Source organism: Candidatus Vicinibacter proximus, assembly GCA_016713905.1.
Taxonomy (GTDB): Bacteria; Bacteroidota; Bacteroidia; order Chitinophagales; family Saprospiraceae; genus Vicinibacter; species Vicinibacter proximus.
The window spans coordinates 2249187-2306857 of sequence record JADJOE010000003.1; the positions used below are offsets into that span (position 1 = coordinate 2249187).

General features: G+C 39.5%; 37 protein-coding genes and 1 pseudogene (2 of these 38 cut by a window edge). 24 read left to right on the plus strand and 14 right to left on the minus strand.

Annotated elements, in window-relative coordinates:
- A protein-coding gene (locus IPJ83_17585; protein MBK7882345.1) for a hydrogen peroxide-inducible genes activator crosses the window boundary here: on the plus strand, window positions 1-624 show its 3' portion. 321 nt of this gene lie to the left of the window's left edge; the window shows 624 of its 945 coding nt (coding positions 322-945); the start codon falls outside the window, past its left edge; the stop codon is at window positions 622-624.
- A gap of 35 nt (window positions 625-659) precedes the next feature.
- Here IPJ83_17585 and IPJ83_17590 read toward each other — a convergent pair whose 3' ends face one another.
- Together IPJ83_17590 and IPJ83_17595 are read right to left on the minus strand one after the other, a co-directional pair.
- Complete coding sequence (locus IPJ83_17590) at window positions 660-1151, minus strand: macro domain-containing protein (protein MBK7882346.1); 492 nt, start codon at window positions 1149-1151, stop codon at window positions 660-662.
- A 411-nt stretch (window positions 1152-1562) separates the two neighbouring features.
- The gene (locus IPJ83_17595; GenBank protein MBK7882347.1) at window positions 1563-4355 is read right to left on the minus strand and encodes a T9SS type A sorting domain-containing protein; all 2793 of its coding nucleotides are present in this window, start codon (window positions 4353-4355) and stop codon (window positions 1563-1565) included.
- Between the two features lie 510 nt (window positions 4356-4865).
- Between IPJ83_17595 and IPJ83_17600 the strand changes: the two genes are divergently transcribed.
- The 5 genes from IPJ83_17600 to IPJ83_17620 all read left to right on the plus strand — a co-directional run bounded on the left by IPJ83_17600 (window position 4866) and on the right by IPJ83_17620 (window position 10511).
- Window positions 4866-6041, plus strand: a complete 1176-nt coding sequence (locus tag IPJ83_17600; protein ID MBK7882348.1) for a homogentisate 1,2-dioxygenase — start codon at window positions 4866-4868, stop codon at window positions 6039-6041.
- A gap of 38 nt (window positions 6042-6079) precedes the next feature.
- Complete coding sequence (gene hppD / locus IPJ83_17605; GenBank protein ID MBK7882349.1) at window positions 6080-7231, plus strand: 4-hydroxyphenylpyruvate dioxygenase; 1152 nt, start codon at window positions 6080-6082, stop codon at window positions 7229-7231.
- 352 nt (window positions 7232-7583) lie between these two features.
- Window positions 7584-8714 (plus strand): DEAD/DEAH box helicase, encoded by a 1131-nt coding sequence (locus IPJ83_17610; GenBank protein ID MBK7882350.1) that lies wholly within the window; start codon window positions 7584-7586, stop codon window positions 8712-8714.
- 61 nt (window positions 8715-8775) lie between these two features.
- Window positions 8776-8964, plus strand: coding sequence for a cold shock domain-containing protein (locus IPJ83_17615; GenBank protein MBK7882351.1), 189 nt, complete (start codon window positions 8776-8778; stop codon window positions 8962-8964).
- Between the two features lie 464 nt (window positions 8965-9428).
- Window positions 9429-10511, plus strand: a complete 1083-nt coding sequence (locus IPJ83_17620; protein ID MBK7882352.1) for a ketoacyl-ACP synthase III — start codon at window positions 9429-9431, stop codon at window positions 10509-10511.
- A gap of 3 nt (window positions 10512-10514) precedes the next feature.
- On the opposite strand, the gene IPJ83_17625 is transcribed toward IPJ83_17620, so the two are convergent.
- The 4 genes and pseudogenes from IPJ83_17625 to IPJ83_17640 form a co-directional block, all read right to left on the minus strand.
- Window positions 10515-11339 carry a formate/nitrite transporter family protein gene (locus IPJ83_17625; protein ID MBK7882353.1) on the minus strand — a complete coding sequence of 275 codons (825 nt, stop codon included), beginning with the start codon at window positions 11337-11339 and terminating at the stop codon, window positions 10515-10517.
- Window positions 11340-13011: 1672 nt separating this feature from the next.
- Entirely contained in the window at window positions 13012-14031 is a 1020-nt protein-coding gene (locus IPJ83_17630; protein MBK7882354.1) for a hypothetical protein, read from the minus strand.
- Between the two features lie 68 nt (window positions 14032-14099).
- Window positions 14100-15446 carry a serine hydrolase gene (locus IPJ83_17635; GenBank protein MBK7882355.1) on the minus strand — a complete coding sequence of 449 codons (1347 nt, stop codon included), beginning with the start codon at window positions 15444-15446 and terminating at the stop codon, window positions 14100-14102.
- Window positions 15447-15671: 225 nt separating this feature from the next.
- A pseudogene (locus IPJ83_17640) lies at window positions 15672-18104 on the minus strand (TonB-dependent receptor).
- Window positions 18105-18624: 520 nt separating this feature from the next.
- Between IPJ83_17640 and IPJ83_17645 the strand changes: the two are divergent.
- The 12 genes from IPJ83_17645 to IPJ83_17700 all read left to right on the plus strand — a co-directional run bounded on the left by IPJ83_17645 (window position 18625) and on the right by IPJ83_17700 (window position 36224).
- Entirely contained in the window at window positions 18625-19002 is a 378-nt protein-coding gene (locus IPJ83_17645; GenBank protein MBK7882356.1) for a hypothetical protein, read from the plus strand.
- A complete protein-coding gene (locus tag IPJ83_17650; protein ID MBK7882357.1) occupies window positions 18972-19586 on the plus strand; it encodes a hypothetical protein in 615 nt (204 codons plus the stop codon). The genes IPJ83_17645 and IPJ83_17650 overlap by 31 nt, the downstream gene beginning before the upstream one ends.
- Before the next feature lie 59 nt (window positions 19587-19645).
- A complete protein-coding gene (locus tag IPJ83_17655; protein ID MBK7882358.1) occupies window positions 19646-20032 on the plus strand; it encodes a hypothetical protein in 387 nt (128 codons plus the stop codon).
- A gap of 49 nt (window positions 20033-20081) precedes the next feature.
- Window positions 20082-20591 carry a hypothetical protein gene (locus IPJ83_17660; GenBank protein ID MBK7882359.1) on the plus strand — a complete coding sequence of 170 codons (510 nt, stop codon included), beginning with the start codon at window positions 20082-20084 and terminating at the stop codon, window positions 20589-20591.
- A 215-nt stretch (window positions 20592-20806) separates the two neighbouring features.
- Entirely contained in the window at window positions 20807-23050 is a 2244-nt protein-coding gene (locus IPJ83_17665; GenBank protein ID MBK7882360.1) for a T9SS type B sorting domain-containing protein, read from the plus strand.
- Window positions 23051-23216: 166 nt separating this feature from the next.
- Entirely contained in the window at window positions 23217-24731 is a 1515-nt protein-coding gene (locus IPJ83_17670) for a hypothetical protein (protein ID MBK7882361.1), read from the plus strand.
- 49 nt (window positions 24732-24780) lie between these two features.
- Entirely contained in the window at window positions 24781-27750 is a 2970-nt protein-coding gene (locus IPJ83_17675) for a T9SS type B sorting domain-containing protein (protein MBK7882362.1), read from the plus strand.
- A 272-nt stretch (window positions 27751-28022) separates the two neighbouring features.
- Entirely contained in the window at window positions 28023-29405 is a 1383-nt protein-coding gene (locus IPJ83_17680; protein ID MBK7882363.1) for a hypothetical protein, read from the plus strand.
- A 54-nt stretch (window positions 29406-29459) separates the two neighbouring features.
- Window positions 29460-32408, plus strand: a complete 2949-nt coding sequence (locus tag IPJ83_17685) for a T9SS type B sorting domain-containing protein (protein ID MBK7882364.1) — start codon at window positions 29460-29462, stop codon at window positions 32406-32408.
- 1018 nt (window positions 32409-33426) lie between these two features.
- On the plus strand, window positions 33427-34719 hold the full coding sequence (locus IPJ83_17690) for an IS110 family transposase (protein MBK7882365.1): 1293 nt from the start codon (window positions 33427-33429) through the stop codon (window positions 34717-34719).
- Window positions 34720-34953: 234 nt separating this feature from the next.
- Complete coding sequence (locus tag IPJ83_17695) at window positions 34954-35520, plus strand: hypothetical protein (protein MBK7882366.1); 567 nt, start codon at window positions 34954-34956, stop codon at window positions 35518-35520.
- A gap of 164 nt (window positions 35521-35684) precedes the next feature.
- On the plus strand, window positions 35685-36224 hold the full coding sequence (locus tag IPJ83_17700; protein ID MBK7882367.1) for a hypothetical protein: 540 nt from the start codon (window positions 35685-35687) through the stop codon (window positions 36222-36224).
- Window positions 36225-36265: 41 nt separating this feature from the next.
- Here the strand turns inward: IPJ83_17700 and IPJ83_17705 are convergent, their stop codons facing one another.
- The 5 genes from IPJ83_17705 to IPJ83_17725 form a co-directional block, all read right to left on the minus strand.
- The gene (locus IPJ83_17705) at window positions 36266-37237 is read right to left on the minus strand and encodes a hypothetical protein (GenBank protein ID MBK7882368.1); all 972 of its coding nucleotides are present in this window, start codon (window positions 37235-37237) and stop codon (window positions 36266-36268) included.
- Window positions 37234-37773, minus strand: coding sequence for a heavy-metal-associated domain-containing protein (locus IPJ83_17710; protein ID MBK7882369.1), 540 nt, complete (start codon window positions 37771-37773; stop codon window positions 37234-37236). Before IPJ83_17710 ends, IPJ83_17705 begins: the two co-directional genes overlap by 4 nt.
- Before the next feature lie 195 nt (window positions 37774-37968).
- Window positions 37969-41499 carry a gliding motility-associated C-terminal domain-containing protein gene (locus IPJ83_17715; protein MBK7882370.1) on the minus strand — a complete coding sequence of 1177 codons (3531 nt, stop codon included), beginning with the start codon at window positions 41497-41499 and terminating at the stop codon, window positions 37969-37971.
- Between the two features lie 135 nt (window positions 41500-41634).
- On the minus strand, window positions 41635-42510 hold the full coding sequence (gene lipA, locus IPJ83_17720; protein MBK7882371.1) for a lipoyl synthase: 876 nt from the start codon (window positions 42508-42510) through the stop codon (window positions 41635-41637).
- A gap of 85 nt (window positions 42511-42595) precedes the next feature.
- Complete coding sequence (locus IPJ83_17725; protein ID MBK7882372.1) at window positions 42596-43399, minus strand: hypothetical protein; 804 nt, start codon at window positions 43397-43399, stop codon at window positions 42596-42598.
- A gap of 27 nt (window positions 43400-43426) precedes the next feature.
- On the opposite strand from IPJ83_17725, the gene IPJ83_17730 reads away from it, so the two are divergent.
- Complete coding sequence (locus IPJ83_17730; protein ID MBK7882373.1) at window positions 43427-44740, plus strand: polysaccharide deacetylase family protein; 1314 nt, start codon at window positions 43427-43429, stop codon at window positions 44738-44740.
- Between the two features lie 85 nt (window positions 44741-44825).
- On the opposite strand, the gene IPJ83_17735 is transcribed toward IPJ83_17730, so the two are convergent.
- The gene (locus IPJ83_17735; protein ID MBK7882374.1) at window positions 44826-45665 is read right to left on the minus strand and encodes a hypothetical protein; all 840 of its coding nucleotides are present in this window, start codon (window positions 45663-45665) and stop codon (window positions 44826-44828) included.
- Window positions 45666-46125: 460 nt separating this feature from the next.
- On the opposite strand from IPJ83_17735, the gene IPJ83_17740 reads away from it, so the two are divergent.
- A complete protein-coding gene (locus IPJ83_17740) occupies window positions 46126-48933 on the plus strand; it encodes a T9SS type A sorting domain-containing protein (GenBank protein MBK7882375.1) in 2808 nt (935 codons plus the stop codon).
- 67 nt (window positions 48934-49000) lie between these two features.
- Here IPJ83_17740 and IPJ83_17745 read toward each other — a convergent pair whose 3' ends face one another.
- The gene (locus tag IPJ83_17745) at window positions 49001-50896 is read right to left on the minus strand and encodes an amino acid permease (GenBank protein MBK7882376.1); all 1896 of its coding nucleotides are present in this window, start codon (window positions 50894-50896) and stop codon (window positions 49001-49003) included.
- Window positions 50897-51040: 144 nt separating this feature from the next.
- Between IPJ83_17745 and IPJ83_17750 the strand changes: the two genes are divergently transcribed.
- The 4 genes from IPJ83_17750 to IPJ83_17765 all read left to right on the plus strand — a co-directional run bounded on the left by IPJ83_17750 (window position 51041) and on the right by IPJ83_17765 (window position 54824).
- Window positions 51041-51403: a hypothetical protein gene (locus IPJ83_17750; GenBank protein MBK7882377.1), complete on the plus strand. Its 363-nt coding sequence runs from the start codon at window positions 51041-51043 to the stop codon at window positions 51401-51403.
- A 127-nt stretch (window positions 51404-51530) separates the two neighbouring features.
- Window positions 51531-52934: an arginine decarboxylase gene (locus IPJ83_17755; GenBank protein ID MBK7882378.1), complete on the plus strand. Its 1404-nt coding sequence runs from the start codon at window positions 51531-51533 to the stop codon at window positions 52932-52934.
- A gap of 32 nt (window positions 52935-52966) precedes the next feature.
- Window positions 52967-53848 (plus strand): agmatinase, encoded by an 882-nt coding sequence (speB, locus tag IPJ83_17760; GenBank protein MBK7882379.1) that lies wholly within the window; start codon window positions 52967-52969, stop codon window positions 53846-53848.
- Window position 53849: 1 nt separating this feature from the next.
- On the plus strand, window positions 53850-54824 hold the full coding sequence (locus IPJ83_17765) for a deoxyhypusine synthase family protein (GenBank protein MBK7882380.1): 975 nt from the start codon (window positions 53850-53852) through the stop codon (window positions 54822-54824).
- A gap of 475 nt (window positions 54825-55299) precedes the next feature.
- Here the strand turns inward: IPJ83_17765 and IPJ83_17770 are convergent, their stop codons facing one another.
- A protein-coding gene (locus IPJ83_17770) for an HYR domain-containing protein (protein ID MBK7882381.1) crosses the window boundary here: on the minus strand, window positions 55300-57671 show its end. 3922 nt of this gene lie beyond the right edge of the window; the window shows 2372 of its 6294 coding nt (coding positions 3923-6294); its start codon lies off the right edge, out of view; the stop codon is at window positions 55300-55302.

Consider the following 57671-nt stretch of genomic DNA (forward strand, 5'->3'; position numbering starts at 1 on the left):
CTCTTTCTAAATTCCTTTCTAAAAAAGCACCCTTTAATTAAACTAAACATCAGCGAATTAAGTACAGATGAAATCATACACAAACTCAAACAAAATGATCTGGATGCGGGGATTCTAGCTACTCCGCTAAACGATTCATCACTCAAAGAAGAACTGCTTTTCTATGAAGAATTTATAGTACATGCATCTTCAAAAGAAAAATTGCTGAAGAAAAAATACCTGCTCGCTCAGGATATTGATGTCAACAGGCTTTGGCTCTTGCAGGAAGGTCATTGCCTGCGATCCCAGATCATCAACCTGTGTGAACTCAAAAAGAAAGACGATGCCACTCAGCAGTTCAACTTTGCATCCGGCAGCATAGAGACACTCAAAAGAATCGTTGAAACCAATGAAGGCATCACCATCCTCCCTAAACTGGCACTCAGAGACATGAACGCAAAGCAAAAAAACAATACACGCCATTTCAAGACCCCCGCCCCGGTGAGGGAAATTGGCTTGGTGACCTACCGCTATTTTGTTAAAGAGAAACTAATCGAAGCCATCAAAAAAGAAATACTGCTCTCCATCCCCGATGAAATGCAATCTATCCTTAAAAAAGAAATCATACCAGTCTTCACACCATAGCCTAAACGGCACAATTAAACCAGTCTTATTAAGACTTATCCTTCACTCGCCTTGACTCCTTTTACATAGGTCGTATAGAGATACACCGGCACCTCAAGTTGGCCAAGATATTTATGTATACTACTCAGCACTTCTTCCCACTTCAATCCTCCTACCCCGGTTGCAAGTTTGGGTAACGCGACACTCTTGACCTCATCGTGCTCGATAAGTTTAGCCAACTTTTTCAAAGCATGCTCGAGATTACTGATGGAAGCCTTGCCTGGATTTGCATGTCCGTGCGCAGAAGGTGGAGGTTCCTGAGCCATAAGACTCACAATATGCTTGCCATCGGTTCCTATCCAGTTAAATATTTCTCCAGGTGATGGATGATGAACCCGGCAATGATGCCTGAACTCCTTAACCATCTCCGGATACTGATCCCGCAAACTCAATGCAAGTCCCGTATCAAAATGATCCATAGGCGCCACGCTGTGTACCAACAATGCAGCATCAGACAACAAGATATCCCCTTTCACTTCTTTGATCATACTTAATAATTTTTAACAATGTTCTGTATATATTCTTACCTCAGAAATGATGGAAATCATGCATACAAATGATTTTTTGTCAAGAAATAATTTCAAAATCAATAGTCAAATCTTAATACATTCTTTCCACTTCATATCCTTTGCTATTTGAATGGTAATCATGCCAATATAAGACTTAAAATTTCCTTTAAATACATCTGGATGATTTTCTTTCCATCATTCCTTGTTTTATAAATAATTTCAAAATAAAACTTATATATTTAAAAGGGATGAAAGCTATAAAATAATCTCATCAATTGACCCATATCAATTTATACAATTCAATCCTATTTATAGTGATTACACATTTAGTCACCTTGGATTTGATCTGAATTAAATTTCTGATCAAAAGACTGAATTACAGAAACAAGTCTAGCTTTTATGCACAAAAATTTGTACAGAAGCTTGTTCTTTTCCACTCTGTAATTGAAGAAAATAAACCCCGGTTTGAATTGAAGGATGCAGCTTGAATTTAAGCGCATGATCTCCTGTTTTTTCAATATCTGTAGTACTTATTTCCTGGAGTACATTTCCTTTTAAATCCAACAATTTTAGGTGGACAATTCCAGAATTAATTAATTTGTATTCTAAACTTACTTCATCTGATACTGGATTTGGGTAGACCATTAATTTGTTAGCTAACTTCCTTTCACCAAGCACACCAACATTTAATTTATTCAGCAACCTCATTACATACAATTCTGTTTTGTTTGCAGTATAGACATTCCCTGCTAAAACAATTTTTCCATCTACCTGCAGTGCCAAAGCATTTACCAAACTAGGACCTTGCAATCCGATTCTTAAAATGCCCATGAATGCAAAATTCTTATCTATACTACCATCAGAATTATACCTTACAAGGAAAGATCCTGAATTTCCTGCCCCGAATCTTCCGCCACAAATAATTTTTCCGTCTTCCTGCACTACCATGTCATTTAAAATATTGAAAAAACTATCTACTGAAATGATTAACATACCACTGTTTCCAAAATTTTTATCTAAACTTCCATCTGCATTTAATCTCACCAAACCGCCGTATTTTCCACCGGTGGTGATATTATTTATTTCGCCCGACAGTAAAAGCTTTCCATCCTTTTGAACCCTGATGGTATATACAGTGCCCTGTCTAAAATCATTTCCAAAATCAACAATTACCTTTCCAGTGCCATTGAAACTTTGGTCAAGCGAACCATTGTTATCATATCGCACCAAGGCATAATGATATATATTCGGTGTGTCGACTACACTCAATCCTCCTACAACTATTTTCCCATCTGCTTGTATGGCCATCGCATAAGCAACATCATTCCCACTTCCAATGGCTGTGGTTAATTTTCCACCAACTCCAAACCCGGAATCCAGATTACCATCAGGCAAATATCTCACCAATCCAAAATCCCAATCCTGACCATTAAAGACAAAGCCCGAACACACAATCTTAAAATCAGTCTGAACAGAAACCGAAATTCCTCTATCAAATGTGGAATCAAAATCTGTTTGCACTATGCCATTTTTACCAAAACTACTGTCAATCCTGCCATCTGAATGTAGCCGTATGAGCTGGTAATTGTCCCTCTCATTGATGGTGGAATAAGTGATGCCGAACAATAGAATTTTACCATCCTGTTGAACGGTCATATCCGTTGTCAATTCATCCCCGCATGCTGGACATGTTTGATTGAGAAATTTTCCCCCTTCGGCAAAATCATCATCCAATGTACCATTCTCATTAAATCTTGCCAATGCGAATCTACTGAACAGGGCGTCATTTGCAATTGCTCCTGCCAGAATCTTTCCATCCATCTGTATGGATAAACTTGTAGCCTCCGTCCTGGTTAAATTGTATGCGACATAAACCAGACCTTTATTCCCAAAGCTTATATCCGGACTTCCGTCAGTATTTAATCGCGCGATTACGCCATCTGTATTTTGGTGCAAACTTGAATATCCACAAACAAGAGCCTTTCTATCTGATAAAATAACAACACCTCTGAGACCTCCTGTCCCTCCACCAAGATCCTGTATATTAATACCGGCCTTACCATAAGAATTATCCGGGACCCCATATGCACTGTATCTTACTGTACAAAATTTACCACTTAATGTGTTACCTGCCAACACAATTTTATCATCACTTTGAATATTCATATCATATGGAGAAGATGACTCACCATTAACCGTTGTCATCACTTTGCCATCTTTATCAAATGAAATATCCAAAATACCACTGTTTGAATATTTCGCAAGGGCAAACTTGGATATACCTGCCTCTGTTGCATACCCACCTACTATTATTCCTCCATTGCTTAATACCAAAACCGAATATGCAGCATCGTCCTGTCCCGCAAAATCTGTTGTCACTTTTCCATCACTACTAAATGTATTATCCAATCGACCATACGAATTAAACCTGGCCATCGCAAAATCATAGTTTAAAACTGCAGGAGTCACTTGTCGGGTTGAACCCACCATCAATATGCCACCATTGGTAAGTAAAATCATGTCATTTGCAAAATCCGCCGTGCCACTTCCAATGTCTGTCAAAGAAATCCCACCTGTACCAAAATCTGCATCTAAAGTTCCTTCAGGCTTTAAACGGATCATGGCGAAATTATAGTGTTGGCCATTCACCCAAGCGTACCCTCCGACAACTATCTTTCCATCGGAGGCAACAACAACCCTATATGCCAAGGCAGCGCCCAGATCACCAACCGGCTGTGTCAAATACCCCTTTCCGGCAAAACTTTTATCCAAGTTTCCATTAGATTCCAATCTTGCTACTAGAAAATTATTTTGATTACCCTGCGTGGCCACACCAGAGATTACTAACTTCCCATCTTTTTGCACAACCACAGAATAAAACGTAGAAGGGAAATTATAAAATATGAACTTCCCTCCATCTCCAAAACTTAAGTCTTCTGCTCCATCGCTCATATATCTTGCAACGAAAGCATTTCTGGTTTGACCAACCGATAAATAACCCACCACAATTATTTTTCCATCTGCTTGTCTGGTCATGTGCTGAGTCCTTTCAAAGGACTTCCCTATAGAAAGAGAATGGTAAGAATTCCCATTAAAACTCTTATCAAAACCTCCATCCTGGGCAGAAACCCACTGAACTAGAAAAAGACTCAATACGAAAATTAAAATTTTAAAATTTCTCATGATTGCCATTTAAATTTATTAATAATCAACACTTCAATTTAAACTTAAAGCATTCATTTTAATTGACATTTATCATTGGCAATAGTGATATATTACCATGTTCCTAACCCAACTAATAAAATTCCACCCTCTTGAATCTCATCCATCCCATACACCCCAAAAATCATGGTACAGACAGTTGATGGGGATTTTGTCTGAACTGGGATTGATGGGAATATTGGGAATGGTGGGAATATTGTCTGAACTGGGATTTATGGGATTGTTGGGAGTTTTGGGATGGAATATGATTTTTTTTTTGAAAAGATTATAGATGAACCATTAAAATCATTTAATAAAATTCCATCCTCTCGATCTCATTAATCCCATGCATCCCAAAAATCATGGTTCAGACAGTTAATGGGGATTGTATAACCAACCCACTTACATGATAATAATCATGACTGACATTGATTCCCATCAAGTACTCACTTTTAATAATTTCTTTCCTTCGTGCAAAGAATTGGAACAAGTATGTCTGTATATCATTCTCAGGGAAAGATTCCGCACAAAAGACATGTAGTCTATCGGCAAAAAACGGGTGAGTTGTATCACGAAGAACTTTTCGGCACGGAGGGTTTTTCTTCTACATCTTCTTTGGTCTATCATCTAAGACCGCCGACTCGTGTACGTCAGATTGGTAAACCGTGGTCCATCAAGCCGGAGTTGGCCATTGAGGATAATTTACAGGCACTGAGTTTTTCTGGATTCAAGGCCACTCCAAAAGCCGATTACATCGAGAGTCGAAGGACTTTGTTTCTCAATGCAGACATGTCTGTAAGTCTTGCTGCTCCGACCGAATCCCTTCGAGATTATTTTTTCAAAAATGCCGATGCTGATGAGATGATTTTCATCCATGAGGGCGCTGGTGTGTTGCGTACCAGTTATGGCAATGTACGTTTTGAGTATGGCGATTATCTGGTCATACCACGGGGAACTGTTTACCAAATTGAATTTGATTCAGGCCTTAACCGTCACCTGATTGTGGAGTCTCATGGACCTATCCGAACGCCTGGTCGTTACCGCAACAACATGGGACAATATTTGGAACATTCCCCTTTTTGTGAGCGCGATTTTAAACTACCCCAGAATCTGGAGACTTTTGATCGGGAGGGAGAGTTTCACCTTCGCATTAAAAAACGTGGGATGATCTACCCTTTTGTCTACACCAACCATCCTTTTGATGTCGTTGGTTGGGATGGCTACAATTATCCATACGGTATTTCCATATTTGATTTCGAACCAATTACCGGACGAGTACACATGCCTCCACCCATACATCAGCAATTCGAAGGTAGGGGTTTTGTCATTTGCTCTTTTGTCCCGAGAATGTATGATTATCATCCGGACGCCATCCCTGCTCCTTATCACCACAGCAATATTGATTCTGACGAAATTCTTTACTATGTGGATGGAGATTTTATGAGCAGGAACAATATCCAAAAAGGTCAGCTGACCTTACATCCCGCAGGCATTCCACATGGGCCTCATCCCGGTGCAATTGAAAGAAGCATTGGACAAAAAGATACAAAAGAACTCGCAGTCATGATTGATCCGTTTAGTCCGGTAAGCATCACAAAAGATGCTATGGAGATTGAGGTAAAGGATTATTATAAATCCTGGCTAGAGGAACCAATAGGCGCTAATTGATTCAATTTTTATTTAAATTATTAAAATTTTACCCGATTATGAAAGATCTTACCACCGTACAAAATTACAGCTACAGCGGAGAAAAGATTTTTGAAAAAGCACAGGATTTTCTACCCATCAACGGTACTGATTTTGTTGAACTATACGTAGGGAATGCCAAGCAGGCAGCCCATTTTTATAAGACTGCCTTTGGCTTTCAGTCCTTGGCCTATTCCGGATTAGAAACAGGCAATAAGGAAAAATGCTCCTATGTCATCCAACAAGGCAAAATACGTCTGGTATTAACCTCTCCATTCAATCCGGACAGTGAAATTTCACAACACATTAGACTGCACGGCGATGGCGTTAAGTACATTGCACTGTGGGTAGATGATGCTAGAAAAGCATTTGAGGAAACTGTGTCGCGAGGCGCAAAATCATTCCTCGAACCGGTAAGTGTTTCAGACGAATTTGGCGAAATTGTTAAATCGGGAATACATACCTACGGTGATACCGTTCACCTGTTCATAGAAAGAAAAAATTATCACGGCCCTTTTATGCCTGGATACATAGCCTGGCATTCAGATTATCAACCTTCTGAAACAGGACTCAAATACATCGATCACATGGTGGGTAATGTCGAACTTGGTGGAATGGACAAGTGGGCAAGATTCTATGCAGAAGTGATGGGTTTTGCCAATCTGATTACCTTCGACGACAAAGACATTTCTACCAAATACACCGCTTTGATGAGCAAAGTGATGACCAATGGCAATGGTAGAATTAAGTTTCCTATCAACGAACCCGCACAAGGTCTGAAGAAGTCTCAGATAGAGGAATATCTGGATTTTTATAAAGGCCCTGGATGTCAGCACATCGCGGTTGCAACAGATAACATCATCTTCACCATCAGCGAAATGAGAAAGAGGGGTGTTGAATTTCTTCATGTCCCCGGTGATTACTATGATACAGTCAAATCAAGGGTGGGCATCATAGAAGAAGACATGGATGAGTTGAGAAAACTCGGCATCATGGTGGATCGAGATGAAGACGGTTACCTCCTGCAGATATTTACCAAACCGGTAGAAGATCGTCCTACCCTGTTCTTTGAAATCATTCAACGCAAGGGAGCAAAGTCATTCGGAAAAGGTAACTTTCAGGCTTTGTTTGAAAGTATTGAAGCAGAACAGGCTCGCCGTGGAACCTTATAACTGTCCAAGACCTAAGAGGCTCACTTTTGAGTAATTTTGCTTTTATACTCTCTCTTAATGTTTGAAATGTAAGTTTCCGGATGTTGCAATGTCCTTTATTCGGGGTCGGTTTGCATTGACCAGACTTGTCTGGCACGCCAATGACATGTTAAATAAGTAAATTTATTCTTAATTTCAGTCCAAAACTCAGTCAAAATCAGGCAATTATAAAATTACCTGTCATTTATGGAATATTATGCGTATCTTTGCAACACTTTGTCTGAAGATTGTATCTCAATCTACTGGTAAACATCAATTACCGTCGGTTTCATCTTACATTTTTCTTTAAAGTGCCTAACATTAAAAACTTTTAATGACGTTTACTGATTTGAAATTAATTAAGCCGCTACTTTCGGCTTTAGATAAAAAAAATTACCTAAAACCATCCCCCATCCAGGCTAAAAGTATCCCGCACCTGCTCGAAGGAAAGGACATCTTTGGTTGTGCCCAGACAGGGACAGGAAAAACTGCTGCCTTCACGCTTCCGATTTTACAAATGATGGAAGCCAAAAAAACCGATCAACCCAGAAGAACCATAAAAGCCCTGATCCTTGCACCTACACGCGAACTGGCAACCCAGATCAGCGAAAATGTCAGAGATTACGGAGCTAACCTTTCTTTTACACATGCCACTGTTTTTGGCGGTGTGTCTCAGACCCAACAAGTCAATGCACTAAGAAGAGGAATTGATATCTTGATTGCTACGCCCGGCAGATTGCTGGATTTGATGCAACAGGGGTTTGTCAATCTGAATTATGTGGAATATTTTGTTTTGGATGAAGCAGACCGTATGCTGGATATGGGTTTCATTAATGACATGAGAAAGGTTATTGCCAAGTTACCTGCAAAAAAACAAACCATGTTTTTTTCAGCAACTGCTGCACCAAATATTATGCAACTTGCCAATACGATTTTAAAAAATCCGGTGAGCGTTTCTGTTAACCCTGTTTCTTCTACTGCTCCTGCGATCAAACAAAGTGTTTATTTTGTGCAACGACCACAAAAAAGTGCATTGTTGAAACATATTCTGAAAACGGATAAAATCGATCACGTATTGATTTTTACCAGAACCAAAAGAGGTGCAGATAAAGTAGCCAAGGACCTTAAAGGAATCAATATAAAAGCAGAGGCCATCCACGGAAATAAATCCCAGACCGCCCGAGAAAAAGCTTTGAAAGGATTTAAAGACAGAACGGTTAGTGTGTTGGTAGCCACGGACATTGCATCCCGAGGAATTGACGTCGACAAACTCACACATGTTATCAATTATGAAATTCCTGAACAAGCTGAGAATTATGTACACCGGATCGGTCGTACCGGCAGAGCAGGAGAAACTGGAGAAGCAGTATCTCTTTGCAGTACAGAAGAATTGGCTTACTTTAGAGGCATACAAAAATTAATAAAAAAAGATATTGAAGTCATCAAAAAGCACCCCTACCTGTAGGAATTTTTCTTCAAGATCTATTACAAGAATAATTATATTAAACAATCATTAAATTAAAAGCATGAAAAACGGTGTAGTAAAATTTTACAACGAAGCCAAAGGATTTGGATTTATTAAAGAAGATAATGGACAAGAAATTTTTGTTCATGCTTCTGGATTAAAAGAAGAGATTCGCGAAAACGATAAGGTTACCTTTGACGTTCAGGATGGAAAGAAAGGTCTTAACGCGGTTAACGTAAAGTTAGCTTAATTTAAGTTCTTCCATTCCAACAGACGTCCTATAGATTTGCCTCCTGATTCTTCAGAAATAAAGATGGTTTTCCTGTCAGAATTTTTTAAGCATCAGACACCTGGCCTCGGTCAAGGTGGACAGCAGAATCGATGAAATTCATCCAAAATCAATAGAAGTCTTAACTAAATCAAGGGGTACAAAGTACTCCTTGATTTCTTTTTTGCCTACATTGCCATTTGTAGCCATTGGTTTTGTATTTTTTAAAGCAACACATTCTTTGATGCCCCAAATTCAGGTGTTCGCGTCTCACCAATTTTAAAGTCAGGAATTCCCCATAGCGCATTGCTTGATTTATCCTTTCCCATAACCAAGTTTTATCTTAAATTTGGCATGTGATTCAGTCTTTTTAATACGAATGGATTTTCCCATGTCGATGCGGCAGTTCCGTTTTGTCTTATGTCAACTTATCAGATTCTGCATTTATGAAAGAAAATATTTACTCCGTTATCGCAGGCACGGGAAGTTTTATTCCTGAGAATGTAATACTCAACAGTGATTTCATGCAAAGCACTTTTTACGATCAGGATAAAAAGAATATTGATACACCCAATGAAGATTTAATCAGCAAGTTTCAAAAAATAACCACCATCAGTGAAAGACGCTATGCGGACGATCACATGGTCACTTCGGATATGGCATTTCTCGCTGCAAAGGATGCCCTCGAATCCTCCGACATCGATCCGGAAAGTCTCGATCTAATCATTGTAGCCCATAATTTTGGCAATGTTAAAAAGAATAACCGCAAGTCTGATCTTGTTCCCAGTCTTGCTGCCAGAGTAAAATATCACCTTGGCATAAAAAATCCCAATACAGTGGCTTTTGATCTCATTTTTGGCTGTCCCGGATGGCTACAAGGTATGATTCAGGCCGATTATCAGATAAAATCAGGCAATGCTCAACGAATTATGGTTATTGGCGCAGAAATGCTCTCCAGAGTCTCTGATCCGCACGACAGAGACAGCATGATCTATTCTGATGGCGCTGGCGCTACCATCCTCCAGGCAGTCCACAGTGAAGTCCCATTGGGTATGATCGCACATGCTGTCCGTACAGATGCCTTTAACGAAGCGCATTACCTCGAAATGAAGGAATCCAACAGTCCCGATTATTCCGGCTCCGAACTGTATCTTAAAATGCAGGGACGCAAATTGTATGAATACGCACTTAACCAGGTCCCTCAATTGGTAAAAGATTGCATCACAAAATCCAATCTTGAATTCGATCAAATCAGTAAAGTCCTCATTCACCAGGCAAATGGCAAAATGGATGAGGCCATACTCCATAGAATCTGTCAGCTGTTTGGAAAAAAATCCGATCCTGCTAAACTGATGCCCATGACCATTGATAAATTAGGCAATAGCTCGACGGCTACTCTTCCTACTTTACTTGACCTGATTCTTAAAAATAAAATGAAGGACCACGATCTGAATAAAGACGACTACGCTGTTTTTGCATCTGTAGGCGCAGGAATGAACATCAATGCGTTTACCTATAAATTTGCTTGATGACTACTCAATTTTAGGCGTTCTTCCATAGATCATGTAATAAAAAAAAGAAACAAACAAACTACCACCAGCAAGATTTCCTAAAATTACAGGAACCAGGTTTTTTATAAATCCTGCAAGGTTGATCGACTCTGCATCAGGAACTAAAAGATTTGCTTCCTTCAACAAAAAACCCATCGGAATCAGATACATGTTTGCGATGCTGTGCTCAAATCCACATGCAACAAATGCAGTGATAGGGAAAATAATCACCACCACCTTATCCACCACACTCCTGCCTGCCTGCGCCATCCAAACCGCCAAACAAACCAACACATTGCACAACATGCCACTGAAAAAACACTGCTGAAAGGATAAATTACATTTCATTGCAGCAATCTTAACATAAGTCATTCCAACCGCACCACCATTCATGTCTGGATGTCCGGAAAAGTAAACCAATAATGCAATGCCTGCAGCACCTATAAAATTTGCGTTAGCTACCACAATCCAGTTGCGCAATACTTCTGAAAACTTCAACTTACCATCTGCCCAGGCCATCACCAGTAAATTGTTTCCGGTAAAAAGTTCAGCACCGGCTATGACCACTAAAATCAATCCCAATGAAAATACTAACCCTCCAATAAACCTTCCTGCAACAAAACCTAATCCTGATTCTGATTGAACCAAAACAAAACACATCGCACCCAATCCAATAAATGCCCCAGCAAGAATGCCCAACATAAACATGGGTAGCAAAGGAAGTCTCGCTTTAACAACACCGACATTTTCTACCCGTTCTGCAATTTCCTTTGGTGAAAAAGCATCAAATCCAAAAATTTCCTGCATAAAATGGCTTTATATTCTTTTCAAATGTAATACAAAACCAGAAGAGAAGTTTTAACTTTCCAAATTGAAATATCGGGTCAGATAAATTTTATGGGGATTAATTAGAAATTAAGCTGGATTAAATAGATTCCGATACTTCATCATATAGTTATCGATTTAGAAATTCAGATCGGCCTTTTTCATTTTAGCTAAAACTGATCTAACCCATATAATGCATTAGGGTTTCGTAATGAAAGGCAAAAGACCAATAAAGACAAGCACTACCATGAATGAACGATCTTTGATTACCATCAAAGTAATGAACGGCAGTTCATTAAGTGAATGAACATCGTAAGATGGTGGGTGGGCTTTTGACAAGCCATAGTGGATTCTATGGTGCTGGATGACTGACCGATTTCCGCAATGCGGAATGAAGCACGACAGTGCTTCAAGGGAAGGAACCGCGAAAGCGGCATGAGGAAAATGGAGAATTAGAGAATTTGAAAATTAGTTAATTAGCTAATGGATGACTGACCGATTTCCGCAATGCGGAATGAAGCACGACAGTGCTTCAAGGGAAGGAACCGCGAAAGCGGCATGAGGAAAATAGAGAATTAGAGAATTTGAAAATTAGTTAATTAGCTAATGGATGACTGACCGATTTCCGCAATGCGGAATGAAGCACGACAGTGCTTCAAGGGGAAGGAACCGCGAAAGCGGCATGAGGAAAATAGAGAATTAGAGAATTTGAAAATTAGTTAATTAGCTAATGGATGACTGACCGATTTCCGCAATGCGGAATGAAGCACGACAGTGCTTCAAAGGGAAGGAACCGCGAAAGCGGCATGAGGAAAATAGAGAATTAGAGAATTTGAAAATTAGTTAATTAGCTAATGGATGACTGACCGATTTCCGCAATGCGGAATGAAGCACGACAGTGCTTCAAGGGAAGGAACCGCGAAAGCGGCATGAGGAAAATAGAGAATTAGAGAATTTGAAAATTAGTTAATTAGCTAATGGATGACTGACCGATTTCCGCAATGCGGAATGAAGCACGACAGTGCTTCAAGGGGAAGGAACCGCGAAAGCGGCATGAGGAAAATAGAGAATTAGAGAATTTGAAAATTAGTTAATTAGCTAATGGATGACTGACCGATTTCCGCAATGCGGAATGAAGCACGACAGTGCTTCAAGGGAAGGAACCGCGAAAGCGGCATGAGGAAATACTTGTATTTAACGAAACAGCGAAAGCTAAAATTCTTTGACTTGGAATAGAAATTCTAATGCATTATATGGGTTACAAAGCGTTAAGAACAAAATACTGTTTGAGCTCGCAGGCAAATAATCTAACATATAGATGACAGTAAGGCCCAGAGCCATTGTCGCTGCTTAAAGCGAGTTTATTTTGTTTAGCTTTTTAAAACAGTTTTAGCGTTAAGAAATGAAAACAGCCTTGATTTTTTTTATCCAAACAAAAAAGAACAATGATACCTGGATGGAATTCAGGACAACTTTAGTGAATAACTGGGTCCGCAAAACTGGTTTCTCCTTAAAAATCTTGACTTGACCCGAAATATCTCAAAACTTCAATCTTCTTGTTCAAATTTTAAAAAGTAAAGCCAATTAAATCAGCAAACAATAATTTTTAAAATGCATTATCGTACAAATACAGATCCCGATAATATTTTTCACTTTAATGACCCAACCACCTCAAGGATTCATCAATAACCTCTGTCATGTGATTGCCTACAAAAACGCTCTTTCCTTCTGCCTCTTTTTTCCATTCAGAAAAAGAATGATCATACGGATAAACTTTGAATGTGATGTTCTTCTTGCCTTTCCTTAGCGCTTCAAGTTGTATGAAATCAGAACTCAGAACAGATGTATTTCTGTCCTGTGAGGAAGAAACCAAATAGACCGGTATGTTTAAGGAGAGGATATCTTCCACCGGCTGATGCTTACAAAAACTGCTCCAGCGTAAATAGGTATGGCCAAACCATTTTTTGTCGGTCGCATCACCATAAGTATAAATATCCTGATAAATTTTATGAAGTGAGTCTATATTTTGTTGCGCGTCGTGATCGGATATAATGCCACATGCTGCATCTATTCTGTTCTGAATGATAAAATCATAAAATTGATTCAACCCATTCCCAACCAACAACAAACAATGGGTCACTTTCTTACATTCCGCTGCCAACTTAGCGCCCACCTGAAAACCTTCGGAAATACCCATCACAGCTATCTTTCTACGATCCACCCGATATTGTTTGATCACTTTTTCAAGCACTACTTTTGCTGCATCCACTCTCCAGTCTAGCGACAATCTTTTGTTGTATTCCTCAGGTTCAGGATACATAGGATAACCGTGTTCAGGATCTCTTCGGACACTGTCCGCAAAGGGAATTCCGGGTTTACTGATGAGTACAATATGGAAATGCTCTGATAATTTTTTGTAATCGAATGGAACTGTCCCCGCCATCCCTCTTTCCATTAAATGAAAAAGTGGTAAAGAACCTGAACCATCTATATAGAGCAACATTGGCTTCTGTTGAGCCGATTTGTTTATGGTCACATAATAATTTACCTCGCCGAGTTTCTTTGACTGAATGCTATGATGCTTAAATCCAAACTTCTCCGAACCTACAACTTGTGAAAATCCGCATTGAATAGCTAAATTAAAAATTGCACCAAAAAATAAAAGAGTTTTCAAATACATATTTTAAAATTCTACTCAAAAATAAGATTTATTGGGTGATCATAAAAACCTTTGAAGGATTTCTAATTTTCCAAATCCAAAATCAAGGCTTTCAATTTTTTATTCTCAGGAATCATTTCTGCCTCCATTTTGTAATATTTTAATGCATTGGCCTTATCTCCTTTTACTAAATAGGCTTCCGCCAAACTGTCATAGGTATTGGGTACTTTCGGAAATAGAGAGACATTGATTTCAAATAAATTTAATGCCAGATCTATTTTATTAGCCTTCAAAAACTGGTAGCCAAAATAATTTAAAAAACGATCGTCATAAGGCAGTCTTGCTTGCATGGCTAATTTTTCTACATTATTTTTAACATAGTCTATTCCCCTTTCCCGAACTATTTTGTACAACAATAAATTAAATGGCAACTCAACAGGTGGAATAGGTTCTCCTTTTAGAATCGAATTTATTCTGGGTGCTAATTCATCCGCAATATCTCCGGTATTGGCAAGAACCACAAAACAAAATCCACTTTTCTCGTGAAAAAAAATGCTTGAATTCCAAACTTCCGTTCCCCCGGCGAACATTCCACTTCCATATTTTTTTCCGGATGGAAGATTGCCTTGCCTCTTCGCTTCTACAAATTTCAACAAACTTCCGATATTCATGTATAACCCGCCAGCCGGAGTACTACAACTAATGTCATCCATACTTTCTTTATTACCATCAAAGTCAATCCAATGTCCATGTGCACGATTGATTTGTTTAGACTTTTGTGCCATGGTGTAATATACATTACCCAAACCCACTGGTTTGAAAATCCTTTCCTTTAGGTTCTCCTCATAACTCTTTCCACTTATCTTTTCTATGAGTGCACCCAAAACCACATAACCCGAATTGGAATACTCCTGACCTGTACCCGGCTCATACAAGAGCGGTTCATCTTTAATAATGTCAACCAGTTGCGATACAGAAAAATCATTCTCTGACAGCATCCGGAATTTTGGATTTCTTAAATAATCGCCCAATCCTGCCCTCATGTCAAGAAGCTGCTGTATGGTTATTTTATTGCCTGTTTCTGCATGAAACAGGTCTAGATATTTACTTATTTTATCCTGGTAGTTGAGTTTGTGTTCTTCCACCAACTGATGAATAATTTCTTCTGTGAATTGCTTGTTCAATGATCCAATGTTGAACAGGGTATTCTTGTCCATCGTTCTGCTTGTGTTCCAGTCCGCGTAACCGTGTTGTTTATAATATACTTCTTCCCCTTGGTGCGAAATAATTACTTGTCCGGTAAATATTCCTTTGTCATATGCATCACTCAAAAGTGAATCCAGCTTTTGAAACATGACCGTACTCACCTCTTGAGCGAAAACATTTGCGCTCACCATTATGACCCCAATGATTAGAAATTGAATTTTCATTGCAATTAATTTTATGTCTTATTATTTTTTAAACGATCAAGAGCAATTCAATCATCAACCAATTAACTAATTAGCTCATTTTCAAATTTCCTAATTCTCTCGTTAGCCGCTTTCGCGGTTCCTTCACTTATCGTGCTGTCGCACGATACTCTGCCGAACCAAAGATCGTTCAGTCACTCATTAGCACATTAACTCATTATCACATTTGCTAATTATCACATTAGCTCATTCATTTATCCTCCCCGCCTCTTCCTCCATTCCCGTTTTTCTTTTACTTGATTTCACGTTTTGGTTTCCAAACAAGTAGCTGACGCTGATGCTTGCCCTTCTGGTATCATAACGGCCGCTTCCTTCAGATTCCAGTCCGTCGAAACTCGACACACCGTCCCATCCGGATTCATAAAACAAATCAGAGATGCCCAAACGCACATTCATGCGATCGTTTAAGAATTTACGCTGCAAGCCAAGATCAAGACTCCAACTGGACTCATAAACAAAAACACCACCCCAGACTCCTGGCCCTGAATAGTACCCGGAGACTTCCCCTTAAAGCTTCCAGGGAAGTTCGAAGGTATGTTGCTGGTAAATGGTGTAGGTAAAAGCCTGCACATCCACGACAGCGCCTTCACCATAATCAGCCTGATTGTCGATGTGGGAACCACTGAGGTTGAAATAGGCATTCCAGAATTTTAAAATTTTTACCGGAATGCTTACGCTGGTGCTCCAAATTTTTTGAGTGGCAAGATTGTCCCAGGAGATGAAACTGGCGCGTGGATCAGAATCATCCGGTCCGATCAGGCGGGTAATTTGATTTTCAGTAAGGCTGTAGCCTGCTTTGAAATTATATCTTGAACCCAGCGTATAACCTAATTCTATGTTGTTAACGATTTCAGGTCGGAGGAATGGATTTCCCTTTTCGAAAGAAAGCTGGCTGAGCTGATTGTTGAATGGATTAAGTACGTTGTAATCCGGACGATTGATTCTCTTGCCATAATTCAGATTAAAGGAATGTTTGGAAGAGGGAGACCAGTTTAGACCTGCACTTGGAAACCAGCTTAAATAATCTAGGATTACCGGAGGCTCTTGCAATTCTGGCAGAAAGGCCTGCAGGTCTCCGGTGGCATTGGTTTGCTCTGTGCGAAGCCCTGCACTTGCAGACCAGTTTTTGGATAATGGCCTTTGATAATTTACATAGGCGGCATACACATTTTCGTCGTATTTGAAAAGATTGGATCTTTTGTCATCCCGTACTTGGAGACCTGAAAGTTCATCAAAAACCAGGAAAGTATTGTCTGACACAACCTTGCTGAACTTAGTACCCAAACTGATGGCTCCACCAAAGAGGTTTTGCTCATAATCCGCTTTGAAAGTGTAAATTTTAATGTCCGTCGGAGTCTCAAAATTATTGATGACTCTGCTCAACACAGAATCCTCTGTGGCATTCAAATAAGCATTAGGTTGTGATCTCCTGCCGTCATTGGTAAAATGCCCATAATCAAGGTCTACATTGAAATTTCTCCCTTTTCTTGAATCGTAGCGATAGTTAAGGTTGTAGGTATTCTGATGTCGGGTATTTTTACTTACCGTCTGGGCCACCAGTATGCTGTCCACCACCGATTGGCTGGATGCATCAGCGATGGTAATGCGATTGGATCCAAGCTGGCGTCCCATGTGCAAGCCCGGGGAATACAGAAATCCAATAGTTTGATTTTTATCCAGATAATAATCCGCACCGAGTCGGAGATTTGCAAATCGTCCACGGTTGCGCAACACATTTAACTCTTCAAGGTAAAGTCCATTTTGGTAACTGATGAAATCGAGGGTATTGAATCCCTTTTGTTGCCCAATTCCCAATTGTCCAAAAAAATTAAATTTTTTGTTTCGATAATTACCATTGCTACTCAAGTTGGTCCGGTTGTATTTTCCCTGACCGCTGGTCACAGTCACCGTACCATTGGCGCCAAGACTTTTATCTCTTTTCAGACGAATGTCCAGAATACCTGCATTCCCCTCCGCCTCGTATTTGGCACCGGGATTGGAGATGATGTCTATTCGATCAATTTGTTCTGCGGGAAGGCTTTGAAGATAATTACTCAGTTCCTCTCCATTCAGCGGAAGGCGTTTTCCATCCACGTAAACCAATACACCGGTACGCCCCAGTACGCTGATGTTGTCATTGTTGTCTACTGTAACGCTCGGAGCTTTGCGTAGCAATGACAAGGCATCGGAGCCTACACTGTTGATGGTTCCCTGTACGTTAAAGACTGTTCGGTCAGGTTTGATCTCAATTAATGCACGGGTGGCTTTTACGGTAGCTGCTTCCAGGGCAATACTGCCGGACTGCATGGTCAGGGTACCCAGATCTAGGGCTTGTCCTGGCTGTAATGACAACTTACTGATCTTTAGATTGTCCATGCCAAGAAAACTCGCCATCACCTCATAAACCCCCTCCTTCAAACCCGCAAAAGCAAATTTACCTGCTGCATCACTGGGCTCCACTTTTACGATCGAACTGTCCACAGACTGATACAAGACTACATTGGCAAACTCTACCGGGTCGCCCTCAGGACTCTTTAAAGCTCCGTAAATACGACCTTCCTGGGCCATCAAGCTTCCAGTTACAAACAGTGCCATCGACCAAAACCAAACTCTCTTCATAATCTTATAAAATTGCGTCATTTTAAAACTTGCGTCAGCCCATGCAGGAATATAGAATTCCCCCCGGCCTCTTCGCCCAACAAAAGTAAACATTTTGACTAACATATACGAAAGCTTTCGTACTTTAAGAACAATTTAACATTTGCCAATGATTGGGTCATTGCAATCCCTTTTTTTTTATTGGTCAGTCATTTTGAAAACACATTCATAATTTGCAAAGCCTGTTCCTCCTATTGTATCCAATAAAAATTTAAATCTTCCTTTGATACCTCATGTCAATCAAAATAAATGTCCAAAAATTTGGAATTCTCAATCAGCCTTTACTATATTCACTTAATTTTTATTACACCACATTTTTTTAGACACCGATTTAACACTAGTTGGTTACTTATTTTTTTAACTAAATTATTTTCTATGAAAACTCAAATTATTGCCTCAAAATTGGCAAAATTAAATTCCACCGCCCCCCCATTTTTCTTCACTGAAATTTGGTTTTCTTAAACCCTTCATCGCCTCCATCATGGCTACAATCTTGACACTTGGTTTGCCTGGAATTGTGGTTGGACAGGATCCATTAGACATCAGTGGTATTAGTCTGTTTAGAACTGCAGGTTATGGCGTTGAGAACCACGATTTTTCAATCTGGGTAATCCATCCGGATGATAACGGGGCTCAATGGAATTTTCAAGGAGCTTTTACTACTCAATCTTGTGGGGATGAAATATACGAGGGAACAATTTACTTATTAGGCCAAAACAGTGATAATAATACTATCAAAGTTCTGCCCTCCAGCGAAAATGATTATACGGATTATACCAACGGAGTTACTGCTTACGATATGGCCAGAATTTCCCTCACCTCAACAGTTTGGAAAATATTTCTTGCCCTTATAAAATAATTTCTGCCGATGCAGATGGTGACCAGACTATAGATTGGGATGACTATGATCAATTGAGTGATTTAATTCTTGGTTATATTGATGAATTTAACCGTCAAAGTTGGGAATGGGTTAATCCATACATGATTTCATTATCTACCTATGGAAGTTTTAGTACATATCCTTTTAGGTATGTCATTTCAGATCAGTGGCCGGGTGGTGTGATTTTCCCTCGACTTACTTATTCAGAAGTTGATAATAATCAATATAAATATTTTGATTACAGATCCACCAAAGTTGGGGACATTGACAAAACCGAAAATGGAGGTTCTATAAATACCTGGGTGTGTGGAGCTGGAAGCTATCCAAGTTGTTTTAATTGCAATGAAAAAATTAGTTCAAGAAGCAACACCAGCAACATAAGTAACATCAAAATTCATAAAGGGGATTTATTGGAATTTTATGTGGTCCCTGATCAAAACATTTCTATAAATGGTTTAGAATTACCTGTTTTCATAGATGACAAGTATCTTGAAATTTTAACTATTGAAACCATACCAGAACTAAATGTTAAAACAAACTTCCAGCAAAAAATAAGCGATTAACTGCTCTTGGTCTGGATTCTAACCTGGAAAAGCACAACTATGAAGCACAAACTCCCTTATTGAAATTTACCTTAAAAGCCAAATCTGATCACTTGCATCTGGGCAAAATAGTAGCCTGGGATCAAAACCGAAATCCTGAACTCATCAGTTTTCCGGACCTTTTAACTTCCAACGATTTATCACTGATTTTAATTAAGCATACGCCGGATAATTTTGATTTTGGACAAATAGGAAATACAAGCAGAATTTCCTTTGCCAGCGATATTCAAAGAACGGTTTCTTATGATCTTTTTGATGCTTTGGGAAATAGAATTATTTCCGGAAAGTTATCTTTGGAGGCTGGATATCAGGAAGTGAATTTTGATGTGCAATTAACCCCGGGATTATTCCATTTGGTCATCCAAAAGGAACAACAAATCTTAACAAAAAAAATTATCAAAATTTAATTATACCGTTACCGGTCATGGATTTTATCTGTGACCGGTTATTTTAATTATGAAGAATTTAATTTCTTTGACCATCATTTTAATTTTTATTCAGACTGTATATAGTCAGGAAAGACTTGCTGTTACAAGATTATACATTGACCGTAAGCATGCTTTTCTACACACGAATTTTGATTGCAAGGATACTTTAATTATCTGCGATAATTTGAACATTGCTATTGACCAAATTTGTTATCATCCCAATGGAGATCTGATCGGAATTTGGCAGCAATGTCTTGGTCCCGTATCTAACTGTCCAAAAGACTCCATAGTCCTATTTAAGATTGATCCATTAAATTGCGAGGCAAAAGTAATCAGATCCTTTTCACAAGATAATTTTTCTATAGTTCCTGATTTATTTTATATTGATTACTTAGGCAGAATTATTTCAAAAGGAGGCATAGGAATGCTTGACAAGTTGCTGCTTGCAGAAAGCTTGATGGACACTTTCAAAATCATTGGTACCCTGCCTAACAAAAAATTAATTTTAGAGATTTTACTTTTATTAAAGGAAGTTTAATCAGTTATGATTTTATTTCCGGTGAAATTTATCAATTTGATAAAAATTTTAATATTGTTAATATTATTAATTATCCGAAACATGCCTTAGGAAGTTTTACAAATATCTATTACAATTGTGACAGTTTCAATACTTTCTGCTTTGGGTCTAGAAGAGATTTAAAAACACTTAATGATAAACCTTGGGATTTAGGAATTTATCAGTTCCGTTTTGATTTGGAAAATGGCATTTTATTGGACAGCCTGTGTTACACTCCTGCTTTTGACACAAATGTAATCGGGTGGAGAGGAAATCTAACCAGTAAGTATGAATACCTTGGTTCCGATCCGGAATGTGATCTCCTGCTCGATCTGGACCGCAACAATTCTTCCGGTCTTTATCCCTATGATTTTGATATTCCTTTCGCGCTTTGTGCACCCTATGATTCCGCTACTCTTTGCGACGACGATCTTTATCTCCACACTTCTTTTCCTCTGGACAGCATCTCCATCCTCCTTTCCAATGCTCTTAATCTGCCGCTGGAATTTATTGCTTCCACAGGTCTCCCGCCGGGATTTTCTTTGCTTAAGCGTTCTGATTCTACCTGGACTTTGTCCGGATCATCCGCATCCGATGCAGAATACACCCTGGCGCTTAAATCACTCCGATATATCAACAATGCTCCCTTCAGAATTTCAGGTTCCAGACAGATCTCCTTTCAGGGTCACAATTCCCTGAAATCAGGTTCTCTGGCCCGTGCTTTCCTCCGTCTGGGCAACAAGCCTTACAGTGGTCCCGATACCAGCATTCACATCTGCTTGCCGGCTCTTGATCCCGTTGATCTTCTTCCTCTCCTCTCCAACGCAGATTCAGATGGACTTTTTTATCCTCCATTGAAGTCCACCAACAAGGTCTTTGTGCCCGGCTCTGATTCCTATGGCCTCTACCGGTACATCACTACCGATCTCTTCTGCGGTGCCGATACGGCACAGATACTCCTCTCTGAAGCCCTTTCCATTCCCGCTGATCTGGGACCCGATCTGGAGTTTTGCAACGGCGATTCCTTTTCCCTCCTGCTCAACCACCCGGCATTGGACAGCCTGTGGATCAATGGATCTCCTGCCTCTCCTCATATCATTCTCCGCAATCCCGGATCCTACTTCCTGACGCTCAAGTCTAAGGACGGGTGCCTGTCCTACGACACCCTCCTCATTCAAAAGTCCTCCAGGCTCCTCTCACGTGTTGACTCTTTGACGGTGTGTCGCAACGGTTCCCTGGTCTACAAAAATAAAACTTACTTCCCGGGTCAAACTATTCTCGATACCCTGCATGCTGCTCTTTCCTGTGACACCCTCCTCTCCATCTCGCTCATCCCCTCTGATCTGAACTTTACCAAAGTTACCAGACCTCTTTGTCTGAATGAAAAATATATCTACAAAAACGTCTCCTATCCTCCCGGTTCTCTCATCAAAGATACACTCTACGCTGCCTCCGGCTGCGATACTTTACTGGAATTGTGGCTACAACCTCTTCCTCTGCCCGCTGTAAGCATTTTGGGAGATACCCTCCTCTGTGAAGGGGATACTGCTTTGCTCAGCACCTCAGCCTCCGGAAGCCTCCTGTGGTCCACCGGCGATACCACTAGAGCCATTTCCGCAGCACCGGGAAATTATTCCCTCACCGTCACGGATGCCAACAATTGCTCCGCAAGCTCTTCCTTCCGCGTGGACCAGGCACCGCCACTTTCTTACGTCATCACTTCCTACGACCCTCTTTGCAGCGAGGAGTTGGGAAGCGTCCTCCTCAAGGTTTCTTCAGGTGGCATTCCTCCCATTCAATATGCTCTCAACGGGATGACCAATCTTTCCGGAATCTTTTCTTCTCTGCCTCCGGGATCTTACATTGCCACTTTTTCAGATGCGCTGGGTTGTACCCGCTCTGACACAGTCCTCATCCTGCCTCCGCCACTCTTTGAAGTCGACATGACAGACTCCATTACCCTCGATGCAGGGTCTTCCGTCCTGGTGCAATACAGACTCCGCCAGGGCTCCATTCAAAACATCTTGTTCCGGCCCGGTGAAGGAATCGCTCTGGATCAGGGTGGGCTCCGCATTTCCGCAACCACCGACCAAATTTATACCCTCACCTTCATCGACGACAATGGCTGTGAGATTACCAAAACACTCAAAGTCTCCGTCAGACAAAACAATGAATTCTTTGCCCCATTGATCTTCTCCCCAAACAACGATGGCATCAACGACTTTTGGTTGCCTTCCTGGGGCAGTTCCTGGACCCGGGCAGAAATCAAAATCTATGACCGGTGGGGTGCACTCATGGCTTCCCCTCCCACAGCTCAGGGCTGGGATGGCAATCACCATGGAATGCCTTGCATCCCGGGTGTGTATCTGTTCCACATCGTTCTCTATGATGCGCAAGGTAACTCTACTTCTTTCTCTGGAGATCTTACTTTGGTGAGGTAGGAGATTGTTCTGATTAGAAATTTTTAAATGAGCCCACAAAATAATTTGCAAAAAAATTTGGAAATTTCATTTTAGTATTATTATATTCACCACAGGAAATTCCACATTCGTCTGACACCGATTTAACACTAGTTGGTTACTTATTTTTTTAACTAAATTATTTTCTATGAAAACTCAAATTATTGCCTCAAAATTGGCAAAATTAAATTCCGCCCCCCCCCATTTTTCTTCACTGAAATTTGGTTTTCTTAAACCCTTCATCGCCTCCATCATGGCTATACTCTTGACACTTGGTTTGCCTGGAATTGTGGTTGGACAGGATCCATTAGACATCAGTGGTATTAGTCTGTTTAGAACTGCAGGTTATGGCGTTGAGAATCACGATTTTTCAATCTGGGTAATCCATCCGGATGATAACGGGGCTCAATGGAATTTTCAAGGAACTTTTACTACTCAATCTTGTGGGGATGAAATTTACGAGGGAACAATTTACCTATTAGGCCAAAACAGTGATAATAATACTATCAAAGTTCTGCCCTCCAGCGAAAATGATTATGCGGATTATACCAACGGAGTTACTGCTTACGATATGGCCAGAATTTCCGCTCACCTCAATAGTTTGGAAAATATTTCTTGCCCTTATAAAATAATTTCTGCCGATGCAGATGGTGACCAGACTATAGATTGGGATGACTATGATCAATTGAGTGATTTAATTCTTGGTTATATTGATGAATTTAACCGTCAAAGTTGGGAATGGGTTAATCCATACATGATTTCATTATCTACCTATGGAAGTTTTAGTACATATCCTTTTAGGTATGTCATTTCAGATCAGTGGCCGGGTGGTGTGATTTTCCCTCGACTTACTTATTCAGAAGTTGATAATAATCAATATAAATATTTTGATTACAGATCCACCAAAGTTGGGGACATTGACAAAACCGAAAATGGAGGTTCTATAAATACCTGGGTGTGTGGAGCAGGAAGCTATCCAAGTTGTTTTAACTGCAATGAAAAAATTAGTTCAAGAAGCAACACCAGCAACATAAGTAACATCAAAATTCATAAAGGGGATTTATTGGAATTTTATGTGGTCCCTGATCAAAACATTTCTATAAATGGTTTAGAATTACCTGTTTTCATAGATGACAAGTATCTTGAAATTTTAACTATTGAAACCATACCAGAATTAAATGTTAAAACAAACTTCCAGCAAAAAAATAAGCGATTAACTGCTCTTGGTCTGGATTCTAAACTGGAGAAGCACAACTATGAAGCACAAACTCCCTTATTGAAATTTACCTTAAAAGCCAAATCTGATCACTTGCATCTGGGCAAAATAGTAGCCTGGGATCAAAACCGAAATCCTGAACTCATCAGTTTTCCGGACCTTTTAACTTCCAACGATTTATCACTGATTTTAATTAAGCATACGCCGGATAATTTTGATTTTGGACAAATAGGAAATACAAGCAGAATTTCCTTTGCCAGCGATATTCAAAGAACGGTTTCTTATGATCTTTTTGATGCTTTGGGAAATAGAATTATTTCCGGAAAGTTATCTTTGGAGGCTGGATATCAGGAAGTGAATTTTGATGTGCAATTAACCCCGGGATTATTCCATTTGGTCATCCAAAAGGAACAACAAATCTTAACAAAAAAAATTATCAAAATTTAATTATACCGTTACCGGTCATGGATTTTATCTGTGACCGGTTATTTTAATTATGAAGAATTTAATTTCTTTGACCATCATTTTAATTTTTATTCAGACTGTATATAGTCAGGAAAGACTTGCTGTTACAAGATTATACATTGACCGTAAGCATGCTTTTCTACACACGAATTTTGATTGCAAGGATACTTTAATTATCTGCGATAATTTGAACATTGCTATTGACCAAATTTGTTATCATCCCAATGGAGATCTGATCGGAATTTGGCAGCAATGTCTTGGTCCCGTATCTAACTGTCCAAAAGACTCCATAGTCCTATTTAAGATTGATCCATTAAATTGCGAGGTAAAAATAATCAGATCCTTTTCACAAGATAATTTTTCGCTGTATCCTCGTTTATTTTATATTGACTATTTAGGTCGTATTATATCAAGAGGTGGAATTGGGATGCATGAAAAATTGCTACTCGCGGAAAGTCTAAGAGATACTTTTAAAACTATTAGTATTCTACCAAACAAGGGGATTTATTTTGATGATTTTACTTACATAAAAGGCTTGCTTTTTGCTTATGACAATTTTTCTGGTGAAATCGACCAATTTGACCAAAATTTTAAATTCATTAAATCTTATAATTATCTATCGCATTCGTTAGGTAGTTTTACAAACATTTATTACGATTGTGACAGTTTTAATACTTTTTGTTTTGGAAGCAAAAAGGATATTAAAACATTAAATGATAAACCTTGGGATTTAGGTATTTATCAGTTCCGTTTTGATTTGGAAAATGGTATTTTATTGGACAGCATGTGCTACACTCCTGCTTTTGATACAAACGTTGTTGGGTGGGCTGGAAATCTCACCAGTAAGTATGAATACCTTGGTTCCGATCCGGAATGCGATCTCCTGCTCGATCTGGACCGCAATAATTCTTCCGGTCTTTATCCCTATGATTTTGATATTCCTTTCGCGCTTTGTGCGCCCTATGATTCCGCTACTCTTTGCGACGACGATCTTTATCTCCACACTTCTTTTCCTCTGGACAGCATCACCATCCTCCTTTCCAATGCACTTAATCTGCCGCTGGAATTCATTGCTTCCACAGGTCTCCCGCAGGGATTTTCTTTGCTTAGGCGTTCTGATTCTACCTGGACTTTGTCCGGATCATCCGCATCCGATGCAGAATACACCCTGGCGCTTAAATCACTCCGATATGTCAACAATGCTCCCTTCAGAATTTCTGGTTCCAGACAGATCTCCTTTCAGGGTCACAATTCCCTGAAATCAGGTTCTCTGGCCCGTGCTTTCCTCCGTCTGGGAAACAAGCCTTACAGTGGTCCCGATACCAGCATTCACATCTGCTTGCCGGCTCTTGATCCCGTTGATCTTCTTCCTCTCCTCTCCAACGCAGATTCAGATGGACTTTTTTATCCTCCATTGAAGTCCACCAACAAGGTCTTTGTGCCCGGCTCTGATTCCTATGGCCTCTACCGGTACATCACTACCGATCTCTTCTGTGGTACCGATACGGCACAGATACTCCTCTCTGAAGCCCATTCCATTCCCGCTGATCTGGGACCCGATCTGGAGTTTTGCAACGGCGATTCCTTTTCCCTCCTGCTCAACCACCCGGCATTGGACAGCCTGTGGATCAATGGATCTCCTGCCTCTCCTCATATCATTCTCCGCAATCCCGGATCCTACTTCCTGACGCTCAAGTCTAAGGACGGGTGCCTGTCCTACGACACCCTCCTCATTCAAAAGTCCTCCAGGCTCCTCTCACGTGTTGACTCTTTGACGGTGTGTCGCAACGGTTCCCTGGTCTACAAAAATAAAACTTACTTCCCGGGTCAAACTATTCTCGATACCCTGCATGCTGCTCTTTCCTGTGACACCCTCCTCTCCATCTCGCTCATCCCCTCTGATCTGAACTTTGCCAAAATTACCAGACCTCTTTGTCTGAATGAAAAATATATCTACAAAAACATCGTCTATCCTCCGGGTTCTCTCATCAGAGATACCCTCTACGCCGCCTCAGGTTGCGATACTTTACTGGAATTGTGGCTAAAACCGCTTCCTCTGCCCGCTGTAAGCATTTTGGGAGATACCCTCCTCTGTGAAGGAGACACTGCCTTGCTCAGCACCTCAGCCTCCGGAAGCCTCCTGTGGTCCACCGGCGATACCACTAGAGCCATTCCCGCAACCCCGGGAAATTATTCCCTCACCGTCACGGATGCCAACAATTGCTCCGCAAGCTCTTCCTTCCGCGTGGACCAGGCACCGCCACTTTCTTACGTCATCACTTCTTACGACCCCCTTTGCAGCGAGGAGCTGGGAAGCGTCCTCCTCAGGGTTTCTTCCGGTGGCATTCCTCCCATTCAATATGCTCTCAACGGGATGACCAATCTTTCCGGAATCTTTTCTTCTCTGCCTCCGGGATCTTACATTGCCACTTTTTCGGATGCACTGGGTTGTAACCGCTCTGACACAGTCCTCATCCTGCCTCCACCACTCTTTGAAGTCGACATGACAGACTCCCTTATCCTCGATGCAGGGTCTTCCGTCCTGGTGCAATACAGACTCCGCCAGGGCTCCATTCAAAACATCTTGTTCCGGCCCGGTGAAGGAATCGCTCTGAATCAGGGTGGGCTACGCATTTCCGCAACCACCGACCAAATTTATACCCTCACCTTCATCGACGACAACGGCTGTGAGATTACCAAAACGCTCAAGGTCTCCGTCAGGCAAAACAATGAATTCTTCACCCCACAGATCTTCTCTCCCAACAACGATGGCATCAACGACTTTTGGTTGCCTTCCTGGGGCAGTTCCTGGACCCGGGCAGAAATCAAAATCTATGACCGGTGGGGTGCACTCATGGCTTCCCCTCCCCCAGCTCAGGGCTGGGATGGCAATCACCATGGAATGCCTTGCATCCCGGGTGTGTATCTGTTCCACATCGTTCTCTATGATGCGCAAGGTATCTCTACTTCTTTCTCTGGAGATCTTACTTTGGTGAGGTAGGAGATTGTTATGATTAGAAATTTTTAAATGAGCCCACAAAATAATTTGCAAAAAAATTTGGAAATTTCATTTTAGTATTATTATATTCACCACAGGAAATTCCACATTCGTCTGACACCGATTTAACACTAGTTGGTTATTTATTTTTTTAACTAAATTATTTTCAATGAAAACTCAAATTATTGCCTCAAAATTGGCAAAATTAAATTCCGCCCCCCCCCCATTTTTCTTCACTGAAATTTGGTTTTCTTAAACCCTTCATCGCCTCCATCATGGCTACACTTTTGACACTCGGTTTGCCTGGAATTGTGGTTGGGCAATGCATTCCGTATGATTTGGCAGGTCATTGTTTATTTCGTAATTATAATTTTGGAGTCTCTAACCACTCTTTTAGTTTGTTGATTTATCAGGTAAGTGGTACGCCATGCGAACCGGAAACTTCTCATGCAAGCACCGGATGTGACGGCGGTGATTTTGAATTTGATGATTATGTTGAAATACCGTCCAGTTCAAATTCCAATCTAAGCGTAGCCGAGGTAACCCCTTACACGGATAATGATGTATATGATTATCAGGATGGCGTTACAGCCGCAGATGTGGCCGCCATTAATAAGCATGTATTGGGTATTGAATACATCACTGATCCTTATAAAATTGTTGCTGCTGATCCTACAGGAAATCAAATTATTGATTCCAATGATAGAGTTGCCATTTATAATCTCATTTTATACAATACCCTCTTTAATAGAACCAGCTGGGATTGGTTTAATGAATATCAGGTGGCAAATAATTCTTCTCACTTTAATTCCAATCCTTTTGCTTATTCAGTATGGGATCTATGGACTGATCAGATTATCATTTACCCAAGCATGAGTCACAGCACACTCGTAAATTATCAAAACAGATACCTCCATTACAGAACTACAAAAGTTGGTGAAATTGACAACACCACTGCCAATGCCTGGGTATGTGATACCTACACTTTTAAATCACCTGCTGTTTCTGCAAGATCCGGCACAGATATCCAAAATCTAAAAGTGCCCGCAAATTCAGAATTACGATTTAGTGTGGCCGTGGAAATCAATGAACCCATTGTTAGTTTAGAATTACCCATTAGAATTGATAAAAGTTTATTCACCATAAAAGACATCAGTTCCACCGGAAACTTCCCGATCAATTATGCTTACAGTGAGCTGACCAATCGCCTCACCATCTTATGGGTGGATGCTAATTTAAAAGAATTAAAAACAAATGGAGAATCAATAATTCTGAATTTTACTTTGATTGCAAATAAATCAATTGACAATTTAACCAATGAAATTATTTGGGATCCTAAAAGGCAGGTAGAAGCGACCAATATGAAAGGTCATCTTATAAGCACTAATGCACGGATAATTTTGGATGATGTAATTCAAGGTAATTTAAGCATGATTTATAATCATAATCTCCATGAAATTCAGATTCACAGCAACAATTCAGGCTTTGGAGAATTAATGTTTTTTAATTCAAATGGAAACAACTTGTACTCAGAAAAAATTAAATTAACGGAAGGAAAAATAATTTATCAAATTCCTCAAAATTTTATCCACGGAATATATTTTGCCCGGATAAAGGCAAATGAAAAGGTGTTGAGTATTAAGTTCATTGCTAAATAATACATTATCGACAGGTGGGTAATTGCTAATTACCCATCTGTCCTTTAATTATTTATGGATAATCGTATACAGAAGGCTGTTATTATCATTTGTCTTCTTCTTGCTACACAATTCGCTGGAAGTTCACAGAATGTTATCTTTTATGCTGGTCGTTATCACATTGAGTGGGATATTTCTAATTGTACTTTAACTACAAGCATCTGTCCGCCCAATACCTATAAAGCCTATGCATATCATCCAAATGGTAATATTGTTTGGATGAGAGCAACTCCACTTCCTGGTAACTTCCAAAGAGTGGCTTACTATATTAGAAATTTTAATACTTGTGACACTACACTTTTATACTCATTTATAAAATACAATTACTCACAAAGTGGTGCTCCTCTAAAAATTGATCATTTGGGTAAAATGTATGCTAAGAACGTTATTGACAGTAGCATTGTGGTGTCAAATTTCATCGGTGACTCGCTTCATTTTTTGTTTAAATGGAAGTTTAGTCCATGGAACATACTTTTCGAAAATGGGGAAATACTGCTAACTCATACAGCTGCTTATACTAGATTTACTCAAAATTATCAATTCATTCAAAATGTTCAATTTTCTGTACCAATTGTCAATTTGACAAAAATGATAATTGATTGTGACTCCAGCTATTACCTTGCTTTAGCTCTTGATATGCCAATGAACGTTTATTTGGATTCAGTAGCCAATCATCCATTTGAATTTTCATATAGTACAGAGTACACCAGAATTATTGCCTATGATCTGAAATCAAATATAGAAATTAAAGAATTCTGTAAAATAAAACTACCATTTACTCAAAACAATTTCATAGGTATTCTAAACCCTCTGGAATTTCTGGATTCAGAAAACGAATGTGATCTCCTGCTCGATCTGGACCGCAATAATTCTTCCGGTCTTTATCCCTATGATTTTGATATTCCCTTTGCACTTTGTGCGCCCAATGATTCCGCTACTCTTTGCGACGACGATCTTTATCTCCACACTTCTTTTCCTCTGGACAGCATCTCCATCCTCCTTTCCAATGCTCTTAATCTGCCGCTGGAATTCATTGCTTCCACAGGTCTCCCGCCGGGATTTTCTTTGCTTAAGCGTTCTGATTCTACCTGGACTTTGTCCGGATCATCCGCATCCGATGCAGAATACACCCTGGCGCTTAAATCACTCCGATATATCAACAATGCTCCCTTCAGAATTTCAGGTTCCAGACAGATCTCCTTTCAGGGTCACAATTCCCTGAAATCAGGTTCTCTGGCCCGTGCTTTCCTCCGTCTGGGAAACAAGCCTTACAGTGGTCCCGATACCAGCATTCACATCTGCTTGCCGGCTCTTGATCCCGTTGATCTTCTTCCTCTCCTCTCCAACGCAGATTCAGATGGACTTTTTTATCCTCCACTGAAGTCCGCCAACAAGGTCTTTGTGCCCGGCTCTGATTCCTTTGGCCTCTACCGGTACATCACTACCGATCTCTTCTGTGGTGCCGATACGGCACAGATACTCCTCTCTGAAGCCCATTCCATTCCCGCTGATCTGGGACCCGATCTGGAGTTTTGCAACGGCGATTCCTTTTCCCTCCTGCTCAACCACCCGGCATTGGACAGCCTGTGGATCAATGGATCTCCTGCCTCTCCTCATATCATTCTCCGCAATCCCGGATCCTACTTCCTGACGCTCAAGTCTAAGGACGGGTGCCTGTCCTACGACACCCTCCTCATTCAAAAGTCCTCCAGGCTCCTCTCACGTGTTGACTCTTTGACTGGGTGTCGCAACGGTTCCTTGGTCTACAAAAACAAAACTTACTTCCCGGGTCAAACTATTCTCGATACCCTGCATGCTGCTCTTTCCTGTGACACCCTCCTCTCCATCTCGCTCATCCCCTCTGATCTGAACTTTACCAAAGTTACCAGACCTCTTTGTCTGAATGAAAAATATATCTACAAAAACATCTCCTATCCTCCCGGTTCTCTCATCAAAGATACACTCTACGCTGCCTCCGGTTGCGATACTTTACTGGAATTGTGGCTAAAACCTCTTCCTTTGCCCGCTGTAAGCATTTTGGGAGATACCCTCCTCTGTGAAGGGGATACTGCTTTGCTCAGCACCTCAGCCTCCGGAAGCCTCCTGTGGTCCACCGGCGATACCACAAGAGCCATTTCCGCAGCACCGGGAAATTATTCCCTCACCGTCACGGATGCCAACAATTGCTCCGCAAGCTCTTCCTTCCGCGTGGACCAGGCACCGCCACTTTCTTACGTCATCACTTCCTACGACCCTCTTTGCAGCGAGGAGTTGGGAAGCGTCCTCCTCAAGGTTTCTTCAGGTGGCATTCCTCCCATTCAATATGCTCTCAACGGGATGACCAATCTTTCCGGCATCTTTTCTTCTCTGCCTCCGGGATCTTACATTGCCACTTTTTCAGATGCGCTGGGTTGTACCCGCTCTGACACAGTCCTCATCCTGCCTCCGCCACTCTTTGAAGTCAACATGACAGACTCCATTACCCTCGATGCAGGGTCTTCCGTCCTGGTGCAATACAGACTCCGCCAGGGCTCCATTCAAAACATCTTGTTCCGGCCCGGTGAAGGAATCGCTCTGGATCAGGGTGGGCTCCGCATTTCCGCAACCACCGACCAAATTTATACCCTCACCTTCATCGACGACAACGGCTGTGAGATTACCAAAACACTCAAAGTCTCCGTCAGACAAAACAATGAATTCTTTGCCCCATTGATCTTCTCCCCAAACAACGATGGCATCAACGACTTTTGGTTGCCTTCCTGGGGCAGTTCCTGGACCAGGGCAGAAATCAAAATCTATGACCGGTGGGGTGCACTCATGGCTTCCCCTCCCCCAGCTCAGGGCTGGGATGGCAATCACCATGGAATGCCTTGCATCCCGGGTGTGTATCTGTTCCACATCGTTCTCTATGATGCGCAAGGTATCTCTACTTCTTTCTCTGGAGATCTTACTTTGGTGAGGTAGGAGATTGTTATGATTCCTTCCATTCGAAGCTTGCAAAATCCATAAATCTCTTAAAATTGGTGTCATGTAAATTTAAGGGGATTAAGTAGAAATTAAACATCTTTATTAATTGAATTAAAAAGATTCAAATACCTCATCATATATTATCGTATATGAAATTCAGTTCGGCCTTTTTCATTTTAGCTAAAACTGATTTAAAAAGCGTTAAAAACAAAATACTGTTTGAACTCGCATGCAGATAAGCTAACAAATAGATGACAGTAAGGCCCAGAGCTATTCCGACTGCTTAATGCGAGTTTATTTTGTTTAGCTTTTTAAATCAGTTTTGGCGTTAAGAAATGAAAACAGCCTTGATTTTTTTTTGGTTCTTTTTTGTAGCAAGACAAAAAAGAACAATAACAAATGGATGGAACTTAGGACAACTTTAATGAATATCAGAATCCTACAAACTAGTTTCTCCCCAAATTTATGGCTTGACCCTAAATAAATTCCGACACTTCATCATATAGATACCGAATGAGAATTTCCGATCGGCCTTTTTCATTTTAGCTAAAACTGATTTAAAAAGCGTTTAGAACAAAATACTGTTTGAGCTTGCATGCAGAAAATCTAAAACATGTATGACAGTAAGGCCCAGAGCTATTGTTGCGGCTTATGGCGAGTTTATTTTGTTTAGCTTTTTAAATCAGTTTTAGCGTTAAAAAATGAAAACAGCCTTGATTTTTTTTGGTTCTTTTTTGTATCAAGTTTATAACAGCGGCTCCGCTCTCAATCCTTTAAAGTAACTTGCGAGATGTAAAGCAGTGTTTACAAAAACCGTTTTTTGTTATGGTGCTCGCAGCCCCTTATCAAGTTTGGTAGTGTTCTTTGAATGACAATCCATTTTGGTGGTTCGCCTTTGGCGATACCCCCGTTTAAGAGCTTATACGATAATTACTCAGAACCTTAACACTGCTTTCGTTTTATTCACTTTAAAATTTTAAGAAAATGAAAGAAAAAAAAAACAAAAGCATTTCCGATTATTTATCCTAACGCGGCAGGTATAGATATATCAAGCAAAGAACATTATGTAGCAGTTAATCCTGAATCCACTGAAAAACCAATAAGAGCCTTTGGCGCCTTTACTGAAGACTTACACGCCCTAGTTGTGTTTTTAAAAGAATGCAAAGTAGATACAGTTGCTATGGAGGCTACCGGTATTTACTGGGTAAGTTTATTTTTAGTATTAGAAGATGCGGGTTTTGATGTTGTATTAGTTACAGCTAAACATGTAAAAAATGTAAGAGGAAAGAAAACAGATGTTAGCGATGCTGATTGGATACGTCAATTACACAGTTGCGGATTATTATCTGCAAGTTTTCAACCCGATAAGTTTACTCGTAAATTAAGAGCATATATGCGTCATCGAAAAAATTTAATTGAAATGTCAGCTACACATATTCGCATGATGCATAAAGCTTTAGAACAAATGAATATTAAAATACAACATGTTATTGCGGATATTACAGGTAAATCTGGACAAGAGATCATAAAATCCATCATAGCTGGTGAACGAAACGCAGAGATATTAGCATCTTGTTGCGATAGTAGAATTAGAGCTCATAAAAAAGAGGGTATTATAAAATCCTTAACGGGGGTTTGGAAAGAAGAACACGTTTTTGAACTAGAGCAAAGTTATTCAATATATCAATTCTATCATGCTAAGCTAAAGGAATGCGATGCTAAAATAGAAGAGCATCTTCGTGAAAAATCCGGAGTAGATACATTTGTGGAGCCCCAAAAAAAAGAAAAGAGTAATAAAAATAATTTGAATTTTAACGGAAAGGAAATGTTGTACGAACTAACGGGGACGGATTTAGCAGAAATTTTTGGGATTACGGAAACAAATGCTATAGAAATTATAAGCGAAGTCGGATTAGATATGAGTAAATGGCCAACGGTAAAACACTTTACATCATGGTTAAACTTAGCCCCGAATAATAAAATATCAGGAGGGAAGGTATTAAGTAGCCGGATTCCAAAAAAGAAAAACCACGCAGGTCAAATATTTAGAATGGCGGCGTTTGCCATACAGCGTAGCAAAAATTGGTTAGCGATGTTTTATAATCGTATAAAAGCAAAAAATGGGGCGCCAAAAGCAATTGTTGCGACTGCAAGAAAAATTGCGGCTATTTTTTATAAAATGATAAAAGAAAGGGTTAAATTTAACCCAATACCAATCGAAAAATATATGGATGGGTTTAAAGAAAATCAAATTAAGAAGTTAAAACGACAAGCTAAAAACCTTGGTTTACAGATAGTTGAAATGTAGTTACTTAAGAGACAAAAAAGAACAATAACAAAAGGATGGAATATTGGACAACTTTAATGAATATCAGAATCCTACAAACTAGTTTCTCCCCAAATTTATGGCTTGACCACAGAAATTTTGTAACCATTCATTGTAGCTATGGAACCTCATTATTATTATTTTTGTTTTCAAATAACTATTATGGAACCACAAGTAACTATTCAAGAATTACAACAGCTCATCAAGGAGTTGGTCATCAGTCAGAAAGAAACTGAAAAACTTTTTAAGGAAACGGATCGAAAGTTTCAGGAGACCGACAGGCAATTTAAAGAAACCGATCGGAAATTCCAGGAGACCGACAGGCAATTTAAAGAGACCGATCGGAAAATCAATAAAACCATTCATCTCTTCGAAAGTCAATGGGGTAAGTTTGTGGAGAGTCTGGTCAACGGTAATCTGATCAGCATTCTCCGATCCAAAGGAATCGATGTACACGACACTACCCAAAGAAGAAAAGGAGAACACAACGGTCGCCAGTTTGAGTTTGACATCATTGCAAAAAATGATTCCGAAATTGTCATCGTAGAAGTTAAATCCACCTTAAACGTGCAGGCCGTTAAAGATTTTCTGGACGAACTCAGTCAGGTAAGAAATTGGCTGGAAGAATACAAGGACTTTAAACTTTACGGCGCAGTTGCTTTTCTGACCGCCGATGAAGAAAGCCCTCTTTTCTCAGAGCGTCAGGGTTTATTTGTGATCAAATCAACCGGTGATTCTGCCATTCTCGTAAACAAAGATGACTTCAGACCCAAGGAATGGTAATCTTTCCATTGTTAAAATTTAAGTTGACATTTAGAGTAGTTCGTGAATTTACTAGAACTATTTAACTTCATTAAACAAATAGTTTTATTCAATTAGTACTGCCGTCGGAACTGACTTTTTGATATTTTTGTTCTAAAATAACTATTATGGAACCACAAGTAACTATTCAGGAATTACAACAGCTCATCAAGGAGTTGGTCATCAGTCAAAAAGAAACTGAAAAACTTTTTAAGGAAACGGATCGAAAGTTTCGGGAAACTGACCGCAAAATCAATAAAACCATTCACCTCTTCGAAAGTCAATGGGGTAAGTTTGTGGAGAGTCTGGTCAACGGTAATCTGATCAGCATTCTCCGATCCAAAGGAATCGATGTACACGACACTACCCAAAGAAGAAAAGGAGAACACAACGGTCGCCAGTTTGAGTTTGACATCATTGCAAAAAATGGTTCCGAAATTGTCATCGTAGAAGTTAAATCCACCCTAAACGTGCAGGCCGTTAAAGATTTCCTGGACGAACTCAGTCAAGTCAGAGATTGGCTGGAAGAATACAAGGACTTTAAACTATACGGCGCAGTTGCTTTTCTGACCGCCGATGAAGAAAGCCCTCTTTTCTCAGAACGTCAGGGTTTATTTGTAATCAAAGCAACCGGCGATTCTGCCATTCTCGTAAACAAAGATGACTTCAGACCCAAGGAGTGGTGAAGCATTTGAGAAAAATAATTCTCCGAATAATAACAATATTTCTATTTCAGAAAAAAATATTTCTGAATCCCGATTCTGTATAAAGGATAAAAATGTACGTATGATTTTCCCAAAAGGGAGAATCCAAGTGAAACATCCACCCGCAGATTTGAATTAAAAATTCTTTGAATTCCGGGATAAATTTCTAAATAATGCCCTCTATTAAATGCGGGATTTTTATTTTCCAATTCTCGGTTATTATATAAGAATTGGGCACTTTGATATTGCTTTCCAAGGAATTCCACATATAGGTTTGTATTGGTCTCTTCATAGGTATTCATCTTGTTTCCTTGCAGCAAATAACCAAATGATAAATGATAGTAAATTGCATTTCCATAAATGAGTTTACGTTGAATTTCTTGTCCGTTGACCGGATCAGGTTCTGATTCTGAATAGGCCACCGGAAAAATCCCTCCGGCAGTTAAACTCAAAGCAAATCTTTTTTCCAACACACTTAATACTATTCCGGCACCAACTCCACTATTGTCATCCATCAGATTTGGTTCGGCTTCGTCGTGTGCTTGCTTTACATTTGACCACTCTCCTATAAGCGCACACCTCAGGTGCCTGTTTTTCCCATCCAAATTAAAAATTCTATATTTTGCAAGTGCATGAAAACCGTTCCAACTAAAAGGATAGGTGACTCCACGTTGCGGAAAATTCGTAAAATAATAGGTACCTGAACTTCCGGTATGCCTGTGCCCTATCAGATCCGGTGGTAATTTTTTTGCATGGTGATTGGAAATACTTCCTGTCAAGGCAATGCTGAAATTGGATGTCAGACCGTACATCAATTTAAAACCGGTCCATGCACGCACTGTTTTAATCTCATAATTTGCCTCGGCAAATCCACGTAATCCTATTACACCCTTTGGGACAGTATTGGCTGATTCTGCCAGTGGAAATAACTCTTGTCCCTGCACCAACGTAAAAAATAAAATAAATCCTGCGACCAGATTTGTTCTGAAAATCATAAAATCAAAATATAATGTCCAGCAGTCTGCATTTTTTTATCCGGATATGTTCTCGAAATGCTCTTCCAATCTTTAGAAGGTAGATATTTCTTTGAGATATACTGAATGTGCATTTGTGTTGCAGGCTTGTACGCTTCTGAATTCAACACTTTAAATGTAAGACTCCCTAATGAAATTTGAATTTCCTCTAACATTTTCCAATTTCTTCCCATCAAATTTCCCCTTACCATCCTTACTGAAAATCCTGCATTTATTACTGCTTTCACCAACTTATCCAAATCACTGACCGAATCTGTAATACGGACCGCAGCAACTGTATTGATTAAATCCATCCTTACATCTTTCACAAAATGGAGACGACGCATACTTTCTTCAACGGTCTTACAACACAGCGAACAGGTCAGACCATTAATGCCTATCTGGATTTCACTTTGTGCAAATAATTGGTTTCCGAAAAAATGTATAAGTAACAGATTCAGTAGGGTCCCTTTAACTGTGAATTTGAACCTTTTTGAATTAATAAATCTCAACTCCATGTTGTCTAATTAATCCGTCTTATCTTTTAATTAGTTATTGAACTTAAACATGCTCTGTAATGAATCAATATCCAAGCAGTATATTTATCATCGATTTTGATTCTTGAAAATTTCAATAAAAAGCAATTGCACGATAATCGGCAAAGCCAAATAAAAAAAATTTTTATTCCTTTACAGAATTCAAATTCTCAACAACTACCGCACAATGTTGATATCTCCTTTTCTCCATTTGGGTTCTTCATCCTGGGCTTCATACTGCAAAGCATAGACATAAACACCCGGATTCAAATCCCTGCCTTGAAATCTTCCATCCCATCTAACCGGCTCACCAATATTCGCTCCGGTTCGTTCAAAAAGCAAAGCACCCCAGCGGTCATAAATTCTCAAGATATTAATCTTGCTTCGATCAGGAAAACGAAAGACTACTTCAAAAAAATCATTTAGCCCATCTCCATTAGGACTAAATACATTCGGAATATATACATCTGATTCTTCAACTTTGACAGTGATGGTCATGTTGTCTTTTATCACACATCCATTTGCATCCTCAAGAGTCAACATATAACTGATGGTATTATCCGGTGCGGAAACCGGATTCAAACAATTGGTGCAAGACAAAAAGTCAACGGGATCCCAGGTAATTTTTGCAGGCACAAAACTTGCATTGGCAACAATATTGACTTGATTTCCTCTAAAAATAGTAGTATCCGCGGGAAGGTTGAGCGCCAACACTGCCGATGGATTAATGGTAAAATTATTGATTACATCACATCCAAAAGGATCTATTACCCTTAAGGTATGTGCGCCCAATGCAAGATTCTTCACCTCCAAATCAGGAGTAAAGTTAACAGGTGGTTTGTTGTCCACAGAAACCATGTATGGCCCAATTCCTGTACCTATGGTAGATATCCGCAAGACACCCGTATTCGCAACATTACATTTCAGGTCTTCCGTGATAAAATTTGCAACGATGGCGGGTGCAATATTTATACTCACAGTCACCACAGAATCACATCCTAAAGAAGAAGGTCTGTCAATGACCACTGTCCCATTTGGACGAGTCGCAGAAAAAAATTGGTTACCTACTTTGATGCTGTCTTTTGCACAAATAGTGGTGGTAAAATTTCCTTGCTTTTCAGGTATGAAATTTACTCTCACCATGATAAAACTGTCACAAAGCCGATGTGAAAATTTAGACACTTTTATGGTTCCGTTTGGTCTTCCAATGTTAAACACTTGTCCAAACAAAACTACAGAATCATTGATGCATGCTGAAGTATCTAATGTGCCCAATGCATCCGGTAGCACGGTAAGTTCAACCTGCACTACAGAGTCACATAAATTAGCAGAAGAGTTAGCCAACAAAATAGTTCCCTGAGTCCTGCCTGATGAAAATTTCTGGCCATGTAGTGTGATGGTATCTGTTCTGCAGATCTCTGCCTTATAAGTCCCCATTCCATTTGGAAGAACGGTCAAACTTACATTGATGATGCTGTCGCATTTTAAATAAGATCCGTTAGGCAATACCAATTTTCCGGACGGTTTGCGATCACTGAAATACATCCCTTGTCCACCTCCAACCAATACACTGTCTCCCGGACAAATAGTTGTTGAAAACGTACTGTTCGGATCTGCAATTAATACTTTCACATTGATCACACTGTCACAGCCCGTAGAAGATTGCCCGGTCAATGTTTGACGGGACATGGTTTTATTCTCATCAAATATTTCGCCATTCAATACAATACTTTGACCTAAACAAATGGCAGTATCTAAATTAAATTCTGCAAAATTCTTTATGGTAATGTTTACATTAATGATACTGTCGCAGCCAAAGACGGAACCGCCCGGAATGACCACCACTCCTTGTGTTCTGTTCTGATCAAAAACTTCTCCCCCAACTGTAATTTTGTCATTGGAACAAATGGTCCTGGAAAAATTGGACAAGCCTCTTTCTGTTCCAATCAATACAATGACACTGTCACAGCCGGCTGAAGTTTTTAAATTAAGGGAGTCCATTGGATTGAATTTATGGATAAGCTTACCCCCGACATTCAGCGTGTCGTCAAAACAAATATTTAATTGTCTTAGCTCTCTGGATCCACTTCCTACTTTCACATCAACAATAAATACAGAATCACAAATACTTACCCCATCTCCGTTGACATTAAAGGAATCTTTGGGGTTCGCAGCGCTGTAAATTTTATTTCTGAAACTGACCGTTTGATTTGCGCAAATGGTGGCAGTGAATAAAGTCCGTACACTTCCGGGGCAAACATAGCAAGGTGAAAATTCTGAATAAACATTGGATGTTGCTGCCGGATTACTCAAATATTGATACGCAGAAATAGTGTGTCTATTAGGATATGCTACATTCAAAGTCCAATTACCTGCACCATTAGCAACTGTCCTACCCAATTCAAACCCTCCCTGACAATTAAGTCCCGGGCAAACATTAGTTGGATTGGCATAGACAGCAATAGAATCATTTGGTCTTCCTGTTCCCTGGATTTGATTTCTGTTGACTTGTGTTATGGTAGGTACAGGAGGCTTAGGTGCACGTGCATTGTTTAGAAAAACCACCTGTCCGGAAATACAGGTCATTCGGTTGCTTGCATGCCTTGCCAAATTGATCAGGGGCTCAAGATTGTTGGTATAAAAATTACTATACTGATTGATGTTGTTTCCTTCAATTCGAAGGTTATAAGTACCCATGGTATTGACCGTGATGAAATCTGTTCCTGATCTACCTGTATTGTTCTGTATATTGAGATCGGTATTACTGGTGCCATTCAACTCAACATCCAAAACTCCTCCGTTGAACCTGTTGGATCTAATGGTAAGCGGTCTGCTGACGGAATTAGCCTGAATACTAAATACCTGTTGTCCAAAAAACCAATTCGTATGCACATTATAAACTCCGCCCCCACTCAAAGTAATCGCATTGGATGGATTCAAAAATGGAATTCCCTGAATAGTATCAAGACCCCCAAAAACGTTCCGGTTTATGGTACAATTTCCACTCTGTACATCGATACAAGTTCTGGTATTCACAAAAAAATTGGAATCAATGTTTACCGGACTTAAGCCTAATGTACCCATAAGTCTAATGGACCCGTTCGTCTGCTTGATGTTTCCCCCAAAATCAGCACCAAAGATATTTTTCCTTAGAATGATATCCATTCCCCGATTCACCTGAATATAGGTAGGATTAAATACCGGAGCTACAGGCTGATCCTCACTGAAAGCGCAATTATAAATTACAGAATTATCGGAGGCATTCGTTGCATCTCCAAATTCAAAAACATGGTCATTTGGAGATACAAAGTTGAAACGGTTGAAAAATATACCGCTGACACTGAACGTATCCCCTAAAATTTTCCAAAAGGTATTCCCAAGAAAATCACGGTTGTTAAAATTAATCACCACTGATCCTAATCCACCGGGTTGTGATTCTCCGATAATCCTGGTCTGCCCTTGATTGATGGTTGGGAATGGGCCTGAAGGGTTTATCACATGGGGCCCCGCGCCTGGAATGTTAAACTGTATCGTACTGGGCAAGCCATCAGCTTCGGCCGCATTTACGGCTTCTCTTAAACTGCAATGCACTGCATTACAAACGCCATCGTCTACATCATTGGCACTGTTGACGGTATAAATCTGTGCCATCAGGCCCTGATTAAATGAAAAAAAGAAAAAGATAAGCCCAAATATGACCATCCTCATATCATTCAAATTTTTGGAATTCCTAAACATTTGCAAAATGATTGCTTTTTTTTCGAAAAAACATCAGGGTATTACCTGATTTTATTTATTAAAGGGGCACAAAATAACCAAAAGATCTCAAATCCTAAGTCATTCTTAAAGCAAATGCCGCTCGGCATGATAAGAGGATCTGACCAATGGACCGCTTTCAACATACAGAAATCCTTTATTCATGCCCATTTCTCTGTATTCCGCAAAAGTGTCGGGATGAATAAATTCCGCCACTTCCAAATGCATTTTGGTAGGCTGGAGATATTGTCCTAAAGTTAAAATCTCGCACCCATGGTTAAGCAAATCGTCCATTGCCAGGGACAATTCATCTTTTGTTTCCCCAAGTCCCAGCATAATACCTGTCTTCGTGCGCTTCCCATATTCCTTTGTTCGCTTAATTTGTTCCAAACTACGGGCATACTTTGCCTGTGGCCGAACCAGCCTATACAGCCTTTCAACAGTTTCCATATTGTGGGAGACAACCTCCTGACCTGCACTGATCATCCGCTCAAGTGCCTGCCAATTGGCCTTCACATCAGGGATCAGGCTTTCTATCGTGGTAGATGGGCAGAGGAACTTAATGCTTGTAATAGTCTGATGCCAAATTTCCGCGCCTCTGTCCGGCAACTCATCTCTGTTGACTGAAGTAAGAACAGCATGCTTAACACCCATTAAACGGATTGCTTCGGCAACTCTAAGCGGCTCATCGGTATCGTATTCTTTTGGTTTGCCCGTTTTGACTGCACAGAAACTGCAAGATCTGGTGCACACATCTCCCAGTATCATAAAAGTTGCCGTCCCAGCCCCCCAACATTCTCCCATATTTGGACAATTACCGCTCTGACAAATCGTGTGTAATTTGTATTCATCCACCAATTGTCTCACCTTACGGTATTCTTCACCAATGGGCAATTTCACCCTCAACCATTCAGGTTTTCTGGGTCTGGGCTCTGGTTTGGACACTAAAGGTAAATCTATCATCTGGTAAAAAAGGGTTGCAATGAAACTTGAGAAAGAAGGCAAAATGTAAAGCTAAATTGAGGAGAATATTGACTCCCAAAACAAACTACTTCCTGCTTCCAAACTGCAAATTTAAGTAAAAGTTCAGGTAGGCAAAAGGATTCTCTCGGGAGGCCATTATAGGCACTCTTTTGGGATAAAGGTCTAATTGAAGTCCAAAATTCAGAGCTCTGACATACTTTTCAAAAGCGCCGGGATCTATCATTATACCCATTCTGCCATAAGCACCGGGAGCAAAACTTAATTCAGTCAACCCTACCCCAAACGAAGAGGCACCTACTATAGAATTCAAGTCCAGAAAAACATCCCTGGTGGCCTCTGAATATTTAATGTTTTCAATATAAAGGATTCCATCCTGATTCTTTATAACCCTTAGGTAATAAGGTTTTAATATCCCCATAAGTACACCTCCTTCCAGTCTCACACCCAAGGCAACGCCTTTTTTCCTGTCCTTTTCTGAAAAATAACGCACAAAGCCTCTTCCGGCTCTAAAATTCCACAAAGAATTTCGCTTACCATAGGTAAAACTGCTAAAAAAACCTCCTCCCTGGTTAAAATTTTTATTCAACTTCACTTCTCTGGGATGCTCCAGGAGACCAAAATCCAGATGAAAATAATTTGTGAGATAATATGTCCTGAGCTTACCGGAATTATACCCAACAAAAAAACCATTGGTCTGAATGGCGAAGTCTACGGACCTTTCTTTATTGTAAATAACCCCTTTCCGTACAGATTTTTGCACAACTGTCCCCTGACCATGTGCATCTACACACATCATAAAAACGCAAAACAGACATAGATTTAACCCTGACCTGCTCATATCAAGCAACAAAATAAGGTTTTTACTCAATTTGAAATGTTTATTTTTACCCTAATTATGACAGACATCCCCATATTAACAGAACGACCCTCCAGGAGGTTGAATTATGTTCTTGATTTTATCAATAGCCAATATAAAGGTCTTAGATTATACAATGTCCAGATACCTATAATCTCTATCCCTGGTGAACCCCTGCTGATCTATTCTTCCCTTCCTCCCACCGAAGGCGTGTTTATAGCCAGTTGTGGCTATTTGGAAGATGGTGCTGCTATGCCAAAATCTAAATTGGTAAAAAGTTTTCCGATGCCCTATATCTTTCCTGCGAAACACAAAGATCTTTTTGGTTTTGATATTTTCGCAGCTATATTCTGGATGCTTTCCAGAACAGAAGAATATGGTCCCATTAAAACTGATGAACATGGGAGATTTGAGGCCAGTAATTCTGCCGCTCACCTGGCTGGAATTCTAAAACTTCCCATAGTAGATCATTGGGTGGGTGAATTGGTCAAAAGCCTCCATAAATTATTTGGAAAAGATTTTCAAAGAATTCCGCAAAAGCAAACTTTTAAATTGACGGTAGATGTTGATCAGGCTTATAAATTCATCCATAAACCGGTCTGGAAAAATCTTGGAGCTTTATTAATGGATTTCCTGACTTTTGAATGGGATGAATTGGCAAACAGATTTTCGATTTTATCACAAAAAAAAATTGATCCATTTGACAGCTACGATCAAATACTAAATTTTGACTTGCCAAAAGATTCTTTATTCTTCTTTTTCCTTTGTGGTGGAACGAGTAAATTTGATACACACCTGGATATACGGACAAGGCCCATTCAAAAGCTGATTGAAAAAATTAAGGCAAAGGCCCTGATTGGTATTCATCCATCCTATTCAGCCTCTACCAATCAAACGGAACTTTCTAATGAAAAGAAAATACTTGAAAAAGTGGGCGGTGAAAAAATTACCCGCAGCAGACAACACTATCTCAAGCTCACCCTTCCGGAAACTTATCGCATGCTCATTGGTGCCGGAATTAATGAAGACTACACCATGGGGTTCTCAGATCAAACAGGATTCCGAGCCGGGACTTGTCACAGTTTCCTATGGTATGATCTAATTAAAGATGAAGTCAGTAATTTAAGAATTCATCCTTTGATAGCTATGGACAGAACTTATCTCAACTATATGAAACTCCGTCCTCAGGAAGCAATCGAAGACATGATTTTACTTTATCAGAACTGTAAACACTTTGGTGGCACTTTTCAACTCTTGTGGCACAACAGCAGCTTTGATTTTGAAGGAGAATGGAATGGCTGGGAAAATGTCCTGGATGAAATAATGAGATTCCATTTTTCTGAAGAACATTAATAAACTTTTGTTTTTCATATTTACAACACCCCATTTAGTTATTTAAAAAGATTATCAAATCTCAGCTTTAAAATTTCTTTCCAAATCAAAAACTATAAGAAAGCAGCACTGAATGATTGGTCCAGACTTTGTTTAAATCTCCTTTTGACAAAGGTGAAACTGTAATCCTTCGATTTAAATCCATTTCATAACCCAAGGATACCTTAGACTTAGGGATCTTATAGCCCACTCCAAAACCTACACTAAATGTAGAATAATTTGCCTTCATTTTCTTTCCATAATTTACCACCTTACCATGAATGGCATATTCCCTTTCTATTGAATTCCACCAGGGAAAACCACTGTTTTCAACCATATATTTAATGGTTGATATATTTCCTATAAAACGTTCTTCGCTTTTCAAATAATTGATCGCTCCCAAATTAATTCCGCAAGACCAAAATAAAGACAAAGCTTGCTGATACAGCAAATTCTTATAACGAGCGCCAATTTCATAGCCACCATCAGGATAATAACTTTCCTTGTAGTAATCGGACGCGCTGGGCGCTTTGCCTTGACTTATGCTAAGGAGAAAGAAATAGTAATCTGCTTCATTAACCGTGTCATTTATAAAGATCGGATTCTGTTGTTTGAAATAAGTTGAACTTTGGTTGTAATCCAACATCAAACGAAAACTGAAAGAAGAGCGCAAAGTCATTTTATGATCATATACTAGCTCCAATTTCTTACCTTGCTGGATCGAATGTCCGGGAACACGAGCCAATTTGGAGAATTTATGGATGTTGGAAAACCAACTGGCAAGGTCAATGGAAAGAGTATTGGGTGATGGATCTTTAAAAGCAACTTTGTCCTGGGCTATTGATTGTGTTAGGGTGAAAATTAATATCAACCATGACATTCCGAGTGAATTAAATTTAACGTTCATAAATTTAGTTTTAATGTGATGAATTTGTTTAGTTTTTCCAATAATGTCTGACAAAGATGTTTGAATAAAATATTCGATATTTCTCTAAAATGGAGAAACTCATATTAAATTTTCTACAATATATCCAACCAAGGGTAATAATAGAAATTGGAGGAGAATTAGAAAAGGCTTTTACCTATTGCATCCGACACCTTAAATGGCTCACCTAAAATAATCCTGATCACAGGTTTGTAAATCCAATTGATACCAACAACAAGATTTTTTGTTATGCAAATATCTTCAGCCGAAGATTCATGGTGATGGTGTTATTCTTTTAGAAGAAAGTACAAATTTCACAGTCAATAACATGTTGAATTCATCAAATAAAATAAAACATATAACACTCAATTTCATCATTAACTCTTATAGTGTTGAAAAATTAAATTTTTTGTTGTATATTCGCTGTTAAACTTATCTCCCCATGAGTAAAATTATCTATAGATTAACTATCCAGCTGAACAGCTTTTTTGAGTCAACGATTTCAGGATTTTGTAAAATTTTGAGTTTCTCGAATATGATGGTGCTTCTCTATTTATTGTCTATGAGCTCACCATTATTTAGCCAACCATGCCTCAAAGATACTATTCCGCCTAAATTGGATCTTTTTCAGAACTTGGAGTGGATCATGAATCCATCTCAACCATACCTGACTACTGCAGATCTCATCAAATCTCTTGATGATGATTGTGACTCTTCCCCAAGATCCTATTTTATAAAACCCATTATCTCAAAATTTTATCCAATCCACTACGCCAACATAGGAAAAAAAGAATATATACAAATTTATGCTTTTGACAAAACCGGAAACAGAGCTGTATCTAATACATTGCTGCATGTAATTTCTCCGGATTGTGCAAATGACAAGATACCACCCATAGTCAATTGCAAAAAATATGCTCAATTTGTGATAGACATTTCTGTTAAAATTCTTGCAAAGGATTTGGTCCTTCCGGAATATTGGGAGAATTGTGGCAGTGTAAATTTCTCCTTTGATTCCCTCCAAATCAGTGACACGCTGATTAGAGATCAAACATTTATAAATAAGGATGAATTAATAAAAGTATTTTGCAGAGACGAAGCCGGAAACATCAGCTCTTGTTTGACTAATGTAGCTTATATCAATGTCGTTGATCCTTGCGCGCTGGATTCTGTTGCTCCATTTATAAAGTGCAAAAAAGAAATTACAGTTGAGATGGGTGAAAATTCCTATAAAGAAATAACTATAAATGAAGTATTAGTAGAAACTTCGGACAATTGTTCTCAAATTTTTACATCATTTTCACCAAATGGTACGAGCGATAAGGTGGTAGTCGGCAAATTTAATACCAATAGTATCTTTAATTTATATGCTACAGACAATTCTGGAAATCAACGATACTGTACGTTCAAGACAAACATTCAATCCTCCATTCCGGACTGCAACAACGATCATTCAGCACCATTTCTTCAATGCAAGGAATCAATAGATATCTATTTACTGGGCAAAAATGACAGTATGCAACCCGGTGACTTTATAAATTTATTGTCTGACAATTGTGATTCCAATCCTGTACTGTCTTTTGCAGAAAAAACTATTCTGTCTTCTATTGACATCCCAAAAAATAAAGCCGGTACAACAGAACAACTGAATGTTTATAGCAATGATCAATCAAAAAATCAATCTGAATGCATTACCCATGTAAGGTATATCCCTTTATTTCATTGCCTTGGGGATTCAATTCCTCCTACTTTAAAATGCGCAGAACAACCTATAGTTTATTTGTCAGATTATGATGCAGATGTCTATCCTTCAAGCTTTTTAGCTGCAGCCTTTGACCATTGTTCTAAGGCAAACTTAAGCTTTGATCCGGAAGGGAAGCTTAGAATTCTCCGCACCTTTAGTGATTTCTATGGAGTTGACTCAAGCTTTGGAGAAATATCCATCTATGGAAAGGATGATGCAGGAAATTTATCCGTTGCAAATTGTAAATATCAAAGAATACAAATGCCATTTCTAATTGACCTCAAAATACCGGTAAAATTATTTTCTACTCTGAATGATGAGGATTTTGAAAAGGTAAGAATTATAATGACAACTGATGCAGGAAATCAGACTATTTCCAATATAAAAAAATATCCAAATCCTTATATTAATTTCTACCTTCGCTCCAATGAAAAAATTATCAACCTTGCAATAGATTTTCCAAAAGATAGTATAGGTAATATATATACAAGCGGCAGTGAAAGATTTGAGACCCAATCAATCATTCTTGGCAAATCCAAATTCAATCAACCATATAATTTTGCTTTTGCAGACTCTGATTGCAATGGAGAAATAAATGTTATAGACATTGTTCAGCAATATGAATTCGCACGTGGAAATCTTTTAAATGACAGCTGTGTGGGGCAATTTAAAGGCCTGTTTATCGATAAATCCGGAAATATAATTGGAAATTCTATCCAATTTAACCATTCACAACCTGATACCTTTGGGGTGGTTCTAAGTACGGTTGGGGTCCTTTACAGGGAGGAAGTTGGACATAAAGCCTTCCAACAAAACCCTGTTCGGGAAATAAATGGTGAAAAACTATTTCTAAGTACAAAAAATATTAATTGTCAATCCGGCCAGCATTATAATATTGAATTTGTGATGTCTGATTCGATGCTGTACAGCGGAATACAGTTTAATATTTCCTACGACTCTTCCTTACTGATTTTGGATACCATTTATTCAAATTTGAACTTGAGGTCCCGAGATTATCATAAATCCATCGGGGATACAAAAATAGTATGGGTAAATATTTACAATCCAAAAATTGGAAATATTGCTCCAAGACTAAGTTTGGGTTGCACTGCAAAGAATGATTTTAAACTCAGTGATGCCATAAGGGACGACTACCAATCAATCAGCAATTTTGCGATGGATAATAATTCCAAAGTGCGTCCAATTAAAATTGATTTTTCCGACATCAATCAAAATCATGAACATGCGTCCGAAGCCAATTACATTTTATGCTTTCCCAATCCAACTACAGAAAATGTTTCGCTGGTAGGTAAAATGGAAGGTGCTTCGAATTGCACAATGGATATCTATGATGCAGGTGGCCTGTTAACCAATCGCCAACTTATAAATCTTTCGGATGGTCGTATTCAGCATGAGATTAGATTTGAGCACAATGGATTGTATCTTGTAAAAATAATGAGTGACAATGGAACTACACTTACCCACAAAATATTGGTAAGTAAATAAACTGGTTGTATCGATCTTAAATCTATCTAAGCAAATTTTTGCCAGAAAATTATACTTCTTTTGATGTTCAAATCAATCTGCTGTGTTTTCTACTGTATAAAAAGTAAATAAATAAACCCAACACCAACCAACTTGCAAATCCTATCCAGTTTTTGACAGGAATCTGTGCCATCATATACAAACAACTCAACATACCCAAAACAGGTATAAGAGAAAGGTTTTTCATAAATGATAAGACAGTCATGATGATCAGAATAAGGGTAAAAATCCACATGGGAATGTTGTGCATAAATCTCTCCCACCGGGATTCATAAATCATGTGCACTGGAAACGCAACTTGCTTCATCAGTTTGATGTACTCCTCCGGTTCCAATGCTTTCAAATATGAAACCAAATCAGAACCCGCAGCGGTATAATCTTTTGGATGATAATACATCACATGGTTCCGAAGCATATCCACTTGTGTACTGTCCATACCCAATAAAATATCCGTAGCCTCAATTGCTTGTGGTTCATTGCGGATGAATGAACTTAGATCATCATGATGATTGCGATACAAAAAAACAACCATCAAAATTATGGCGGCTGGCAAGATCCATTTAGAGTTGATATATGGCGTTTTAAATTTCGCCGGAGGCAAGTCCTTGCGTCCATGAATCATCAAAACTCCACCGCAAACCAAAACAAAAGCAAAAAGCGTTCCGATGGAGCATAAATCTGTGACGGTGGTTAGATTAAAAAATAAGGCCGGCACTGCTGTTATAAAACCGACAACGATGGTAGAAAATGAAGGTGTCTTGTATCGTGGATGAATTTTGCTGAATGCCGGTGGTAATAATCCATCCCGACTCATAGACATCCAGATCCGTGGTTGTCCAAGCTGAAATACCAACAATACGGATGCCATGGCAATGATCGCACTCACTGCAATAATTCCACTCATCCAATCAAGGTGCAATTTTGCAAATACAAAAGCCAATGGATCGCCCACTGCAAGTTCAGAATACTTTACCATTCCGGTCAGCACCAAGGCAATCAGGACATACAAGATGGTACAAATGATTATGGCATACATCATACTTCTTGGTAGGTCTCGCTGAGGATTCTTACACTCTTCTGCGGTAGTCGAAATGGCATCAAATCCGATGTAGGCAAAAAACACAGCAGACACTCCTTTAAGAACCCCTCCAATTCCATTTGGCATAAATGGATCCCAATTCTGCGGATTAACATAAAATGCTCCTACAATAATGACCGCAATAACGATGAGTATTTTTATCACCACCATTATGTTACTGGCATTGCGGGATTCTTTAATCCCTATGTATACCAACCATGTAATGATAAAAATGATCAGCAATGCGGGAAGATCTGCGACAAAATGAAATCCACCCAATACTGGTGCCGAAAGATAAGCCTGATAAGCATTTTGGACATTCATGCCCAAATTTTCCAATGGGGTGCCGGCCTTCATCAGACCTTCTGCTTCAAAATATCCGTTATGTGCAGTGAAGTAATCCATCTGCATCCATTGGGGTAGATGAATGCCCAAGCCGGAAAGAAATCCACAGAAGTAATCACTCCATGAAATCGCCACTGTAATGTTTCCAATGGCATATTCCATGATCAATGCCCAACCAATAATCCAGGCGAAAATTTCTCCAAAAGCAACATAGGAATAAGTGTAGGCGCTCCCAGACACCGGAATCATGCTGGCAAATTCTGCGTAACAAAATGCTGCAAAACCACAGGCCACCGCAGTAAACAAAAACAGAAAGACTACACCCGGCCCACCTTCCGCAGCTGCTGTACCAATCGTGCTAAAAATTCCTGCGCCCACTATGGCTGCAATTCCTAATGCAGTGAGATCCCTTACGGAAAGAACTTTATGCATGTGGTCGTCATGCAAACTTTCGTCTCCGATTTGACTTATTTTTTTTCTTCTGAATATACCTTTTAACATTATCCTTCCGTTTTGTGTCTGAAATTGGTCAGTAAACATACAAAAACTAGCAATTACATCCCTAAATTTGAATTCTAGGCATGATATTTTTCATAATTAGCTATTTTTGGGCAGTATTAATTTAATCACTAACGAATAATAAAAATGAAATTAAGCGGACTAGTATTGATTGCAGGTTTGATGTTGACCTATTCTTCTTGTTCTGATGACACAGGCAGTTCAAACGATTGTGCAGGAGTTGTGGCCACTTACAGCACTACTGTAAAGTCTGTTCTGGATGCCTCTTGTGCTCTGGCGGGTTGTCATTCAGGTACCACGCCTGCAAATGGTTTTAATTTTTCAAATTATACTGGCGCAAAGGCTGTAGCAACCAGTTCTGGGGAAAAACTTATTTGCGCCATCAATCAAAACAGCAATTGCTCTCCGATGCCTAAGGGCGGCAACAAACTGGATGTCAACACCATAAAATTAATTACTTGTTGGGTAGATGCAGGAGCACCACAATAATCTTTGGTCTACCGGTATTCTAAGAACTTCTTCCGGAGGGCGATAATTTATTATAAACAGGTTCAAGAATTTCACGGATTAACCGCCATAAATAGTATTTTTGGCCTCTACTTTACGATTCGACTAAATGGTACACAATAAATACTTTGATCTCATAGATCAATCTTATTACTTTCCGCAAGATGGCTTTGATTTGGAAAAAGATGAATTGATCTTTAATGGGATTCCGCTGATGATGCTCATTGAGAAATATGGCACCCCATTCAAAATGACCTACCTCCCCAAAATAGGAGACCAAATTAAGAAAGCCAAAAATTTCTTCAATAAGTCCATGAAGTCTGTGGGCTATAAAGGCAAATACTTTTATTGCTATTGCACCAAATGCTGCCATTTCTCTTATGTGTTGGAAGAAGTGCTGCAACATGATGTACAGCTTGAAACATCTTCTGCTTTTGACATCGACCTTATTCTGAATTTATACAAAAACGGAAAAATAGATAAAGAAAGAATCATTGTAAACAATGGTTTTAAAACCAAACAATACCTCCACAACATTGCAAATTTGATAAACTCAGGATTCAAAAACGTGATTCCTGTAATCGATAACAAATTTGAATTTGATTCCTATGAACAAATGGTTCATAAGAAAACTAAAATGGGCATCAGGGTGGCTACAGAAGAAGAACCCATGTTTGAATTTTACACTTCCAGATTAGGTATCAGATCGTCTGAAATCGTACAGTTCTGTAAAGACAGGTTCACCAATCATTCAAAGTTTGAACTGAACATGCTGCATTTTTTTGTAGACACTGGGATTAAGGATACAACCTACTACTGGGGGGAACTTAAGAAAGGCATTAAAACATACATTGAATTAAAAAAGAATTTTTCTTCTCTTCAGGCCATCAATATTGGCGGTGGACTTCCGATTAGAAATTCCCTTGGTTTTGAATTTGATTACAAGTACATGATCCACCAAATCGTGCAACTTCTCAAGGAAGCCTGCGAGGAAGAAAACATTGAAGAACCGGATATCTATACAGAATTTGGAAAATATACTGTAGGTGAAAGTGGTGCTACCATATTCTCGGTGTTGGAACAAAAGCAACAAAATGATTCTGAAATCTGGTACATGGTGGACAATTCTTTAATGAATACACTACCGGACAGTTGGGGAATCGCTGAGCGCTTTATTCTCCTTCCAGTGAACAAGTGGCACAATGAATACCGCAGAGTGAACATTGGAGGATTGAGTTGCGACAATTCAGATTATTACAATACGGAAGCTCAAAATCAACAATTGTTTTTACCTCAATACGAACGTGATGATAAAGAGCCTTTGTATTTAGGTTTTTTCCATACAGGAGCCTATCAGGATGCCTTGTCAGGTTATGGAGGTATAAAACATTGCCTCATTCCTTCCCCAAAACATTTGTTGGTGGATAGAGATGAAAATGGAAATCTGGTAGATTGGGTTTACAGTGAAGAGCAGACTGCAAAAGATATGCTAAAGATTCTGGGTTACAAATAGAACTTATTTTTTTTAAAAACGGTTTTCAACATATGAATAAATCCTATAAGCTTGCCACTAAAACATATGCAGGCATTCCAGATAAATTCGCGAAAGCAGATAAAGCAGAGGTAATCCTTACTTCTATTCCTTATGATGGAACGAGTACCTGGGGTAAGGGTGCTGATAAGGGCTTTAAAGCCTTTCTATTTGCATCAGAGAATATGGAACTGTTTGATATAGAAACCAACTCAGAGCCATACAAACACGGAGTATTTCTCGAAAAGCCATTAGAGGTAAAAAATGACAGTCCTGAACAAATGGTTAAGAAGGTTTACAAAAAAACCAAGGAATTATTAAAAAAAGAAAAGTTTCTTACCTTCTTTGGTGGAGAACATTCGGTGAGTATTGGCGTCCTTAGGGCGTATGCTGAAAAGTATGAAAATCTTACGGTACTGCAATTGGATGCGCATACGGATTTAAGACAGGAATACCATGGGAGCAAATACAATCATGCTTGTGCAGTTGCGGAAGCACAGAGAGATACCAATCTGATCCAGGTGGGCATTCGCAGTATGGATATTGAAGAAAAAAAATATTTGGAGCCTTCCAAAGTATATTTTGCACATAACATAATGGACAATGACTACTGGATGGAAGAGTCAATAAAAAAAATGACAGATAAGGTTTACATCACTTTGGATTTAGATGTATTTGATTCTTCCTTGATGCCGAGTACAGGAACTCCTGAACCAGGTGGTATGGAATGGTATCAGGTACTACAATATTTGCGAATGGTATTTCAAAGAAAAGAGGTAGTTGGATTTGATATTGTTGAATTAGCACCAAATCCCCATAATCCTGCGCCTGATTTTCTAACTGCAAAGCTTTACTACAAAATGTTGGCGTATTTATTTGACAAAAAAAGATCTTAAAATGAACAAGGGCCCTGTTTCACAATTTATATCACATCATTACAGACATTTTAATGCCGCAGCGCTTGTCGACGCGGCTAAAGGATACGAAACACATTTAATGGAGGGTGGAAAAATGATGGTGACCCTTGCAGGCGCAATGAGCACTGCTGAGTTGGGCGTTTCACTTGCAGAGATGATTCGCCAGGGAAAGGTGGATATCATCTCCTGTACGGGCGCAAATCTTGAGGAAGACTTAATGAATCTTGTGGCACACAGTCATTACAAAAGAATCCCAAATTACAGAGACCTCACACCGCAGGAGGAGTGGGCCTTACTTGAAAAAGGACTCAACAGAGTAACGGATACTTGTATTCCTGAAGAAGAAGCTTTTAGAAGGTTGCAAAAACACATTTTTGAATTGTGGAAAAAAGCCGACAACAATGGTGAGCGATATTTTCCGCATGAGTACATGTACAAAATGTTACTCAGCGGTATTCTTCAACAATATTATGAAATTGATCCAAAAAATTCCTGGATGATTGCTGCTGCAGAGCGCAATCTGCCTATAGTTTGTCCGGGCTGGGAGGATTCCACTATGGGGAATATTTTTGCTTCCTACGTGATCAAATCTGAAATCAAGGCCAGTACCATGAAAAGTGGAATAGAATACATGGTTTACCTTTCAGATTGGTATAGGAAAAATTCTGCCGGAAAAGGAGTGGGATTTTTTCAAATCGGTGGTGGAATTGCAGGGGATTTCCCTATTTGCGTAGTGCCCATGATGTATCAGGATTTAGAATGGCATGATGTGCCATTTTGGTCCTATTTCTGTCAAATTTCTGATTCCACAACTTCTTACGGATCTTATTCGGGCGCTGTTCCAAACGAAAAAATAACGTGGGGAAAATTAGACATCAATACGCCTAAATTCATTGTAGAAAGTGATGCAACTATTGTTGCTCCTCTGATTTTTGCGTGGATATTAGGTTGGTAATTCTAATTCCTCTTAACCTGAGAATTTGTTTTCGCTAACCGAACTGTATTAACCAGTTTAGGAATCTATATTCTATTTAGACGCTTGTTTGCAAATTCTTTCTTTCAAAGTTTATTTGAAGGCAAAACCTTTATTGCCAGCTTCCTAAAAATAGTTTGCCAACTCCATCTTCATGTGCACCTTTTCCCTTCTCTGTAGGCTATAAAATCCAGAGAGGGTCTATCTGTAAGTTTTAAAAAGATTAGATCATCTTTCCCATTTTATAGACCAGTCGGAAAAGGATTCTGATTGCCATTCCAGGAGAAAATTTTTAATCGGATTATTCCATAAAAAAAGCCCCTCATTTCGCTCTCCTTGCAGAGAGTTGATGAGAGGCCATCCCAAAAACCGATTTTACTTAGACAGGAGACCTCCTCTATTCCTAGAGGAGGCACCTGCTTTGTCTTATCGTCTCATGAAGACTTTAGTCAGTTGATTACTCAACTACTAACATCCTCTTTGTTGCGGTGTGGTTTGTTGCATCCAACTGATAGTACAATAGTCCTGTAGCATTCAAATCGCCTTTGCTGATCTGGTAGCTGTTCAAGCCTTTTTGTCCTTTCAACTCGTATACTCTTACTACTTTTCCAGTAACATCGTATACGGTCAGTTTTACTGCACTTGCTTCAGGTAAACGGTATCTTACTACAGTTTCTTTAGAGAATGGATTTGGCTCGTTTTGATACAACTCAAATACTCCACCTTCCACAACTCCTCTGTCGGTGCGTACACCCATTTTTACCTCTTTCACTTCTTCTGATGCATTGTAAGCTTGTGCTTTGGTCACATCACTTGTGATTGCAAACATCTGGCTTACTTTTCCATTTCTGGTTGCTTTGAATACCAAGGTAAACAATTCTGCATCTTTTCCGAAGCTTTCTCCCTTGTTAGAGTTCCAGCTCGTTGTGATGATTCCTTCGTTTAATCTGTTGGTTCCAAAGTTTGCTTCTGTTGCTTTCAACACGCCTCCTTCAATTCCTTCGAAGATCAAGCTTGACTTGTCATACTTCAAGGTGAACTGGTAACCGCTGATGTTGTTGAAATCGCTTGACTTGAAGCTTACTTTATAGCTTTCTCCAGCTACTACGCTCTTCTCATCCACTTCGATGTTCAACACGCCATTGGTTCTGCTTTGTGTTCTGCTTGCATTGCTTGCAGTTGCATCATTGGTAACATCTCCCATTTTAACCGCTACAAAGTCTACTACTTTGTTGTTGTCAAGCATCAAGCTACTTGTTCTTGGTGCATTCCATGGGTTGTTTTTATCAGGGAATACATAGCTGCTTGGTACAAATGTCCAGGATTTTACTTTGCTGAACTCATTGGTCAAACCAAGGATCAACTTACGTAATTCTGACATATCCGCTGCTGTTACACTTCCGCTGTTGTTTACGTCTGCTGCAATCAATTTGTATGGGCTATTCAATGGGGACTGACCTAAGATATGTTTTTGAATCTTAACAATATCTTGTGTAGATACTCCATTGCTGTGCTCATCGTTTCTGTTTGGACTAACCATGTAGTTTACATTTAACTTCAGATCTCCGAAGCTGTATGGGCTTCCTACTCTCTGTGCCATCATGTTGCCATTGTTGTACAATTGCATGTCTACTGGGTTCGCTACATCGCCACCTTCTGTCTTCAGATTTCCGGTGATTTTTCCGAATGATCCTGTGTTAGGACAGATGTCTTGATTGTCTTGTACAATTACTACTGTCTTGCAGTAATCTTTGTTTCCTTCTTCGTCTTCTACCCACATTTCAACTTCGATTCTTAACTCATCGTTTTGTCCCTGAGCTACGAAATCTGCACAACATACGTTGATGAATGTTTTGGTATCGTCTCCGTCAAAGTAGAACTTCAAGTTCTCTTTTGCAGTACAGTTGTCATAACTTCCGTGATCAAGATCTTTTGCCCAGATCTCAACACAACCAGATGCCGGCATAGGTACTGTGATTACTCCTGTCAAGCAGTATGGTGTTGGTGCTTTGCAGTCTTTGATTTCAAATAAGCTTTCGCATACACCTACGTTTCCGCAACCATCTTCTACAAACCATTTGATTTTGTGGATACCTATTGGATAAGTTCCGCTTGCATCGAATGGATTGTGATCGTCATCTGCAAATGGATTGTGGCTGTATTCAACAGTGTCTCCAGCTGCATATTGTTTTCTGGTCAAGGTTCCTACTCGGAAGTCATAGCCTCCGTGTACTCCTTTTCCATCATTGAACGCGTCAATTTTGTATTCCCAGAACAACCAATCCAATGGGCTACAGTTGTCTGTTGCATCTGCTGTAAGTGAAATGTGTCCAACACAGATTCCCAATGCTGGGTCTATCACTGCCGGCTCACATGGACCTACGTTGCATGTTACTACAGGTCTGTCCTGATCTCTTACTTTGATCACTTGTAATGCCTCCCATCTTCCAAAGTTTGGATCGATGAATGGATCGTACTGACACCAGTCAATTACTACCCATCTTCTCAATACTTTGAAACATGCATCCGGCTCTATGTTGAAGATCTCATCGAAATATTCAATAGACAATAATGCACAGTTGTCGTCTGCATTGTTGATTACCTGTGGTCTTCCTAATTGTGGATTGTCAGGGCTGATGTCTGCGCCACATCCGTCGATCGTTACCGGTGTCTGTGTACATACCCCATTTGGCCACATTAAGTCTGTATATCTTGGATCGTTACAAGTTACATCGTCCACATAGAATGGATCGCAGTCTACAAACCAGATCGTCTGGATTGCAGTCACGTTGATGTTGTTTGGTCCTTGTGTAGATACAATTCTTTGGA

Coding starts and splice junctions, on each gene's coding strand:
- IPJ83_17670 (MBK7882361.1), top strand. CDS start 23,217: ATGAAAACTCAAATTATTGCCTCAAAATTGGCAAAATTAAATTCCGCC.
- IPJ83_17645 (MBK7882356.1), top strand. CDS start 18,625: ATGGCTACAATCTTGACACTTGGTTTGCCTGGAATTGTGGTTGGACAG.
- IPJ83_17765 (MBK7882380.1), top strand. CDS start 53,850: ATGAACAAGGGCCCTGTTTCACAATTTATATCACATCATTACAGACAT.
- IPJ83_17615 (MBK7882351.1), top strand. CDS start 8,776: ATGAAAAACGGTGTAGTAAAATTTTACAACGAAGCCAAAGGATTTGGA.
- IPJ83_17705 (MBK7882368.1), bottom strand. CDS start 37,237: ATGATTTTCAGAACAAATCTGGTCGCAGGATTTATTTTATTTTTTACG.
- IPJ83_17660 (MBK7882359.1), top strand. CDS start 20,082: ATGAAGAATTTAATTTCTTTGACCATCATTTTAATTTTTATTCAGACT.
- IPJ83_17680 (MBK7882363.1), top strand. CDS start 28,023: ATGGCTACACTTTTGACACTCGGTTTGCCTGGAATTGTGGTTGGGCAA.
- IPJ83_17715 (MBK7882370.1), bottom strand. CDS start 41,499: ATGAGGATGGTCATATTTGGGCTTATCTTTTTCTTTTTTTCATTTAAT.
- IPJ83_17730 (MBK7882373.1), top strand. CDS start 43,427: ATGACAGACATCCCCATATTAACAGAACGACCCTCCAGGAGGTTGAAT.
- hppD (MBK7882349.1), top strand. CDS start 6,080: ATGAAAGATCTTACCACCGTACAAAATTACAGCTACAGCGGAGAAAAG.
- IPJ83_17595 (MBK7882347.1), bottom strand. CDS start 4,355: ATGAGAAATTTTAAAATTTTAATTTTCGTATTGAGTCTTTTTCTAGTT.
- IPJ83_17600 (MBK7882348.1), top strand. CDS start 4,866: ATGTCTGTATATCATTCTCAGGGAAAGATTCCGCACAAAAGACATGTA.
- IPJ83_17740 (MBK7882375.1), top strand. CDS start 46,126: ATGAGTAAAATTATCTATAGATTAACTATCCAGCTGAACAGCTTTTTT.
- speB (MBK7882379.1), top strand. CDS start 52,967: ATGAATAAATCCTATAAGCTTGCCACTAAAACATATGCAGGCATTCCA.
- IPJ83_17675 (MBK7882362.1), top strand. CDS start 24,781: ATGAAGAATTTAATTTCTTTGACCATCATTTTAATTTTTATTCAGACT.
- IPJ83_17590 (MBK7882346.1), bottom strand. CDS start 1,151: ATGATCAAAGAAGTGAAAGGGGATATCTTGTTGTCTGATGCTGCATTG.
- IPJ83_17625 (MBK7882353.1), bottom strand. CDS start 11,339: ATGCAGGAAATTTTTGGATTTGATGCTTTTTCACCAAAGGAAATTGCA.
- IPJ83_17745 (MBK7882376.1), bottom strand. CDS start 50,896: ATGTTAAAAGGTATATTCAGAAGAAAAAAAATAAGTCAAATCGGAGAC.
- lipA (MBK7882371.1), bottom strand. CDS start 42,510: ATGATAGATTTACCTTTAGTGTCCAAACCAGAGCCCAGACCCAGAAAA.
- IPJ83_17685 (MBK7882364.1), top strand. CDS start 29,460: ATGGATAATCGTATACAGAAGGCTGTTATTATCATTTGTCTTCTTCTT.
- IPJ83_17750 (MBK7882377.1), top strand. CDS start 51,041: ATGAAATTAAGCGGACTAGTATTGATTGCAGGTTTGATGTTGACCTAT.
- IPJ83_17620 (MBK7882352.1), top strand. CDS start 9,429: ATGAAAGAAAATATTTACTCCGTTATCGCAGGCACGGGAAGTTTTATT.
- IPJ83_17735 (MBK7882374.1), bottom strand. CDS start 45,665: ATGAACGTTAAATTTAATTCACTCGGAATGTCATGGTTGATATTAATT.
- IPJ83_17755 (MBK7882378.1), top strand. CDS start 51,531: ATGGTACACAATAAATACTTTGATCTCATAGATCAATCTTATTACTTT.
- IPJ83_17710 (MBK7882369.1), bottom strand. CDS start 37,773: ATGGAGTTGAGATTTATTAATTCAAAAAGGTTCAAATTCACAGTTAAA.
- IPJ83_17610 (MBK7882350.1), top strand. CDS start 7,584: ATGACGTTTACTGATTTGAAATTAATTAAGCCGCTACTTTCGGCTTTA.
- IPJ83_17635 (MBK7882355.1), bottom strand. CDS start 15,446: ATGAAAATTCAATTTCTAATCATTGGGGTCATAATGGTGAGCGCAAAT.